A 56,567-nucleotide genomic window follows, 5' to 3' on the forward strand; every position below is an offset into this window, starting at 1 on the left:
GGCGTTGTTTCCTGCGTGGGTCAGGTTGAGTCAAGAGGCTCGAATGTATGCGCTCGAAGGCATGTTTTTAACGGGGGCACTGTGGGCGCTGATAAGCTGGCTGAAGCAGCCGGAGCGTTACCGATATTGTTTATTGTATGCCGCTTTTATGGTCGCGGCGTTGTACACGCACTACTATGCTGTGTTGGCAGCCTTGGCCCACTGGCTGTACTTGATTGTACTTCGCGTTCACCCTTGCATCAGGAAACGCTACATCACTGCAATGACCTGGTGGGTGTGTAACGTACTGATCGTGATTGCTTATGTACCCTGGCTATTCAGCTTGTTTGATTTGCTTAAAAATTACGAGAAGCTCAAAGCAGTGGGAGGCGTCTCGTGGCTCGGCAGGGGGTCGATTTATACTATTCCTGACACGTTTTGGTTGTTTTTTACTTTATATTCGCCGTTCAAGACATCGGTGGCGCTTTATGCGTTAGTGCCGCTGTTGATGCTGTTAGTTGTTGGCCGGGTTGTGGTTAAAGACAGAACACACGTCAGGGGTTGCACAGGGCTGGCGCTATACCTGTTTGTTCCGATGGTGTCGCTATTTTGCCTGTCCTTGTTTATGCCTGCTTATATTGAGCGGTACGTGGCGTTTTCGGCAATCGGCTTTCCGTTGCTGTTTGCCATAGGGGTGGCCAGTCTAAGCCGCAAGAGCATTGTAAAAGCGGCATTATTGTTGGTTGCAGTGCTGGGGATGGAGGGTGTTGGGCTGGCAATGATTTATAGCCAGCAAGGTGAGATGGGCTACGGTAAAAGCCATCAGGTTGTTCGACTGCAGGAGGCAGTTGATTATATTAATGCTCATCGTAAAGACACCGATGTGGTAGTGGTGGGGCATGATTTCTTTTATTTTAGCTCGGTTTATTATAACGGCAGCGACAAGGGCATGTATTTGTACCTGCCCTCATTAGGTTACGGCGGCTCCCATAGACCCAACGGGTATGGTCCGTCTACATTGATGTATGAAACCTGGGATGAGCACACCGTTTCCGATCCGGCTTACTTGCCGCCCGCCACGCAGCGGATCTGGTGGCTGACGGGAAGCTCAAGTGTGGCCGAATACCCTGCTTACCCAGGCGCTTGGCCAGAAGTTGACTACCTGCCGGCTGGAGAGGTTGAGGTACGTCTTTACCAACGACCCGCGCAATAATGTCGGGATTGATAAAGTGCTTCAGCACGGCAGGCGTCCTCAGGCAGCCGCGATGTCAAGCGGCTCAAAACTGTCCGCGCGTGCCATTTGCCACATGCGCGAATAGAACTCGCCGTTGACATCGCCGGTGAGCAATTCGCCAGGTTTGAGGAACACGTGCAACTGCGAAAACAGCTTGATCTCGGTTGCCGACATGCGCCGCACCAAGTGCTTGGCCGACAACTGCGACGGGTGATCCAGGCCCGCGGCGGCGAGCATCTCGGCCAGCGCCTTGAGCGTGTTGCGGTGGAAGTTGAACACGCGCTGGGCTTTGTCCGGCACTACCAGCGCGCGCTGGCGCAATGGGTCTTGTGTGGCGACGCCAGTGGGGCATTTGTTGGTGTGGCAACTCTGCGACTGGATGCAGCCAATCGCAAACATAAAGCCGCGCGCCGAGTTGGCCCAGTCGGCGCCGATGGCCAACACGCTGGCAATGTCGAACGCGCTGACAATTTTGCCGCTGGCGCCGAGCTTGATCTTGTCGCGCAGGTTCAGGCCCACCAGGGTGTTGTGCACAAACAGCAAACCTTCACGCAGCGGCACGCCCATATGGTCGGTGAACTCCACGGGCGCGGCGCCGGTGCCGCCTTCCTTGCCGTCCACCACGATAAAGTCCGGCAGGATGCCGGTTTCGAGCATGGCCTTGGCGATGCCCATAAATTCCCACGGGTGGCCCAGGCAGAACTTGAAACCTACCGGTTTGCCGCCGGACAGTTCACGCAACTGGGCGATGAACTGCATCATTTCGATGGGCGTGGAGAACGCGCTGTGGCGTGACGGCGAGATGCAGTCTTCGCCCATCAAAATGCCGCGCGTTTCAGCGATTTCCTGGGTGACTTTGTGCTTGGGCAGGATGCCGCCATGGCCAGGCTTGGCACCTTGGCTCATCTTGATTTCGATCATCCGCACTTGCGGGTCTTGCGCCTGCACGGCGAAGCGTTCCGGGTCGAATCGGCCATCGCTGGTGCGGCAGCCGAAGTAACCGCTGCCCAACTCCCACGTCAGGTCGCCGCCGTTTTCACGGTGGTACGGGCTGATGCTGCCTTCGCCGGTGTCATGCGCAAAATTGCCGAGTTTGGCGCCCTGGTTGAGCGCGCGAATCGCGTTGGCACTCAGCGAGCCGAAGCTCATCGCCGAGATGTTGAACACCGACGCCGAATACGGTTGCGTGCACTGTGGGCCGCCGACGATCACGCGAAACGCATCGGGGTCGCTGAGCGGTGCGGGGCGCATGGAGTGGCTGATAAATTCGAAACCCGATTGGTACACATCGATCAAGGTGCCGAAGGGCTTGTCGGCGGTTTCGTTTTTGGCGCGCGAGTAGACCAGCGAACGCTGCGCCCGCGAAAAGGGCAGGGCGTCGCTGTCTGACTCCAGCAAATACTGGCGGATTTCCGGGCGGATGGCCTCTACCAAGTAACGGATATTGCCCAGAATCGGGTAATTGCGGCGCACCGCATGCGGGCTTTGCAGCAGGTCGAACAGGCCAATCAGGCTGAGGACGCCGGTGACCACGGTGAAAGGCCACAGCCATTCATGCTGGATAAACGGCAGGCTGGCGAGGGTGAAAATGACGCACACGGCAAAGAAGGCGTAACGGCTTAGCAACGACAGGCTCATGCAGATTTCCTTGGTTCGGACTCATCAGGTACGCGGCTCGATCAGCGCGTGTGCGCCTGATCAGAGGTCAACAACAGCGCCGGCCGGGAGTTGATCCCTGGCGTGCTGTGCAGGTTTTTTCTTATGGGCTTCACGGTTTCAGCAGCGATTTCCAGCTTACGAGCGATGTCCTTGCCGGGGCAACCTTTGCGCATCAAGACAGTGACGGCAACCGTTTGGCTCCAGCCCGAAAAAAACCGAGGCGTGAGCGATTTATGTGTCACCTTGGAGGCCGGGCCAGAGCTTGGGGCGGCTTTTTTATGCACTGACAGTGCGGGGCATTACGTTAGGCAAAACCAACTAAACTGTTGAGTAATCGCCAGGAAGGCAAACCCACACCGTAGGGAACGCACACCGACGATGCGAGGCGCTTATGGGCGAGTCAGTCACTTTTACCGATGAGCGCGCCGTGGTGCTGTTGATCGATGCCCACCCGCAGGTGCTGCACAGCCTCACGCAACTGCTGCACCATGAGCCGTTTGAACTGCACAGCGCCACCTGCGCCGCTGATGCCCTGGCGATTCTCGCCCGGCAACCCATCGACCTGGTGATGAGTGCCGCGCGCCTGCCGGACATGGACGGCGCTTCGTTGCTGGCGCATATCCATCAACACTTCCCGCACACGGTGCGCATTCTGCTGACCGGCGAGACCGACCTGACCCTGATCGTCAAAGCCATCAATGAAGGCGAAATCTACCGCTACCTCAGCAAACCCTGGAACGACGAAGAATTGCTCCTGGCGTTGCGCCAATCCCTCGCTCATCAGCACTCCGAGCGCGAACGCAGGCGGCTGGAGCAACTGATCCAGCAGCACAACGAGGAACTCAGGCAACTCAACGCCACCCTCGAAAAACGCGTGGCGTCGCGCACCAGTGAGTTGCAGCAAACCGCCGACATGCTCGACCTGGCTTATGAAGAACTCAAACACAGTTACGCCACCGGCACCGAGGTGTTCTCGCTGTTGGCCAACCTGCGCCTGCCGCGCGCCAAGCAGACCAACCGGCAGATCATCGAACTGGTGCGTACCTGGTGCGTGGCGCATGGCGTGGATTCGGCCAGCAACCGCGACCTGACCATGGCTGCCGCGCTTTACAACATCGGCAAGCTGAGTTGGAGCGACAGCATGATGGTTTCGCCCTCGGACATGCTGCACAGCGGCGACCGTGAGCGTTATCGCGCCTATGCCACGCAAAGCGAATCGTTGTTGATGACGCTGGAGCCGATGAAAGACGCTGCGCGTTTGATCCGCCATCACCAGGAACGCTGGGACGGCAGCGGTTTTCCCGACCACCTCAAGGGCGAGGCGATCCCGGCGGGTTCGCGGCTGTTGAAACTGGCGGTGGATTTTATCGAGCTGCAAAAAGGCCTGATTCTGGAACGCCAGATGAACAGCGATGAAGCGCTGTTATACATCCGCAAATATGCCGGGCGCCTCTACGACCCACAGATGGTCGAAGACTTTGTGCAGGTCTGCGCCACCTACGTTAATGACGTGACCCTGGGCGACCCCAACGTCAAGGTCCTCGGCACCCGCGAGCTGGAGGAGGGCATGGTGCTGGCGCGCAATTTGAATGCCGACAACGGCATGTTGCTGCTCAATGCCGGCAAAGTGTTGAACCTGCCCCTGGTGGATAAATTGATTGCTTTTGAAAGCATGGAAGGCGCGCGCTACAGCGTGTTCATCAAGGACTGCTAAATCAATACACTTGGCACAACGCGCTCACTGTGGGAGCCGGGCTTGCTCGCGATGGCGGTGTGCCAGTCGATGAACATAGCGGCTGACCCACCGCTGGATTGCCGTGCGCCCATCGCCGTGTGATCCTTGCGGTTTTGAGCTTCAGGTGATCGTTTCATGACCTCTACTCTCCGCATCGCCGCCGCCCTGCTGATTGGCAGCGACGGCCAAACCCTGCTCGTGCGCAAGCGCGGTACTCAGGCGTTCATGCAACCGGGCGGCAAGATCGACGCCGGTGAACAACCCGCCGAGGCGCTGGCCCGCGAGCTGCACGAAGAGCTGAACCTGCGCATTAACCCTGATGACGCGCTGTACCTGGGCCACTTCTCGGCCCCGGCCGCCAACGAGCCGGGTTTCACCGTGCACGCCGAGCTGTTCCAGGTGCACATCGACGTGCCCGTAACCCCCGCAGCGGAAATCGAAGAAGTGCGCTGGATCGACCCGGCAGGCGATGGCGGCTTGCAATTGGCACCCTTGACACGCGACCTGATCCTGCCGTTTTATCGCGCATCGCTGACCCCCTCCGCTTGATTCGCAAGGGCTGCAACCTATGATAATCCGCGCGCTTGGCCCGCAGGATGCCGAGGCGTATCGCGCCTTGATGCTTGAGGCGTACGGCGCCTACCCGCAGGCGTTTACTTCCAGCGTGGCAGAGCGTGCGGCCATGCCGTTGAGCTGGTGGGAAAAGCGCCTGAGCAGCCCACTTGATCAGTTGCTCGGGGCCTTCGAAGGGCACGTATTGGCCGGCATTGTCGGCCTGGCCTATGAGTCGCGCGAGAAGGCGCGGCACAAGGTGACCTTGTTTGGCATGTACGTGAACGAGGCTTATCAGCAGCGCGGTTTAGGTCGACAGTTGGTCGAAGCCGCAGTCGCGCAAGCGCGCAAGCAACCGCGGCTCAAAGTGATTCAGTTGACGGTCACCGCGGGCAATGCTGCAGCTTTTGCCTTGTATCAGCGCTGCGGGTTTATCCAGTACGGCCTGGAGCCGTTGGCGGTGCGGGTGGGGGTTGAGTATTTCGACAAGGTTCATATGTGGCGCGAACTCAGAGGGTGTGACTGAGCGCTTGAGTGGCTGGATCAAGAGTGCTTTTGTGGGAGGCCCTACTGCATTTTTGATGTAGCGCTGTCGCGCATCGGGCTGGTTCGGGGGGGTTCTTCAGGTTGGGTATATATCCGGTATTTGGGTTATGGCTTGTATCGGTTTCGCTCTTACAGCGAGCCACTTTTGAAAGGACCGGAAGCCGGCCCAGCCAAAACTAACCAAAAGGTCCTCGCCCCACCACTCGGCACCTCGCTATGGCTCGGTGTGCCCGCCCGCAGGCTTGAATCCGTGGGCCGCCGCGATGGGCCATCCTTGGCCCAGCGCGGCTAACCCGGCGTCCTGCCGGGTTACCCACGGATTCAAGCCTGCGTGCGGCCATCGTGGTTTAACGGGGCGCTTCTCAGATCAAGATCACAAAGATCAAAGGCAAGAGCACGGCGGCCTGAAAGCCGACCTGAGTGGTTGAAGCAGATCAAAAGAGGGTTTTGCATCACAGCAGATCTGTTTTTTTTTGCTTTCTGTGGGAGGGGGCTTGCTCCCGATAGCGGTGTGTCAGATAAATATTTTTCAACTGACCCACCGCAATCGCGAGCAAGCCCGCTCCCACAGGTTGATCCCGTTTGGCTTGGGGTTCTTCCTCAGCGCACCGCGCTCACCCCGTCCAGTGTCGAAAATGAGGTGTCCTTCGCCGTCAGCAAAAAATCACGCATGTACGGCGCGTCCAGCATGTCGGCACGAATGCCCGCGTACAGCGTCGCAAACAAGCCCTTCTCGCCCAAACGCTTGGCCTTCACATACCCGCGCGAGCTGTATTCATGCAGCGCCCAATGCGGCATACCGCACACACCACGCCCGCTGGCCACCAGTTGCATCATCATCACCGTCAGTTCCGACGTGCGCACCTGCGCCGGTTCCACGTCGGCGGGTTCCAGAAAACGCGTGAAAATATCCAGGCGGTCGCGCTCCACCGGGTAAGTGATCAAGGTTTCGGTAAGCAAGTCTTCGGGCACGATATACGACTTGTTCGCCAACGCATGCTGGTTGGCCACCGCCAACATGGCCTCGTAGGTAAACAGCGGCACATAGGTGATACCGGGCAGTTCCTGCGGGTCGGACGTCACCACCAAGTCCAGATCGCCACGCGCCAATGCCGGCAATGGCGCAAAAGCGAAACCGGACGCCAGGTCCAGCTCGACCTCGGGCCAGGCATCGCGAAACTGGTCGATGGTCGGCATCAGCCATTGAAAGCAGCTATGGCATTCGATGGCCATGTGTAAACGCCCGGCGGTGCCGCCCGCCAAGCGCGCGATGTCACGCTCGGCGCCGCGCAGTAACGGCAACGTGGCGTCGGCCAGTTGCAGCAGGCGCAGGCCGGCGCTGGTAAAGCGTAGCGGCTTGGTTTTACGCACGAACAACTGCATGCCGAGGCGTTCTTCGAGTTCCTTGAACTGGTGGGACAGCGCCGATTGCGTCAGGTGCAGGCGTTCGGCGGCTTCCACCAGGCTGTCGGCTTCGCGCAGCGCGTGCAGGGTTTTGAGGTGGCGTATTTCGAGCACGGGCTCTCCATGAAAGCAATTTGTGACAAGTTCGGATGGCGTGAGTTTGTCTCATGTTGCCAACACTGTCGATCACGACCGCTGGGCACACTTCATCAAACTGTCACACAACTGTGGCAGCGCGCTTGAACAAACTTCATCAGACTCGCGCTCTACTGGGGTTCTGCGTTTCGGTGTTTTCCATGCGTGTGTTGCTTTTACTGGCCGCTTTATTGTTCGGCCTGCCGTCTTTTGCGGCGTCTCGATGTGATGTGAATGTCCCGACTCAAACCGTCGACCTGGATAAGGTGAGCATCGCCTACCAGAGCATCGGCCGTGCGTCCGACCCGGCCTTGCTGCTGGTAATGGGCCTGGGCGGCCAGTTGATCCACTGGCCGGATGAAGTGGTGGTTGCCCTCTGTGAACAAGGCTTTCGGGTGATCCGCTACGACAACCGTGACGTCGGCTTGTCGACCTGGCGCCAAGTGCCTGCGAACGCCAACCTGACCTTTGAAGTGCTGCGCTACAAGCTCGGCCTGCCGGTGTCGGCGCCGTACACGCTGACCGACATGGCCGACGACGCGCTGGGCTTGATGGATGCCTTGCAGGTTCGGCAATTCCACGTGTTGGGCGCGAGCATGGGCGGCATGATCGCTCAGCATATGGCGGCCATGGCGCCGCAGCGGGTCGAGAGCTTGACGCTGATCATGACCAGCTCCGGCGCCGAAGGCCTGCCGGCGCCGAAGGCTGCGCTGCTGCAACTGTTGGCGCGGCGCGGCGCGCCGAATCGTGAGGTGGCGCTGGAACAACAAGCCGACCTGCTGGCAGCCTTGGGCAGCCCGAACGTGAAAGATGATCGCCAGGCGTTGCTGCATCAGGCGGCGCTGTCCTACGACCGCGCGTTCAACCCGGAAGGGGTGAAGCGCCAGATCATGGCGATTCTTGCCGAGCCCAGCCGCGTACCGTTGCTGAACCAACTGCGCGTGCCAACCCTGGTGGTGCACGGTACCGCCGACCCGCTGTTGCCGGTGATGCACGGCGTGCACCTGGCCGCGCATATTCAGGGCAGCCAATTAAAGCTGATTCCCGGCCTGGCCCATCGTTTCCAGGAAGCGTTCAAGGCGCCGTTGCTGGCGGCCGTGTTGCCGTACCTGAAAGCCCATCGCGAAGATGCCGCGCACTGGGCGCAGATTGACTTGGGCGAGCCTTCGAACGTGCTGTGAAGTTGGTGTATGGTGCAACCTTTGTGGCGTGGCTCTGTCAGCAAGAACGCCACCAGAAATGCCAGCGAGGTTGCCCACCATGAGTACTGCCCTGAAAATCGATTTTGTCAGCGACGTGTCCTGCCCTTGGTGCATCATCGGCCTGCGTGGCCTGACCGAAGCGCTCGACCAGCTCGGCAGCGAAGTGCAGGCCGAGATTCATTTTCAACCGTTCGAACTGAACCCGAACATGCCCGCCGAAGGGCAGAATATCGTCGAGCACATCACTGAAAAATACGGCTCCAGCGCCGAAGAATCACAGGCTAACCGTGCGCGTATCCGTGACATGGGCGCCGAGCTGGGTTTTGCTTTTCGCACCGACGGCCAGAGCCGTATCTACAACACCTTCGATGCTCATCGCTTGTTGTATTGGGCCGGCCTTGAGGGCTTGCAGTACAACCTCAAGGAAGCGCTGTTCAAGGCGTATTTCAGTGATGGTCAGGACCCGTCCGACGCTGCGACGCTGGTAAGCATCGCCAAAGGCGTTGGCTTGGACGGCACGCGCGCGGCCGAGATTCTGGCGGGCGATGACTATGCAGCTCAGGTGCGCGAAGAGGAGCAACTGTGGGTCTCGCGCGGTGTGACGTCGGTGCCGACGATCGTGTTTAACGGCCAGTACGCGGTCAGTGGTGGTCAGCCGGTCGACGCGTTTGTCGGCGCGATTCGCCAGATCATCCGCGAAGCCAAGGGCTGAGCCTGCCCCGATCGTTCCTTGCAAGGTGACGCGCAGCATCCGGTCAGTCAAATTTGTAGCTGATCGCGGTCTGCACCTGGCCCTGGTTCACCTCGCCGACCTGTTTGACGATGCTGCTGTTAGCCGCCGAACCGACCAGGTGCGTCCAACTGGCGCTGGTCAACAGCGACCAGTGGCTGGCCAGCGGGAACTCGAAACTCTGCGTCAGCGTGAGGTTCTGGAACCCCGCGCTGGCGTTGTACGCGCGAATACCTGAGGCCGCAGATTCCTTGTCGTCCACCCCGAAAAAGGTCTGCGTCTGGCGGGCGTCGGCAAAGCGTGCGAGCAGGCCGGTGCTGCCGATAATGCCACCACCCAGCGGGTAGCCCAACTCGCCGCCGAGTTTACCCAGCACCCCACTTTGATCACGCCCGCCGCCCACGGCTTGGCCGACTTGCGCGTACACGCGCCAGAAGTCAGCGGGGGCGTACTGAATAAAACCGCCCATTTCGGCCATGTCCGACACGTCGCGCAAACCGCGCAGCGAGCCATTCGCCGTGCGGCCCGGCAGGTAATTGATATAGGGCCCGGCGCTGACGCCGTGGGTAGTGAGTGCGCTCCAGGTCAGGCCATCGTCAGTGCCGAGGCTGACATTGCCCCAGTCCAGATCGAAATAGGGAATCGGCCGTGTTTCGTAGCGGCTGCCGGTGGGGTCGTGCGGTTGATAAGTGAAGCCCGCGCCCACTTCACCCGTAATGCCGTCACCCGTAATGCCGTCAGCCAATACCGTGCCGGGAAAGCCCCAAACCCCCAGTAAGACGGTGAATACAGCCGAAGTGACCTTGAACATGGCGCGGTTTCCTTATCTGAACAAGCGCGCATTCACGCGCGAAGAGCGCCCCTCGCGCAAGCACTCATCTTGTTTGTAGCAGGCTACAAAAATTGTAGCTCCGCCGACACAAATCACCTCGTGAATCCGCCAAAAGCCCAGTCCCGCTGGGCTTTCGCCAGTTGGCACAATGCCTGCTATATCCCTTTTGCAAGCGCACAGAGCGCGTTTTTCTACAAGCCCTCCAACTCAAGGAAAGGCAATGATCCAGTGGCATATCGTGTGTGATTTCGACGGGACCATCACCCCCACCGATGTCATCGACAACGTCCTCCAACGCTTCGCCGGCCCCGAGTGGGAAACCATCGAACAGGAATGGCTGGACGGGCATATCGGTTCACGCGAATGCCTGAGCCGCCAACTGGCGCTGATCAAGGCCACCCCGGCTGAACTGCTGGCGTACTTTGACAGCGTCGAGATCGACCCGGACTTCCCGGATTTCGTTGATCACGTCATGGGCCTGGGCGCGACCATCGAGGTGGTCAGCGACGGCATCGAGCAAGGCATCGCGCGGATCTTGTCGCGCAACTACGTGACCTTGCTGCCGATCCTCGCCAACCGCCTGCGCCAGGTCGACCAGAACAGCTGGCGCATCGACTTCCCGTATGCCAGCGATGCCTGCCGCGCCGCTTCCGGCAACTGCAAGTGCAAATCCACGCCGCGCAACAAGCGCGTGCTGTTGATCGGCGACGGCAAGTCCGACATGTGCGTGGCCTCCACCGCCGACTTCGTCTTCGCCAAAGGCAGCCTCGCCACCTATTGCGAAGCCAACAACATTGCCCACGCGCGCTTCGACACCTTCGCCGAAGTGCCCGCGCTGTTGGCCCAACTGCCTCAGGGCATCGCCGCCAACGCAAACACCTTTACTGCTGCTGACAACCAGGAAATCTTCCACCATGTCTGATACCCGTATCGCCACCGCCGAAGACCAGATTCTTCTGGATAAAGAAGCCAAGTACTGCTCGTACGGCGACACCGTTCACTACATTGAGCCACCGCGTATTTTCAGCCGTTGTGAAGGCTCCTACGTGTGGGACACCGAAGACCAGGCTTACCTCGACCTGCAAATGTGGTACTCGGCGGTTAACTTTGGCTACGCCAACCCGCGCCTGAACAACGCACTGAAACAGCAGATCGACACGCTGCCGCAAATTGCCAGCCAGTACCTGCACAAAGGCAAGATCGAGCTGTCGGAAATGATCGCGGTCGACGCCAAGAAAAAATTCGGCCTCGACGGGCGTGTGCACTTCAACGTCGGCGGGTCGCAGTCGATCGAAGACTCGCTCAAGGTTGTGCGTAACGCCACCAACGGCAAGAGCCTGATGTTCGCCTTCGAAGGCGGCTACCACGGCCGCACGCTCGGCGCCTCGTCGATCACGTCGAGCTACCGCTACCGTCGCCGCTATGGCCACTTCGGCGAGCGCGCGCAATTCATTCCGTTCCCGTACCACTTCCGCGGCCCTAAAGGCATGACCAAAGAAGAATATGGCAGCCACTGCGTGCAGCAATTCGCGCGCCTGTTCGAGACCGAATACAACGGCGTTTGGGACCCGAAAGTCGGCACCAGCGAATACGCAGCGTTCTACGTTGAGCCGATCCAGGGCACCGGCGGCTACGTGATTCCGCCGTTGAATTTCTACCGCGAGCTCAAGCAGGTGCTCGACCAGCACGGCATCTTGATGGTCTCCGATGAAATCCAGATGGGCTTCTACCGCACCGGCAAGCTGTGGTCGATCGAGCACTTCGACGTGCAGCCGGACATCATCGTTTTCGGCAAGGCGCTGACCAACGGCCTGAACCCACTGGGCGGCATCTGGGCGCGTGAAGAGTTGATCAACCCGAAGATCTTCCCGCCTGGCTCGACGCACTCCACCTTCGCCTCCAACCCACTGGGTACGGCGGTGGGCCTGGAAATGTTCAAGATGACCAGCGAAGTCGACTACGGCGCGATGGTCATGGCCAAGGGCAAATTCTTCCTCGAAGGCCTGCAAGACCTGCAGAAGCGCTTCCCGATCATCGGCGACGTCGACGGCCTGGGCCTGGCCCTGCGCTGCGAAATCTGCGGGCCGGACGGCTTCACCCCGGACAAGGCCACCCTGGACTACATGGTCGAGGAAGGCATGAAGGGCGACATGGTAGTAGACGGGCGCAAACTCGGGCTGATCCTCGACGTGGGCGGCTACTACAAGAACGTGATCACCCTGGCGCCGTCGCTGGAAATCAGCTACCCGGAAATCGAACTGGGCCTGAAGCTGCTTGAGCAACTGCTGGTGCGAGCGACTAAACGGTGAAGGCGGCCAACGACGTCGAAATCGACCTGGGTGAAGGTGATGCCGGCTTCGTTCTCGGTGACGGTCCGGTCGGGGTCGTGTTGATTCACGGCCTCACCGGCACGCCGACGGAATTGCGGCAAGTCGCCAAGGGCTTGGCCAAGGCGGGTAACTGCACGGTGTATGTGCCGACCCTGGCCGGGCACTGCGGCGACAACAGCGACTTGCAGGCCACCGGCTGGCTGGACTGGTACGCCGGCGTGCGCAAGACCTTCGTGCAGGTCAAGCAACGCCACGCGCAAGTGTTCGTCGGTGGCTTGTCGATGGGCGCGGTGATGTCGATGTACCTGGCCTCGGAGCATCCGGGCCAGGTTGCAGGCTTGCTGATGTATTCCACCACGCTTAAGTACGACGGCTGGAGCATCAACAAAATGGCGTTCATCACGCCCTTGCTGATCCGCATTCCCTTTGGCGTAAAGCTCTTTCGTTTTACCGAGAAACCGCCCTACGGCATCAAGAACGAGCGCCTGCGCGCGATCGTCGAGCGGCAAATGAAAGAAGGCGAGAGCAGCGCAGCGGGCTTGTTGACGATGGAAGGCGTAACGGTGCGCGAGTTGCACTGGATGAACGCCGAGGTCAAGAAACGCATGCCTTCAATCAATGTGCCGGCGTTGGTGTTGCACTCCATCGAGGACGACATTACCAGCCGCTGGAACGCCGATTACGTGGAGCGCCATCTTGGCGGGCCGGTGACCAAGATCCTGTTGGACAACTGCTACCACATGATCACGGTCGACCTGCAATACCGCCGGGTCATCGAGTTGAGCGCTGAGTTTATCGAACAGCATGCCGCTGTTATCCAGGTTGCAGAAGACTATCGACAGCGGGCATTAGCCTAAGGACGCTACGTGATCACCGCCCAAGCCTTCTCGACTATCCGGGCCATCCAGCGCAGTGCCTGGAACGACTGTTTTCCCGGAGCCCTGGAGGATTGGGATTTTTACCTGGCCGTGGAAAACGCGGCCATCGATGATTTCAAATGGCGTTACCTGGCGGTTTACGAAGCCGGCACGCTGGTGGCGGTTGCGCCGGCGTTTATCACCCACTATCGCCTCGACACCACGGTGTCGGGTGTCGGCAAGCGCTTTACCGAGCGCCTGGAGCGACTGTGGCCGGGTATTTTACGCTTGCCGTTGTATGCCATCGGCTCGCCCGTCGCCGAGCGTTGCGACGCAGGCGTGGCCAGTCGCGTGCCCGCGGCGCGACGCGCGTTGATGATCAAGCGTTTGCTCAAGGCGGCGCGCCAGGACGCCAGCGAACTGGCCATCGGCCTGGTGGCGGTCAAGGACGTGCCGACGCAAGATTCGCAGTGGGCGGCCATCTGCCGCGCGGCCGGGTTTCAGCGCATGCCAAGCTTGCCCAGCGGTTCGCTCGCAGTACCCTTTGGCTCGGTCGACGCTTACCTGGGTTCGCTGTGCAAGGCGGCCCGCAAGGAACTGCGCCGCAAAATGCGTGCGCCAGGCCCGCGGGTAGAGTGGCGGCGCAACATTGATGACGTGCTGCCTGAGGTGATGCGTCTTTACGCTGACACCCTGAGCCGCTCGGACGTGCAGTTCGAACGCCTGCCGGCCGCTTACTTCACCGGCATTCTTGAGCGGCTTGAAGCGCGCGCCGTGTGTGCGCTGTATTGGGCGGACGAGCGGCTGGTGGCGTTTAACCTGATCCTGCTGGACCAGCACCGCTTGGTCGACAAGGTTTTTGCGCATGACAGTGCGTTCAGTCGCGAGTACAACCTGTACTTTCGCAGTTGGCTAACCAATGTAGGCTACTGTATTGCGCACACTATTCCCGTGTACGAGTGCGGTCAGGCCGGTTACGCCAGTAAACTGCGCCTGGGCTGCGAGTTTAGCGGCAACAGCATGTTCTTCCGCCACCGCAATTGGCTGGTCAACGGCGTGCTCAAACTGGTGAAAATGTACCTCCGACCGGATCGTTCCGACCCTGCCATGGCTGCTGCGATAAGCGAAACCTGATGATCAACAAGCCCCGTCCAAAAGCCCGCCCCTTGGCCATTTCGCGCTGGAGCGTCCAGCGCAAGCTGGTGTTGGCGTTCTGGCTGGTCAGCGTGATACCGACCATGATTGCGGCCGAGTTGGCGGCGACCACGCTGTCGCAGATTTTCGACAGCAACGTGCGTATCTGGCTGCAAGAGTCGACCAAAATCGTCAAGGACGAAATCGGCGACATCCTTCATGACAACGCGCGCATGGCCAAGCTGTTCCTGCGTTACACCAGCCCGCCCACCACCAAGCAAGCCGCCAGGCACGACCGGCTTACGGCTGACATCGCCGATGCGACCGACATTGATGTGGTCGCGCTGATTCGCGTCAGTGACCACAAGGTGGTGTTCAGCACGGCGCCCGACGATATTGTCAAACAGATCAGCGTGACCAGTAATGCGGTGTTGCAGACGGTGGAAGTGGCCGGGGTGACCACGGGCCTGGTGGTCTCGACGTTCGAAACCACCCAAGAGGGCGTGGATTACCTGCTGTTGGTCGCCACGTACCTGGACAGTAGTTTCCTCACCAGCGTGGCCGATGTGCACTCCCTCGACCTGCGCTTATACCTGGCCAACCCTGCGGGCTTTAACGAAATATTCTCGACCCAGCGCTTCGAAAACCACCCGTCGCGTATCCCCAAGGATGTTGAGACGGCCATGCGCAGCACCAAGCAGCCGAGTGAGCAGTTCACCAGCAATTACAGCGGTTTGTATTGGCCGATCTTCAATGACGCAGGCGAGCTGCAAGGGGTGATTTTCAGCGGCTTGTTGCGCCATACCAGCCTCGTGGGGCTGGTCAACCAGAGCAACCTGTTCGTGCTGATTTTTTTGCTCAGCTCGGCGTTGTCGCTGGGCGCCGGTGTGCTGGTATCACGGCGCCTGACCAAGCCGCTGCGTGACTTGTCGCAAGGCGTGGACGCGGTGATCTCGGGCAATTATGAGCACCGCGTGTTGGTCAGTGGCGGCGATGAACTGGCGCAACTGAGCAGCACGTTCAACCACATGACCGAGCGTCTGGGCGAGTTGCACCACCTCGAAGCCCAGTTGCGCCGCCGCGATCGCCTGCACGCGCTGGGCGAAGTTGCCATGGGCCTGGCCCACGAAATTCGCAACCCGCTGGGCATTATCAAAACCGCGACCCAACTGTTGCACCGTCGCGCCGACCTGGCAGAAACCGACAAGCGCCACTTGGAATATGTGATCAGCGAAGTCAGCCGCATCAACGACCTGATCACCGAGTTTCTTGACTTTGCCAAACCCAATTCGCCGCTGCGCGTGTTGCAGCCGGCGCGCCCGGTGGTAGAAGAAATTCTCGGCTTCTGCGGCCCCGAGCTGGCCACCCATAACATTGATGCGCACATCGACGACCAGGCGCCCGGTGCGACGATCTATGCGGATGCCAAGCAGTTGAAGCAAGCGTGTCTGAACCTGATTCTCAACGCCATCGATGCAATGCCCGACGGCGGGCGCCTGACCTTGGGCATTCGCAGCGTGGGCAGCAACACGCTGATCAGCATCGCCGACACCGGCCAGGGCATACCGGCGGACATGCTGGAGCGTATCTTTACACCCTTTGTCACCACCAAGGCCTTGGGCACAGGCTTGGGCCTGGCTAAAGTCTATTCGATCATGGAAAGTCACGACGGCAGCATCGAATGCGCCAGTGAGAAAGATGCCGGCGCCACCTTCAGCCTGTACATTCCGGCGCAGGGTGAAGACGACAGCGACGATGAGGAAGGTCATGACGCATAACGTATTGGTAGTCGACGACGAGCCCAAACTCTGTGACTTGCTGTCGTCAGCCCTGAGCCAGAACGGCATTCAGGTGTTTACCGCGAGCAACGGCCTGCACGCGCTCAAGGTGTTGGAGCAGGAAGACATCGACCTGGTGATCAGCGACTGGCGCATGCCCGGCATGGACGGGCCGGCGCTGTTGGCCGAGATCAAAGCGCGCTTTCCGCAGGTGCCGGTGATCGTGATGACCGCCTACAGCACGGTGAAAAACGCCGTGCAATCGATGCGCAACGGCGCCTATGACTACATCGCCAAGCCCTTCGACATCGACGAGCTGGACATCACCGTGGCCAAGGCCCTGCAATTTCGCGACATCCTGCGCGACAACGTGCGCCTGCGTGCCGAGCTTGACCAGCATGCGCAATTCGACAGCCTGGTGGGCGACAGCCCGGCGTTTCGTCGGGTGCTGCAGGCCATCGACTCGGTACGCGACAGCAACGCGACCATCTTGCTGACCGGCGAAAGCGGCACGGGCAAGGAAATGGTCGCCCGCGCTATTCACAAGCACGGTAACCGTGCCGACCAGCCGTTTGTGGCGGTCAACTGTGCGGCGATCCCGGAAGGCTTGCTGGAAAGCGAGATGTTCGGCCATCGCAAGGGCGCCTTTACCGGCGCCGTGGCAGACCGGGTAGGGCGCTTTATGCAGGCCGACAAAGGCACGTTGTTTTTGGATGAAGTGGGCGATATGCCGCTGGCGTTGCAGGCCAAAATTCTGCGCGCGTTGCAGGAGCGGGTGATTGAGCCGGTGGGCGACCCGCGCGAGCGCAAGGTAGATGTGCGGGTGATCGCGGCCACGCATAAAAATCTGCTGGACGCGGTGGCCAACAAAGAGTTTCGCGAAGATTTGTATTACCGCCTGAATGTGTTTCCGATTGAACTGCCGGCCCTGCGCGAGCGCGCGGAGGATATTGCGCCGCTGGCCCGCCACTTCGCCCAGACGCTGAGTGCCACTGCGGGTAAACGCATTACCGGGTTTAGCCCGGAGGCATTGCAGGCGATGGCGGCTTACGGCTGGCCGGGGAATATTCGCGAACTGCAAAACTGTGTGGAGCGCGCGACGATTGTGGCGGCAAAGCCGGTGATTGAAGACATCGATTTGCCGGCCTATCTGTTTGCCTCCAGGCCTGCCGAGGGTGGCGCTGCGGCGCTGTTGGGTGACAACCCGAGTGTGCCAGCGGACCTGGATGCAGCGTTGGCGGAGGTTGAGAAAACCTACATTCTGGCCGCATTGAACGAGAGCAACGGCGTGCAGGCTGCGGCGGCGTCGAAGATCGGTATTTCCGAGCGCAGTTTTTGGTATCGGTTGAAGAAGTTGGGCATTCAGGTAGAAAAAATCATCCGCTGATCGTTCCCACGCTAGTTGCCTGGCCCACTGCCATCGGGAGCAAGCCCCCTCCCACCTTTGGATTGGGGCGGGTCAGCTGTGCAGGCGCACCCACACACTCACCAGCAGCGTGGCCGCCATTAACCAGGCCACTGCTGCAACCGCCAGCGACGCTTCAAGGCGCATCCGGTCGACCATCACGTACAGCGTCGCCAGATACACAAAATACGGAATGATCGACCACATCCCGAACACGATGGTGGTCTTCAAATCCTCTATCGAGCGGCCCTTGCCGACGATGTAGTGCGCAATCAACGCAAAGGTCGGAAACAGCGGCACCAGCCCTGCGATGTAGTAGTTTTTAGTCTTGGCCAGCGCCGCCAGCACCAACACCACCGCCGCACCGATGGCGGCCTTCAAGAACAGATCCATCAGTGGCTCAACCCATATTTCTTGACCTTGTCGAACAGGGTGGTTTTGGCCATCCCCAATTCCTGGCTGGCTTGCGTCAGGTTGCCGCCGCTGCGTTGCAGGGCGTCGTTGAGCAGGTTGCGCTCGAAGGCTTCGACCGCCTCGGTAAAGGCCAGGCCATGGTTGCTGCTGCCGTTGCCGGTTTTTTTGAAGACCGGCAAGCCCAAGGCAAAACGTTCGGCGACGTTGCGCAGTTCACGCACGTTGCCGGGCCAGTCGTGGCTCATCAGCATCGACACCGTTTGGTTGTCCAACTCAGGCACGCTGCGGTCGAAACGCAAGGACGACTGCTGCAGGAAGTGTTCGAACAACTGCAGGATGTCTTCACGGCGTTCGCGCAGCGGCGGCAATTCCAGGGTCACCACGTTGAGGCGGTAATACAGGTCGCTGCGAAACTGGCTGGCGCGGCTCAGTTCATCGAGGTTGGATTTGGTGGCGGCGATCACCCGGCAATCCACCGCCACGCTCTGGTTTGAACCCAGGCGCTCAAGGGTGCGTTCCTGTAACACGCGCAGCAATTTGATCTGCAGATTGATCGGCATGCTTTCCACTTCATCGAGAAACAGCGTGCCTTGGTGGGCGTGCTCGATTTTGCCGATGCGACGTTTGCCGGCGCCGGTAAAGGCATTGGCTTCGTGGCCAAAAATCTCGCTTTCAAACAGGTTTTCCGGCAAACCGCCGCAGTTCAGGGCGACGAACTGGTGGGAATGGCGGCGGCTGAAATCATGCAGGCAGCGCGCGACCAGTTCCTTGCCAGTGCCGGTCTCGCCTTCAATCAGCACGTTGGCCGAGGTGTCGGCAACGTTGGCGATCAGTTCGCGCAGGTTTTGCATGGCCGGCGAGCGGCCGATGATGCGGCCCTCCAGAGAGTCGCGCTCGGCGAGTCGGCGACGCAGTGACCAGACTTCCCGCGCCAGCCCGCGTTGCTCCAGGGCGCGGCGAGCGACGTCGACCAGGCGCTCGGGCGAGAAGGGCTTTTCCATGAAGTCATAGGCGCCGTTGCGCATGGCGCCGACCGCCATCGAGATGTCGCCATGCCCGGTGATCAGCACCACCGGCAAGCTTTTGTCCAAGGCTTTGAGGCGCGTCAACAGCTCCAGGCCATCGATGCCTGGCAGGCGAATATCGCTGATCACGATGCCCGCAAAGTTTTCGCCGACACGCGTGAGTGCCTCTTCGGCACTGCCCACGCCCACGCTGGGAATGTCTTCCAGCGCCAGCGCTTGTTGGCAGCCGAGCAGCACATGCGGGTCGTCTTCGACGATCAGCACGGTGAGGTCGTCGGTAGAGGCTGTAGTGTCTGTATTCATGTCGACTCAGCTTTTTGAGTGCCCACCAACGGCAGGCACAAGACAAAGGCCGTACCGCCACTGGCCGGGTGTTCCACGGCGAGGTTGCCGCCGGTGGCCGCCGCGAGGCTGGCGGAAAGGGTCAGGCCCAACCCCAGGCCTTGTTCGCCGGGTTTGGTGGTGAAGAACGGTTCGAATAAGTGTTTGCGTGCCTCGGGGGCGATGCCGTGGCCGTTGTCGCGCACGTGCAGGCGGTATTTGCCCTCGGCGCTGTGGCCGTCCAGCCACAGTTGCGGCGCCGGTTGCGCCTGCATCGCGTCGAGGGCGTTGCCGATCAGGTTGACCAGAATCTGCTCCAGGCGCGTCTGGTCGATCTGCAAGTGGGCGTTGGCGAAGTTGCGATGCACGCTCAATGGCAGGCCGTCCAAACGTGGGCCAAGTACCTGGAACGCGGCCTCCACGGCTTTGCCAAGGCTGGCTTCGCCCTGGTCGTCACCGCGCCGGGCGAACGAGCGCAGGCTGGCGGTGATGCGGCCCATGCGGTCGATCAGCTCATTGATGGTTTTGAGGTTGGCGCTGGCGGTATCCAGCGCGCCGCGCTCAAGGAACCGCACGGCGTTGCCCGACAGGGTACGCAGCGCCGCCAGCGGCTGGTTCAACTCATGCGCGATGCTGGTCGACATCTGGCCGATGGCGGCGAGTTTGCCTGCCTGCACCAGCTCGTCCTGGGCGCGGCGCAGGGTTTCTTCGGCCTGCCGTCGTTCACGGATCTGGCCCTTGAGCTGTTCGTTGCTGGCGCGCAGGTCGGCGGTGCGTTCGGCAATCCGACGTTCCAACTGGCTGTTGGCTTCCTGCAAGGCTTCCCGTGCGGCGAGGCGGGTGGCGATGACCTTGCGCCGCTCGTTCCAGGCGATCAGCAAAAAGCCGACCAGGCCAAACGCGACAGCCACCAGAATGCCTTGGTTGATTGCGGCTTGGCGCAGGTCATTGAGCGGCGTCAGCAGGGTGAAGTTCCACGGTGTGTCATTCAGTGGCCGGCTCTGGGCCAAATAGCTCACGGCCTTTTCGTCTGCCACCACTTCACTGTTGGCGGGGAAGGTCAGTTTTTCGGTGCCTGCATTCAGGCGCTCGCGGGCCAGCGGCTCCAGCTCGTTAAGTGTCGCCCAATAATATTGCAGGCTGTGGGCCAGGCGTTCCTTGGTCTCGGCGCTCAACGGGTGCACAGCCTTGAGCCGACGCGCCGGGTCGCTGGAGAGGATGATGATGCCGTTCTCGTCGCTCACGAACGCTTCCAGGCGTGCGCGTTGCCAACGTTCTTCGAGGGCTTCAAGGCGCACTTTGACCACGGCGACGCCGATGATCTTGCCGTGTTCTTCCAGGCCGTGGGCCAGGTAATAGCCGGGTTCGCCGTTGGTACTGCCGATGCCGTAAAAACGCCCGGGCTGGCCGCGTACGGCTTTTTGGAAATAGGCACGAAAGGACAGGTCTTCGCCTTGATAACTGTCGGCATCGCGCCAGTTACTGGTGGCCAGCACGCGGCCGGTGGTGTCCATGACGTAGATGGCCCGACTGCGACTGCGTCGGTTCAGGCCTTCGAGGTAATCGTTAACCGTCTGCCGGGTTTCTTGATTGGGGTCGGCCAGCAGTTTGGAAACGCTGGACTCCAATTCAAGCAGGCTGGGCAAGTAGGTGTATTTGCCGAGTTCGCTTTCGACGGTGCGGGCGTGCAGTTCCAACTGGCGTTCGCCGTTGTCACTGAGGGCGCGGATGCCGTAGTAATCACTGATGCAAAAGCCGATATAACCCAGGCCGACCATCAGGGCGATGATCAGCGGCGGCAGGAACAGTTGGCGAATCAGACGAGGCTTCACGGCAAGTGATGGCGGTGCGGCGCGATAGAGGTTGGGGTCGCATTTCATCACAGATGCCTTGGGTCAACCAGCGCTGCCAGCCTGAGCGTTCCAATGGGGGCAAGCTAATTGTGGGCGCTGGCGTGTATGGCAATGGGTTTTTGTGGGAGTGGGCTTGTGTGGGAGCGGGCTTGCTCGCGATAGCGGTGTGTCAGTCAAAAGATTCATTGGCTGAACCACCGCCATCGCGAGCAAGCCCGCTCCCACACAAGCCCGCTCCCACACAGGCTTGCTACTACACAAGCCCATTCCCACACACGCTCGGTGCCACCATTAGCCCGGTTCCTGCAGCATTGGCTTAGTGCTGCAGGATTTTATCGAGAAATTGCTGCGCGCGTTCGGAGCGGGCGCTGATGTCGCCGAAGAACTCTTCTTTCGGGCAGTCTTCGATGATCTTGCCGGCGTCCATGAAAATCACGCGGTCGGCCACTTTGCGCGCGAAGCCCATTTCGTGGGTCACGCACATCATGGTCATGCCTTCGTTGGCCAGTTGCACCATCACGTCGAGCACTTCGTTGACCATTTCCGGGTCCAGCGCCGAGGTCGGTTCGTCGAACAGCATCACAATCGGGTCCATGGCCAATGCGCGGGCAATCGCTACGCGTTGTTGCTGGCCGCCAGACAACTGGCCCGGGTGCTTGTGGGCGTGTGCCGAGAGGCCGACGCGCTCAAGCAGTTGCAGGCCCTTTTTGGTGGCCTCTTCCTTGCTGCGACCCAGCACCTTGATCTGTGCGATGGTCAGGTTTTCGGTGATGGTCAGGTGCGGGAACAACTCGAAGTGCTGGAACACCATGCCCACGCGTGAGCGCAGTTTCGGCAGGTTGGTCTTCGGGTCGGCGATGGAGGTGCCATCCACCACCACGTCGCCTTTCTGGAACGGTTCCAGTGCGTTGACGCACTTGATCAAGGTGGATTTGCCCGAGCCGGACGGCCCGCACACCACGATCACTTCGCCTTTTTTAACCTCGGTGCTGCAATCGGTCAGCACCTGGAAGTCGCCATACCACTTGTTGATATTCTTGATAGAGATCATACGGCAAACCTTTTTTGCAGACGCTTGACCAGCAGCGAGGCGGAAAAGCTGATGATGAAGTAGACGACACCGGCAAAGATCAGGAACTCATTCGAGCGGCCGATGATGTCGCCGTTGGAGCGGGCGGAGTTGAGGAAGTCCACCAGGCCCACGGTGTAGACCAGCGAGGTGTCCTGAAACAGGATGATCGACTGTTGCAGCAGCAACGGGGTCATCTTGCGGAACGCCTGCGGCAGAATGATCAGGCGCATGGTCTGGCCATACGTCATGCCCATCGCTTGCGCTGCGCCCATCTGGCCCTTGGGAATCGACTGCACGCCAGCCCGCACGATTTCACAGAAGTACGCGGCTTCGAACATCATGAAGGCCACGACGCAGGACGCGAACGCACCGATCGGGGTGTCCTCGCCGGTGATCCAGCGCAACACGAACGGCACCGCCAGGTAGAACCAGGTGATCACCAGCAGCAGCGGGATCGAGCGGAAGTAGTTCACATAGGCGCCGGCCACGCGTGACAGCAGTTTGTTCGACGACAGGCGCATCAGCGCAAGGATCGTACCCAATGCGATGCCGCCGACCACGCCCATGACCATCAACTGCAAAGTCATGACCATGCCGTTCCACAGGCCCGGGATGGCGGGAATGATACCGCTGAAATCAAGTTCCATTATTTACCCCCCACAGAGATCAGGCCGGGCACGGCGACTTTTTTCTCGACCACGCGCATCAGCAACATCAGGCTCATGTTCAGGGTGAAGTAGATCAACGTGGCCAGGGTGAAGGCTTCGAACAGGTTGGCCGAGAACTCGGCGGTCTGTTTGGTTTGCGCCAGCAGTTCCATCAAGCCGATCAAGGACGCCACGGAGGAGTTCTTGAACACGTTGAGAAATTCCGAGGTAAGCGGCGGAATGATGATGCGATAGGCCTGCGGCAGCAGCACGTTCCAGTAGACCTGCGGCAGCTTGAAGCCCATGGCGCGCGCGGCGGACTCTTGACCGCGAGGCAGCGCTTGAATGCCGGTACGCACTTGCTCACAGACGCGCGCGGCGGTGAACAGGCCCAAACACACCACAACGCTCAGGTAGGCCGACGTGGTCGGGTTGAGGTCTTGTTTGTACCAGTCCTGCAGGTTTTGCGGCAGCAGGTCGGGTATCAGGAAGTACCAGATAAACAGCTGAACCAGCAGCGGCACGTTACGGAACAGCTCTACGTAGCAAGTCGCGATGCCCGCTACGAGGCGGTTTGGCACGGTGCGCATGACCCCCAGAATGGAGCCCAGCAGCAAGGCGATAATCCATGCCACCACCGCGATGGCGATGGTCCAGCCCAGGCCGGCGATGTACCAGTCGAGATAGGTCTCGCTGCCAACGCCAGTGGACTTGAAGAATACGCCCCAGTCCCAGTTGTAATTCATTAGGGTCTCCCCTCGAAATCGATCGATGTACAAGCACCCGCTTGGGGAGATCCTTTCCCGCCCGACGGTGAACGTCAGGCACACGCGATCGGCTCGAAAACCGCCAGGTCGAGTGTTCCACAATAAAGCCAGCAGGTAGTCACAAACGCCTGAGGGAACGTTGGCCCCCTCAGGCGATCAGGTTGGATCAGGTGTCAGATTTTTACGTCAGGCGCCGGCTTGTCGCTTGGGTTAGCGATCAGCTCCTTAACCTTGTCACTCATCGGGAAGTTCAGGTTCAGGCCTTTAGGTGGAATCGGGCTTTCGAACCACTTGCTGTAGATTTTGTTGATCTCGCCGGATTTGTAGAGGCCTGCGATGGCGTCATCCACGGCCTTTTTGAACGCTGGGTCGTCTTTACGAACCATGCACGCGTAGGCTTCAAAGGACTGCGGCGTACCGGTGATGACCCAGTCGTCCGGCTTCTTGGCCTTGGCTTCTTCGCCGGCCAGCAGCGCGTCATCCATCATGAAGGCAACAGCGCGGCCGCTTTCGAGCATCTGGAAGGATTCGCCGTGGTCTTTGGCGGAGATGACGTTCATGCCCATCTGCTTGTCGGCGTTCATCGCTTTGATGATGCGCTCGGACGTGGTGCCGGCGGTGGTCACCACATTTTTGCCTTTCAGGTCAGCAAAGTCGGCGTAGGACGGCTTGCCATCCTTGTCTTTCTTGACCAGCAAACGGGTGCCGATTTCGAAGATGTTGGTGGTGAAGTCGACCTGCTGGGCGCGTTCGGCGTTGTTGGTGGTGGAGCCGCACTCAAGGTCGGCGGTGCCGTTCTGGATCAGCGGAATACGCGTTTGCGAAGTGACCAGGTTGTACTTGGCTTTCAGGTCGGGCTTGTTCAGGTCTTTTTTCAGGGCTTCAACGATCGCCAACTGAATGTCGTGGGAGTAGCCCACGGGTTTGCCCGAACCATCCGCGATATACGAAAACGGAATGGAGCTGTCGCGGTGAGCGAGAGTGATGGTGCCGGAGTCGTTGATTTTCTTCAGTGTGCCGGTGAGTTCGGCGGCGAAAACTGGAGTGCTGATCAGAGCAGCAGCGATAGCTGCGCCCAAGATATGGGGAACGATGCGCATCAATACTTCCTCGACATTTATTTTTTTTATGAAGCCGGTTGGCGGCTCTCTTGTGCAACGAATGCCCTAGACGGCTCCTGAGGCGCCTTGAGCAATCGTCAGGAAGTGTAGAGCATGAGTCGTGCCAGACCCGGGCGTTAAGGTTAAGTTGTTGATTTAAATCGAGATTAAATTTTTATTGCGGGGAGTGTTTGATGGTTCGGTCCGGCAAACCGAATAGAGCGATGGGTAGTGTTCGGAAAACCGAATGGCCATGTGCCAGATGTATACACATACAAATGTAGGAGCGCCCATTGCATCTTTGATGTCGCGCTGTCGCGCAGCACTCGCTGCCTCGCAGTGGTTCGGCCATCGTGGTTTAGCGGGGCGCTTCTCAGATCAAAAGCAAAAGCACAGCGGCCTGAAAGCCGACCTGAGTGGTTGAAGCAGATCAAAGGCAGTTTTGCATACACAGCAGATCTGCTTTTGCTTTTTGTGGGAGGGGGCTTGCTCCCGATAGCAGTTTTACAGCTGATACATGAATTGACTGACCCGCCGCCATTGGGAGCAAGCCCCCTCCCACAGTTTGACCACATTCTGCCTGGGAGATTGGGTCGGCGTTCGGGCGGGCCGCTCCGTCGATAGGATGAGGCTTGCTCCCACATTTATGACCTGGTGCGGCCCGGAGTCAGGCCGCTTCGATCTTCGCGCGATTCTGCTCGACCTTGGACAGGTAACGCTCCACGTTGTCCTGCTCTTGCGGTGTGGTGAACAGACCCAGCTTGGTGCGGCGCCACAGCACATCCTGAGGTTGCGTCACCCATTCTTCCGCACACAGGTAATCGACTTCGCGGGTGTACAAACCGCCACCCAAGTGGTCGCCCAAGTCAGCCAACGATTGCACGCCTTCGAGCAAGCGCCAGGTACGGCTGCCGTACGTAGTCGACCAGCGCCGTGCGATTTCGCTCGGCACCCAGTTGAACTTGGCGCGAATCGCATCCGCCAAGGCTTCCGGCGTGGTCATGTCTTCGCCGCCCGGCAGGCTGGCGGTGGCCGTCCAGCTTGGGCGCATCTGCGTGAAGTAGGGTGCCAACTGCGCCATCGCCGACTCGGCGAGTTTGCGGTAGGTGGTCAGCTTGCCGCCGAACACCGACAGGATCGGCGCCTCGCCTGTGCCGCCAGACAGCGACAACGTGTAGTCGCGGGTGATGGCGGATGGGTTGTCCGATTCGTCGTTGCACAACGGGCGCACGCCGGAGTAGGTGTGCACGATGTCGTCACGGCTCACTTGTTTCTTGAAGTGAGCATTGACCACGTTGAGCATGTAGTCGGTTTCACCGTCGGTAATTTCCACTTTCGCCGGGTCGCCGCTGTATTCACGGTCGGTGGTGCCGATGATGGTCAGGTGGTTCAGGTACGGAATGGTGAAAACGATGCGCTGGTCTTCGTTCTGCAGAATGTGCGCGTGCGCACCTTCGTAGAGTTTTGGCACGATCAGGTGGCTGCCCTGGATCAGGCGGATGCCGTACTGCGATTCCAGCTTCAGGTCTTCCTTGATGAACTTGGCGACCCACGGGCCGGCCGCGTTCACCAGTGCCCGGGCGCGGATCGAAAACAGGCTGCCATCGGCGCGTTGCATGTTCATTTCCCACAGGCCGTTGCTGCGGTGAGCGTTGACGCAACGGGTTTGGGTGTGGATATGCGCGCCTTTTTCACGTGCGGCCATGGCGTTGAGCACCACCAGGCGGGCGTCGTCGACCCAGCAATCGGAGTATTCAAAGCCTTTGGTGATTTCGCTTTTGAGCGGGCTGTCAGGGCCGAACTTGAGGCTTTTGGAACCGGCGAGTTTTTCGCGCTTGCCCAAGTGGTCGTACAGGAACAGGCCAGCGCGGATCATCCACGCAGGGCGCAGGTGCGGGCGATGCGGCAGCACGAAGCGCATCTGCTTGACGATGTGCGGGGCCTTGGCCAGCAACACTTCGCGCTCGGCCAACGCTTCACGTACCAAGCGGAACTCGTAATGTTCAAGGTAACGCAGGCCGCCGTGGATCAATTTGCTGCTGGCGGAGGACGTATGGCTGGCCAGGTCGTCCTTTTCGCAAAGGAAAACCGACAACCCGCGACCGGCTGCGTCTGCTGCGATGCCAACGCCGTTGATGCCGCCGCCGATTACGGCAACGTCATAGACTTCGGCAAGCGGTGGGACAGGCAAGGTGGAAGGGTTCATCGGCAATCCTCGCGATCTTATCGTCTTGGAATTCGAACATTAATGTTCATTTGCGAAAATGGTAGCTGATAAATGCGCGCACAGCCACCCAACTTCGATTGAAAAAACTGATCGAAGGGCGGGAAAAGGAAGAATTGTGAACATGAGCCTGGGGGCGGCTCTATAAAGTGGGTGCTGGATAGATTGCCATCGGGAGCAAGCCCCCTCCCACAGTTGCCCCTATTCTCATGTTGGAGCCAGGCCAACTGTGGCAATGCAGGCAACTGTGGGAGGGGGCTTGCTCCCGATGGCGGCGGTGCAAACGCTAAACCACCTCCAGCCGAACCTTATGCTGATTCAACACCTGCACCAGCGCCGGCACCGGCTGTTGATCCGTCACCAAACAATCCACCAGGCTGATCGGCCCCAAGCGAATCATGGCATTGCGCCCGAATTTGCTCGAATCCGCCGCCAAAATAACTTGGCGCGCATTGGCGATGATCGCCTGGGAAACCCGCACTTCCTGATAATCGAAGTCCAGCAGGCTGCCGTCCTCGTCAATGCCGCTGATACCCACCAGCGCAAAGTCGACCTTGAACTGGTTGATAAAGTCGACGCTCGCCTGGCCCACCACACCGCCATCACGGCGCACGTTACCGCCGGTCAACAGCACATCAAAATCGTCCTTGGCACTGAGCATGGTGGCGACGTTGAGGTTGTTGGTGATGATTTTCAGGTGATTGTGATTAAGCAGCGCACGCGCGACGGATTCGGTGGTGGTGCCGATATTGATGAACAGCGAGGCGTGGTCGGGGATTTGCGCGGCGATGGCTTCGGCAATGCGTTGTTTCTCATCGCGCATCTGGTCGGCACGCATGGCGTACGCGGTGTTCTCGACGCTGGAATCATAGGCGGCGCCGCCGTGGTAGCGGCGCAGCAGATTGGCGTCCGCCAACTGGTTAATATCGCGGCGGATGGTTTGCGGGGTGACAACGAACAGCTGCGCCATTTCCTCGATACTGACGTAGCCGCGTTCGCGGACCAGTTCGAGGATTTGTTGCTGGCGGGGAGGCAGATTCATGAGACGTCCTTTGGGCTGCCATACAAAAGTGGCCCATGATGACGCAGGAATCTGCTCCCTGCCAGTTTCAACCCTCCATGGGTCCGTTGGTTGGCTTATTCAGCGCCTTCGTGCGGTTCCCAGTCGCGGGTGCGGCTGACTGCTTTTTGCCAGCCCGCGTAGAGTTTCTCTTTGGCGGCTTCATCGAGTTGAGGCTCGAATTCGCGCTCGATCACGGCCTTGCCGCGCAACTCGTCAAGGCTGCTCCAGAAACCACAGGCCAGGCCTGCCAGGTAGGCGGCGCCGAGTGCGGTGGTCTCACGCATTTGCGGGCGCTCGACGTGGGTGCCGAGGATGTCGGCCTGGAACTGCATCAGGAAGTTGTTGGCCACCGCGCCGCCGTCCACGCGCAGGGCTTTCAGGCGTTCGCCCGAGTCCTGTTGCATCGCGTCCAACACGTCACGGGTCTGGTAGGCAATCGACTCCAGCGCTGCACGAATAATGTGATCCACGCGTACGCCACGCGTCAGGCCGAACAGCGCGCCACGCGCGTACGGGTCCCAGTATGGAGCGCCCAAACCGGTGAACGCAGGCACCAGGTACACGCCATTGCTGTCCTTGACCTTGCCGGCGAAGTATTCGGTGTCGGTGGCGTCGGCGATGATTTTCAGCTCGTCACGCAGCCACTGCACGGTGGAACCACCGTTGAATACCGCGCCTTCCAGGGCGTACGCCACTTCGCCGCGCGGGCCGCAGGCGATGGTGGTGAGCATGCCGTGTTGCGATTTAACCGCTTTGTCGCCGGTGTTCATCAGCAGGAAGCAGCCGGTGCCGTAGGTGTTCTTGGCCTGGCCGGGTTCTACACACATCTGGCCGAACAGCGCGGCCTGTTGGTCGCCGGCGATACCGCCGATGGCGATGCCGCTTTTGGTGCGGCCGTAGATTTCCGACGAGGACTTCACTTCCGGCAGCATTTCGCGCGGCACGTCCAGAATCTCCAGCATCTTCGCATCCCACTCCAGCGTGTGGATGTTGAAGAGCATGGTGCGCGAGGCGTTGGTGTAGTCGGTGACGTGGGTTTTGCCGCCGGTAAATTTCCAGATCAGCCAGCTGTCGATGGTGCCGAACAGCAGCTCGCCGTTGCGCGCACGCTCGCGGCTGCCTTCAACGTTATCGAGGATCCACTTGAGCTTGGTGCCGGAGAAGTAAGGGTCGGTGACCAGGCCAGTGGTGTCGTTGATGTATTGCTCGTGGCCGTCGCGCTTGAGTTGCTGGCAGATCTCGGTGCTGCGGCGGCACTGCCAGACGATCGCGTTGTAGATCGGGCGGCCGGTGATTTTGTCCCAGACCACGGTGGTTTCACGCTGGTTGGTGATACCGATGGCGGCGACCTGGTCGTGGTGCAGGCCGGCTTGTGCCAGGGCCTCGACCATCACCGCGCTCTGGGTGGCGAAAATTTCCATCGGGTCATGTTCAACCCAGCCGGCTTGCGGGTAATGCTGGGTGAATTCGCGCTGGGCGGTGCAGACCACGTTGGCGTCACGGTCAAAAATGATCGCCCGCGAACTGGTCGTGCCCTGATCAAGCGCAATGATGTAGTTCTTATTCTGAATATCGGTCATGTCGATTGCCTTGGACTGAAATAAGGAAGTGAGTGATCAGCCTGGGCCGCGTAAGGGCAGCAAGGACCAGGCTGACGCTATCAGGAGATACGTGTTTTGCTGTTGACAGCCGTGTCAGGTGTTTCAGCTACAGCCGGTGCGGCGTTTGGCAGATGGCGGGCAATCAGCCCGCGATAGGCCGCAGCACCGAGGCAGGCGCCGACGATCGGCGCGAAAATCGGAATCAGGAAGTAAGGAATGTCGCGGCCACCGGTAAAGGCCATTTCACCCCAGCCGGCGAAAAAGGTCATCAGCTTTGGCCCGAAATCCCGCGCCGGGTTCATCGCAAAGCCGGTCAACGGGCCCATGGCGCTGCCGATGACGGCAATCAGCAGGCCGATCAGCAGCGGCGCCAACGGGCCGCGTGGCAAGCCATTGTTGTCGTCGGTAAGGGCCATGATCACGCCCATCAGAATTGCGGTGATGACCATTTCGACCAGGAAGGCCTGCGCGGTGCTCAGCAGTGCATGCGGGTAGGTGGAGAACACCGACGCCAATTCCAGGCTGGCCTGTGTGCCGCGAACCAGATGGTGAGTTTGTTCGTAATCGAAAAACAGGTTGCTGTAGAGCGTGTACACCAGGGCGGCGGAGCAGAAGGCGCCGGCGACTTGGGCGAGGATATAGAAGGGCAGTTTGCGCTTTTCGAAATCGGCAAAAATGCACAGGGCGATACTGACCGCCGGGTTGAGGTGAGCCCCGGAAATACCGGCGCTCAGGTAGATCGCCATGCTTACGCCGATCCCCCAGATGATGCTGATCTCCCACAAACCAAAGCTGGCGCCCGCGACCTTGAGCGCGGCGACACAACCGGTACCGAAGAAGATCAGAAGCGCTGTTCCCAGGAATTCGGCCATGCATTGGCTCGAAAGTGAAGGCTGTTGAAGAGCAGTTGTCATGGCAAACCTCAATTGTTGTTCTTGTTTAGCGAACCGCCTCGTTGGGCTGTTGCGCGATTTTCACCGTGGCCAGGATCCCCATCCTGACAACAGCTTACTCTTACCGCACCGAAGTATTATTCCTACAGCATTCGGAAACGAAAAAATATAGACAAGAAAGGCGGCTGTCAAAGGTCGAAAGTGAACCGTCGGTCATTTTTCACCTGTTGGTTTGGTGAATGATCACGCTTTACGTCACGCGAGTATGTTATGCAAGGGGCGCACTAGAGCGTTTTGCATGGGCTTGGCCTAGAATTGGCCGTCTGATTGCCACGCCCGGAGTAGCCATGACCCCCGCACTGGATTTGTTGAAAAAAGTTCGCGCCGAACATCACATCCACAGTTACGAACATGATCCCAAGGCGGCGTCCTATGGCCTGGAGGCCGCGGAAAAATTGGCGCTCGACCCGGCGCAAGTATTCAAGACCTTGCTGGCCAGCAGTGAAAAAGGTGAATTGTTGGTCGCGGTGGTGCCAGTCGTCGGAAGTCTGGATTTAAAAGCCCTGGCCGTTGCTGCCGGGGTAAAAAAAGTCGAAATGGCCGACCCGGCTGCGGCGCAACGCTCCACCGGTTACTTGTTGGGCGGCATCAGCCCGTTGGGGCAGAAGAAGCGTTTGCGCACGTTCATTGATGAGACGGCGCAACCGTTCGCGACGATTTTTGTGAGTGCCGGCAGAAGGGGGCTTGAAGTGGAACTCTCGGCGGCAGTGCTGGCCGAACACACCCAGGCCAAGTTCGCGCCGATCGGCCGGGCCTGAATGTTTTTGGGGGATGCGGCCTATGCGGCCCAGGGCTTGGGTGGCAGGGAGCAAGCCCCTCCCACATTCTGCCCAAGTTAGTCAGGCAGCCGTGCTGCCCGGCGCTTTGAACAACACCAAATGCTCAGCGGCAACCCGAATACCCACCTGCGCACCGACCAAATGATCCGCATGGCTGGGGAAAATCGATTCCAGTTGTGCGCCCGTCGGCAGTTGCAAACGGTACAAGGTTGACGCACCCAAAAACGTCTTGCCGACGATGCGCGCCTTCAACGCGCTGTCCGGCGCGTAGATGATGTCATCCGGGCGCAGCAACACGTCCACCGCGCCGCCCACAGGCCAGGCATACGCGCGATTGCCGCGCAGCTCACCGAGTTCGGTGCTGACCGATTCCGGCGAGCTCAACTGCCCACGGATAAAGTAGCCCTGGCCGATAAAGCTCGCCACGTAAGGCGTCTGCGGTTGGTGATAAAGGTTATAGGGCGTGTCCCATTGCTCAAGGCGGCCCTCCTTGAACACCCCGACCTGATCACTCACGGCGAACGCTTCTTCCTGATCATGCGTGACCAGAATCGCACTGGTGCCGCGTGCCTTGAGGATGTCGCGCACTTCATGGCTGAGCTTGCGGCGCAGTTCGCCGTCGAGGTTGGAGAATGGTTCATCCAGCAGCAGCAGTTGCGGCTCCGGCGCCAGCGCGCGGGCGAGGGCGACACGTTGTTGCTGGCCGCCGGAAAGCGCGTGGGGAAAGCGCGTGCCGAGGTCTTTAAGGTTCACCAGCTCCAGCAGCTCCGCTACCACGCGGTGTTTTTGCGGGTGCTTGCGAATGCCGAAGGCGATGTTGTCGGCCACGCTCAGGTGTGGAAACAGCGCGTAGTCCTGAAATACCATGCCGACCTTGCGTTTCTCCGGTGCGAGGGTAAAACCGGCACTTGAGATCACTTCGCCCGCCAGGCTGATTTCACCTGCGTGCACCGGTTCAAACCCGGCAATCGCGCGCAAGGTCGTGGTTTTGCCGCAGCCCGAAGAGCCCAGCAGGCAACCAATATCGCCAGCGTTGAGGTGCAGGTTGAGGTTCTGCACCACGCGTTGATCTTGATAGCCGCATGCCAGGTTACGCAGGTTCAGCAGTAACGGCTGGCTCATGCGTGGTGGTACGACGGCGGCACGAGGAATTCAAGCAGTGCCTTTTGCGCGTGCAGGCGGTTTTCAGCCTGGTCCCACGCCACCGAGCGCTCATCGTCGAGCAGGTCCAGGCTGATTTCTTCGCCACGGTGCGCGGGCAGGCAGTGCATAAACAGCACGTCCGGCGCGGCCAGGTCGAGCAGGGCGCGGGTTACCTGGTAAGGGGCGAACAGGGCCAGGCGCTTGGCGGTTTCTTCTTCCTGGCCCATGGAGGTCCAGACGTCGGTGCTGACCAAATGCGCGCCTACAACGGCGTCTTTCGGATCGCGCAGCAGTTGCACGCGGCCGTCGGCTTTGGCCAGGAACTCGGCGCTCGGTTCAAAGCCTTCAGGGCAGGCGATGCGCAAGTGGAAGTCGAACTGGATCGCCGCTTCTATATAGCTGTTGCACATATTGTTGCCGTCGCCGATCCAGGCCACGGTCTTGCCCTGGATCGAGCCACGGTGTTCGAGGAAGGTTTGCATGTCGGCCAGCAACTGGCACGGGTGCAGGTCATCGGACAGGCCGTTGATCACCGGTACGCGGGAGTTGGCGGAAAATTCGGTCACCGTGCTGTGCGCGAAGGTACGGATCATCACCGCATCCAGCATGCGCGACATCACCCGTGCGCTGTCGGCAATCGGCTCGCCACGGCCCAGCTGCGTGTCGCGCGACGACAGAAAGATGGCTTGGCCGCCGAGCTGGATCATGCCCGCTTCAAAAGACACGCGGGTGCGCGTCGACGACTTCTCGAAAATCATCCCGAGCACACGGTTTTTCAAAGGCTCGAAGAGTACGCCGCGGTTACGCAGGTCTTTAAGCTCAATGCCTCGACGGATCACGCTGACCAGCTCTTCGGGCGTGCAATCCATCAGGGAGAGAAAGTGCCTTGCGCTCATCATTAACTACCTTTTTGCAACAGACCGCAGATACTCAAAGCCTTGTTTATTGTGACAACGGGCGAGACCTGCGGCGAAAGCCGCACGGGGCGACGAAATAGGGGAAGGCGCGATCTTATAATTAAATGTCGCGTCTTACCAATAGGGCTACGGTTTTTAAGGGTGTTCAAGAGGGGCGCGAGAGCGCTTTTGAAGACGATTACCAGACAGCAGCGGCCCATTTGTACACTGGCGCCGAGACCTTTTGCAATCTATGCAGGCGGTTTTGGGCCAGGCTGTGCCGGTTTCAGAGGCCATTCGTGGGGTTTTTGAAACATTTGCACACGCTTGCCCATGCTTGGGCCTGATGCCCGCCGATTCACAGGGCTAACGTTGCTGGTGCACGTTGCGGTCGCGGCCCATAGTTCAGCCAAAGCCCTGATGAAGACACCGGCCATGACCAAGACTCTGCACCACCGTGCCTGCCATCTGTGTGAAGCCATCTGCGGCTTGACCCTGGAAACCACCCAAGCCGACGATGGCCACCTTGCGATCACGTCAATCAAGGGCGATGCACTCGACCCTTTCAGCCGTGGGCATATCTGCCCCAAAGCCGTGGCGCTGCAGGACATTCAGAACGACCCCGACCGCCTTCACCAGCCGATGTTGCGCGTGGGCAGCGAGTGGCAGCCGATCCCCTGGGACGAGGCTTTCGCGCGGGTGGCCGAACGGCTGGCGGGCATCCAGGCGCAGCATGGGCAGAATGCGGTGGCGGTTTATCAGGGCAACCCCAGCGTGCACAACTACGGGCTGATGACCCACAGCAATTACTTCCTGGGGCAGTTGAAGACGCGTAACCGCTTTTCGGCGACCTCGGTGGACCAATTGCCCCATCACCTCACCAGCCACTTGATGTACGGCCATGGTTTGTTGCTGCCGATACCGGACATCGATCACACCGACTTTATGCTGATACTCGGCGGTAACCCGCTGGCGTCCAACGGCAGCATCATGACCGTGCCCGATGTGGAGAAGCGTCTCAAGGCCATTCAGGCGCGAGGCGGCAAAGTGGTGGTGGTTGACCCACGGCGCAGCGAGACGGCGGCGATGGCCGATCAACACGTGTTCGTGCGCCCTGGCGGCGATGCAGCGCTGCTGTTCGGCGTGCTCAACACGCTGTTCAGCGAAAACCTGACCCGCGCCAGCCACTTGCCGGTTGACGGCCTGGACGACGTGCGCCGAGCGATTGCCGGTTTCACTGCCGAAGCCATGAGCCGCCAATGTGCGGTGCCGGCCGAGCAGATCCGCCAGCTGGCGCGCGATTTTGCGGCGGCGGATAAAGCCGTCTGCTACGGGCGCATGGGCGTGTCGACGCAGGCGTTCGGCACGCTGTGCCATTGGTTGGTGCAACTGATCAACCTGGTCAGCGGCAACCTTGATCGGGTCGGTGGCGCCCTGTGCACCACGCCCGCCGTGGACTTGGTGGCATCCACCGGCGGCGGGCATTTCAATCGCTGGCAAAGCCGTGTGTCAGCGCGCCCGGAGTACGGCGGTGAGTTGCCTGTGTCGGCGTTGGCCGAAGAAATGCTCACCGAGGGCGAAGGGCAAATCCGCGCCTTGGTCACGGTGGCCGGCAACCCGGTGCTGTCGACGCCTAACGGCCGCCAATTGGAACAGGCCCTGGAAGGCTTGGAATTCATGGTCAGCATTGACCTTTATATCAACGAGACCACGCGCTATGCCGACCTGATTTTGCCGTCGACTTCAGCGCTGGAAAACGATCACTACGACACCACATTCAATATGTTTGCAGTGCGCAACGTCACGCGTTTCAACCGTGCGATCCTGCCCAAGCCCGAGGGCGCGTTGCATGATTGGGAGATCTTCGTCGGCTTGGCCACCGCCTTTGCGGCGCAGACCGGCGTGGCGCTTAAACCCACCATGGCGCCTGCGCAGATGATCGACATCGGTTTGCGCGGCGGGGTTTACGGCGACGCCTCCAGCCATAAGTTGTCGGTGGCGATGCTGGCGGATCATCCGCATGGCGTGGATTTGGGGCCGCTCAAGCCCAACCTGGCCAACCGTCTGAAAACCCCAAACGGCCGGGTACAGGCGGCGCCCGCAGTGATTTTGGCGGACCTGACGCGCTTCGCGGCGCAGCCGCTGGCCAAGGTCGGCGAGCTGCTGTTGATCGGCCGCCGCCATGTACGCAGCAATAATTCCTGGATGCATAACTATCACCGCCTGGTGAAGGGCAAGCCTCGGCACCAGTTGCACATGCACCCGGATGACTTGGCCAGCCGTGAACTGAGCGATGGCCAGCGGGTTCGCGTCAGCTCGCGCATTGGCATGATTGAAGTGGAGGTGGTCGCCAGCCTGGACATGATGCCCGGTGTGGTCAGCCTGCCGCATGGCTGGGGCCACGGGCGCCCGGGTGTGCGCATGAGCATCGCCAGTGGGCAGCCGGGCGCGAGTGCCAATGACCTGACGGATGAGCGCCAGTTGGATGAGTTGTCGGGCAATGCGGCACTCAACGGCGTGCCGGTGCAGGTGGCGGCTGCGTAAGGCGCCCGACCACCGGGCTGGAATTTTGCGTTACAATGCGCCACCGTGCCGACCTGTGAGTCGCAAAGTTCCAGCCGAGGTGTTCCATGGATATCATCGAAACGATCAAAGAGCAGATTGCCAGCAACACTATTCTGCTTTACATGAAGGGCGCGCCAAACGCTCCTCAGTGCGGTTTCTCCGCCAAAGCGTCGCAGGCGATCATGCAGTGTGGCGAGAAATTCGCTTACGTAGACATCCTGCAAAACCCGGAAATTCGCGCCAACCTGCCGAAGTACGCCAACTGGCCTACGTTCCCACAACTGTGGGTAGCCGGTGAACTGGTCGGCGGCAGTGACATCATCACTGAAATGGCTGCAGACGGTTCGTTGCAGGCATTGGTCAAAGACGCAGCGGCCAAAGCGGCAGCCAAGACTGAAGCTTGATGCTGTTGTAAGAAGCCCTGCAATAAAAAGCCCCGCGTCTCGTCAGAGCGCGGGGCTTTTTTGTGTATTACCTGTAGCCGCGTGGGTTATTCACCCATCTGCGATTGCAGGTAGTTCTCCAGGCTGACTTTGACGATCAGGCCCAGTTGGGTTTCCAGCCAGTCGATATGCTCTTCCTGGTCTTCGAGGATCTCTTCCAGCAGCTCACGGCTGCCGAAGTCGCTGTGTGTTTCACAGTGAGCAATCGCGGCCTTGAGGTCGCTGTGGCTCTTCTGTTCGAAACGCAGGTCGCTGCTGATCATTTCCTGAGTGTGTTCGCCGATATTCAGCTTGCCCAGGTCTTGCACGTTCGGCAGGCCTTCCAGAAACAGGATGCGCTTGATCAGCGCGTCCGCGTCCTTCATCGCCTTGATGGATTCTTTGTATTCACGCTTGCCGAGCTTTTCCAGGCCCCAATCGTCGTACATGCGCGCATGCAGAAAGTACTGATTGATCGCGACCAGTTCATTGGCAAGGATTTTGTTGAGTTGCTGGATGACTGAGATGTCGCCTTTCATGACTGGGGTCCTGCCCTGTAATAACGGTGTATAAGGCGGAGTTTGAGCGGCGAAATCTCTAGTGTCAAACCTAAGTTATTGAATAATAAATGAAAATTAATCGGAATAAGAATGTTTGTGTTCCGCGTCTTGGCGCTAACTAATTGAATTTCGGGCATAAAAAAACCGGACACTCGGTCCGGTTCTTAAAAACACGCGTCATTATGCGTGTGTAAATTCTGCTGAATAGGGGATAGCGGCCTGGGCTGTTTGCAGCTGCGTCAGGGTTTCCCGTACGACTTGCTTGGCAAGGCATGCACATTTACCGCATTGGCTGGCAACGCCGGTGGTTTCACGCACTTCCTTGTAGCTGCAGCAACCTTCAAGGATTGCTTCGCGGATTTGTCCGTCGGTGACGCCAGTGCAGAGGCAGACATACATAAAGGAGAACCGTCGCGGTGTTAAGGCTTAAGTGCGATGGATCTTAATGTTAACGAGAATGATTGTCAAAATAGTTTCGCGGCTCTTTGCACCGCCACTGCCCTCGCGCTGACGAACGGTTTTTTTAAGGTATGATGCTCGGCTTTCACGAAGCGTGACTGCGTCACAGGGCTGTCGCTTAAACGCGGCAGACTCAACGCCGGTCCTTTTACTTCAATCGTCACCTTTACTATCAGGAGATACCCAATGAGCGTACTCGTCGGCAAACAAGCCCCGGATTTCGACGTACCTGCCGTGCTCGGCAATGGCGAAATCGTTGACAGCTTCAAACTGTCTGAAGCGATCAAAGGCAAATATGGCCTGGTATTCTTCTACCCGCTGGACTTCACCTTCGTCTGCCCTTCGGAGCTGATCGCTCTGGACCACCGCATGGACGATTTCAAGGCGCGCAACGTTGAAGTGGTCGCGGTTTCCATCGACTCCCATTTCACCCACAACGCCTGGCGCAACACCGCCATCAACGATGGCGGCATCGGCAAAGTCAAATACACCATGGCAGCCGACATGAAGCACGACATCGCCAAGGCCTACGACGTTGAGTCCGAAGGCGGCGTGGCGTTCCGTGGCGCGTTCCTGATCGACGACAAGGGCGTTGTGCGCTCGCAGATCATCAACGACCTGCCGCTGGGCCGTAACATGGAAGAGCTGATCCGTCTGGTCGACGCGCTGCAATTCCACGAAGAGCACGGCGAAGTGTGCCCTGCCAACTGGAAAAAAGGCGACAAGGGCATGACCGCTTCCACCGAAGGTGTGGCGGCTTACCTGACCGAGAACGCCGGCAAGCTGTAAGCCACGTTTGCGGCAAAAAAAACCGGCCTGAGAAGGCCGGTTTTTTTATGCGCGGGCTCACCTTCAGTCAGTCGCCGAAGTCTTCCCAGCCGCCCATCTGTTTCCAGCGGTTGACGATGCCGCAGAACAGATCGGCAGTCTTTTCGGTGTCATAGCGAGCCGAGTGGGCCTCGCGTCCGTCAAAGTCGATGCCGGCCGCCTGGCAGGCTTTCGCCAGCACGGTTTGGCCGTACGCCAGGCCTGCGAGGGTGGCGGTGTCGAAGCTGGAGAACGGGTGAAACGGGTTGCGCTTCATGTCCAGTCGCGTTACGGCTGCGTTCAGGAAGCCCAAGTCGAAGCTGCTGTTGTGACCGACCAGAATCGCGCGTTTGCAGCCATTGGCTTTCAACGCTTTGCGCACGCCACGGAAAATATCGGTCAGCGCCGCTTCTTCACTCACCGCCATGCGCAGTGGGTGATCAAGCTTGATGCCGGTGAACTCCAGGGCGGCGGCTTCGATATTCGCGCCTTCAAACGGTTCTACGCGGAAGAAGTGCGTGTGTTCCGGGAACACGAAGCCCTGTTCGTCCATGCCGATAGTGGTAGCGGCGATTTCCAGCAAGGCGTCGGTGGCGCAGTTGAAGCCGCCGGTTTCTACGTCGATGACAACCGGCAGATAGCCGCGAAACCGCTCGGCCATCGGGTGGCGAGAGCCGCCACCGCTGTGCTCGTGTTCGTCGTCGTAATGGTCTTCACTCACTTGCTTTCCTCCAGCAGGCGCCAGCGCAGTGTTTCACCGGCGCGCAGCGGGATAACGGTCAGCTCGCCAAACGGCAGGCTGGCAGGGGCGGTCCAGTCTTCACGGACCAGGGTAATGTGCTCGGTATTGGCTGGCAGGCCATAGAAACGCGGGCCGTTGAGGCTGGCGAAACCTTCGAGCTTGTCCAGCGCGTTGCGCGTCTCGAACGCCTCGGCGTACAGCTCGATTGCGGCGTACGCGGTGTAGCAACCGGCACAGCCACATGCGTTTTCTTTTGCGTGCTGGGCATGAGGCGCCGAGTCGGTGCCGAGGAAAAACTTCGGGTTACCGCTGGTGGCGGCATCCAGCAAGGCCACCTGGTGGGTGTTGCGCTTGAGGATCGGCAGGCAATAGAAGTGCGGCCGAATCCCGCCCACCAGCATGTGGTTGCGGTTGTAGAGCAGGTGATGCGCGGTGATGGTCGCACCGACGTTGGCCGAAGCCTCGGTGACAAACTGCACGGCATCGGCCGTGGTGATGTGCTCAAACACCACCTTGAGGGTCGGGAACAGCTCGACCACACGGCGCATGTGTTCGTCGATGAAGACCTTCTCGCGGTCAAACACGTCCACATCGCCACGCGTGACTTCACCGTGGATCAGCAGCGGCATGCCGACTTCAGCCATGGCTTCGATCGCCGGCAAAATCTTGTCGATGCTGGTAACGCCGGAGTCGGAGTTGGTGGTCGCGCCCGCCGGGTACAGCTTGGCGGCGTACACAAAACCGCTGGCCTTTGCCTCACGAATTTCTTCGGGCTGGGTGCGGTCGGTGAGGTAAAGCACCATCAACGGTTCGAAGCGGCTACCGGCCGGTCGGGCAGCGAGGATGCGCTGGCGATAGGCGTCGGCTTGCTCGGCATTACGCACCGGCGGTACCAGGTTAGGCATGATGATGGCGCGGCCAAACGTGCGCGCTACATCGGCCACGGTATGGGGTAACGCAGCACCATCGCGAAGATGAATATGCCAGTCATCGGGACGCAGCAGGGTCAGGCGGTCGGACATTGGGGATTCCAGGCGGGTCAATCTGGTGGGAATGCTACCGGAAAAGACTCTTGCAGGCACTCGCTATCAAGTTTTGCGGGAGGTGACCGATACCCCTGAGTATGCCTTAACGACGTATGACGCTTTGAAGTGTTGTAGAAACCAGTGGAGCCGCCCGTGCGCCAGCATTATCTAGCCCTGCTCAGTGTGTTCGCCAGCCTGCCTGCGATGGCCCTCACGTTCCAGACACGTCTGGAGAATATTGAGTGGAAGGTGGAGGGCGACGTGTTCGAGTGCCGTTTGACCCAGCCGATCGCTGATTTTGGTTCGGGTGAGTTTGTGCGCCGCGCTGGCGAGCAGGCCACATTCCGCCTGAAAGCTTATAACGGCGCGCTGGGCGCGGGCTCCGCCACCTTGTTGGCCGCCGCTGCACCGTGGCAGCCAGGCCGCGGTGACATCAACCTCGGCGCAGTGCGTGCGGGCAGTGGCGACGTCTTGTTCAACAGCTCCCAGGCCCAGGCGGGGCGGCTGTTTACCGGGTTGCTGGAAGGCCGTAGCCCGACCGTGCGCCACTATGGGCGTGAGGGCGGTTACTCGGAAATTCGTCTGCTGCCGGTCAAGTTCAGCAAGGCCTACAACGACTATCAAGTGTGCACCGCCAAGCTGTTGCCGATGAATTACGATCAGGTCAAACAGGCCGAGGTGGGCTTCCCTGGCGGTGGTATTGAGCTGGACGCGGCGGCCAAGAAGAAGCTCGACGTGATTGTCACCTACATGAAGGCCGACCCTACGGTTAACCATATCGAGCTCAATGGCCATTCCGACAACAGCGGCAATCGGCTGACCAACCGCGACGTCTCGCGCCGTCGTGCGCTGGCCGTGATGGACTATTTCAAGGCCAACGGCATTGCGGAATCGCAGATCACGCTGCGCTTTCATGGCGAAAGCTACCCACTGGCGCCCAACACCAATGCTGCCAACCGGGCGCGTAACCGCCGCGTGAATGTTCAGCTTGAACGTGTAGCGGCCCCCGAAAAACCGGCGCCCCAAGCCACGGCGCCGACTAACCCTGCGCATATATCCTAGGGTGCGACCTTCGGTCGCTCTCTCGACATAATCTGTCGCTTTATCTTCATTTGCTGTCGCGCCCCTGTAAATCCATGGTTTTGATCGGTAGAATCGTTGCCTTTCCGTACAACCCCGTGGAGTGATGGCATGGCCGACGTAAACAAGGTCGTTCTCGCGTATTCCGGCGGCCTGGACACTTCGGTGATCCTCAAGTGGCTGCAGGATACTTATAACTGTGAAGTGGTGACCTTCACCGCTGACCTGGGTCAGGGCGAAGAGGTCGAACCTGCACGTGCCAAGGCGCAAGCCATGGGCGTGAAAGAGATCTACATTGACGACCTGCGCGAAGAATTCGTCCGCGATTTCGTCTTCCCGATGTTTCGCGCCAACACCGTCTACGAAGGCGAGTACCTGCTGGGTACCTCCATCGCACGTCCGCTGATCGCCAAGCGCCTGATCGAAATCGCCAACGAAACCGGCGCCGACGCCATTTCCCATGGTGCTACCGGCAAGGGCAACGACCAGGTGCGTTTCGAATTGGGCGCCTACGCGCTCAAGCCCGGCGTGAAGGTGATTGCGCCTTGGCGTGAATGGGACCTGCTGTCGCGTGAAAAGCTGATGGATTACGCTGAAAAGCACGCCATCCCGATCGAGCGTCACGGCAAGAAGAAGTCCCCGTATTCGATGGACGCCAACTTGCTGCACATCTCCTATGAAGGCGGCGTGCTGGAAGACACCTGGACCGAGCACGAAGAAGACATGTGGAAATGGACCGTCTCCCCGGAGAACGCTCCAGACAAGCCTCAGTACCTGGAACTGACCTACCGCAACGGCGACATCGTCGCGCTGGACGGCGTCGAAATGACCCCGGCCACCGTGCTGGCGACCCTCAACCGTATCGGTGGCGAACACGGTATCGGCCGTCTCGACATCGTTGAGAACCGTTACGTGGGCATGAAGTCCCGTGGCTGCTACGAAACCCCGGGCGGCACCATTATGCTGCGCGCCCACCGCGCCATTGAGTCGATCACCCTGGACCGCGAAGTGGCTCACCTCAAAGACGAGTTGATGCCCAAGTACGCCAGCCTGATCTACACCGGCTACTGGTGGAGCCCTGAGCGTCTGATGCTGCAACAGATGATCGACGCTTCCCAGGCCCACGTGAACGGCGTTGTGCGCCTGAAGCTGTACAAGGGCAATGTGATCGTCACCGGTCGCAAGTCTGATGAGTCGCTGTTCGACGCCAATATCGCCACCTTTGAAGAAGATGGCGGCGCTTACAACCAGGCGGACGCAGCAGGCTTCATCAAGTTGAACGCACTGCGTATGCGCATTGCGGCCAACAAGGGTCGCAAGTTGTTCTGAGTCATACCCGCGTTGTAAACATGGCCCCTTGCCCAAGGGGCCATTTTTTTTGCCTGTTTATCAAGGCACCAGGCAGTTGAATGAACTGCAATGTTTAAAAGTGCTGAGTAAATGTTTATCGCTTGTCCGATATAAACATCGGTGGACTGATTTTTCTTGATGGCTGTTTTTTTACGTCTGAATGAATTTTTAACACCTGCCTAGGAACTATGTCTTACAGAAGATTCACTATATGAGAGCGAAACTTATGTAAGACACGGAAAATTCTGTAGGAATTAGGGAGGTCGGAAACTATGTTGAATGGAACTAATAGCAGCGGAATTTTTTCACCTCTTCATTCGCCCGGTGGTGACAAGCAATGGACATTTTCTGAAAGACAGGTGCGGCGCGTGGGCGTTACAGCGCTTAAGAGGCCTATATTTCATTCAAAATATGTATGGCTTCGGAAAGTTCTGAAAGTCCCCATAAAGCTCGATGTATCCAACTGGGTGTTTTTTTGTAGGTCAATTCCTAAAGCATTGTGGGTTGGGTCTCTGCTTGCTGTTGCTTGGGGGTGAGCACTATGCCAACTAGGAAACGACTAGGCTATTGTGCTTGCTCTAAATAATTCGAACAGCGAAATTGGACTTTCTCATGAATAAAGTGCTGATCGTGGATGATCATCCCGTCATTCGTCTTGCTGTACGCATGCTAATGGAACGTCATGGTTATGAAGTCGTTGCCGAGACTGATAACGGCGTCGATGCGTTACAACTGGCGCGCGAGCATGTGCCTGACATTGTCATACTGGATATCGGGATCCCCAAACTCGATGGGCTGGAAGTGATTTGTCGCCTGGCGTCTACCAAGCAGGCTGCGCCCTTTAAGGTGCTGGTGCTGACGTCCCAGGCGCCCGGCCATTTTTCCATGCGTTGCATGCAGGCGGGGGCGGCTGGCTACGTGTGCAAGCAGCAGGACCTGACCGAGTTGTTGAGCGCCATCAAGGCAGTACTCTCCGGCTACAGCTATTTCCCTAACCAGGCGCTTAATTCGGTGCGCTCCACCATGGGCAACGCCAGTGAAGCGGATATGGTCGAACGCCTGTCGGGTCGCGAGATGATGGTGCTGCAGCAGTTGGCGCGTGGCAGAACCAACAAGGAGATTGCCGACGGCATGTTTCTGAGCAACAAAACTGTCAGTACCTACAAGACCCGCCTGCTGCTCAAGCTGAATGCGCGCTCCCTCGTCGACCTGATCGAGCTGGCCCAACGCAACGGCCTTGTATAGCGCAGGCGGTTGCCACTGAGGGGCCAAGCGTAACCGGCAGAAAAAAGCCTCCGTCAGGGAGGCTTCCGGTCGTCAACGGGTCGATTAGAGATCGAAGTCGTAATCGGCCAATTGTTTCTGCAAGCGGCGCTCTTCCAGAAGGTTGTCGATCGTGCGACGTTTGCTCAGATTGGTCTTGGCCACCTCAGCAACAGGTGCTTCCCCATCGTCTTCCGACTCTGCAACGAGGTCGTCTTCCAGATCCAGTTGTTCTTTGCCAGTGCTCATAAGGTTAACTCCAGGCTAAGAATGCCGTTGGCGCCCCTTATAACGATATTCCATGGCGGGGTAAAAAAGATTTTTTCAATCGACTGATCGGGAAACGCAATGAAGCCTCAATCGTCTGAGGTCTTGTCCTTGTATTCGCACAGGTCTTCGATACGGCAGCTCCCACAGCGCGGTTTGCGGGCCTGGCAAACGTAGCGCCCGTGCAAGATCAGCCAATGGTGGGAATCAAGCAGATACGCCTTGGGCACGAACTTCATCAGTTGTTTTTCCACCTCAACCACGTTCTTGCCGCGCGCGATGCCGGTTCGGTTGCTGACGCGAAAAATATGCGTGTCGACCGCCATGGTCAGTTGCCGGAACGCGGTATTGAGCACCACGTTCGCGGTTTTGCGGCCCACGCCGGGGAGGGCTTCGAGGGCTTCGCGGGTGTTTGGCACTTCGCTGCCATGCAGCTCTACGAGCAGGCGGCAGGTCTCGATAACATTTTTAGCCTTGCTGTTGTACAGACCGATGGTCTTGATGTATTCGGACAACCCGTCTACGCCCAAGGCATGGATGGCCTCCGGCGTGTTGGCTACCGGGTACAGTTTTGCGGTGGCCTTGTTCACGCCAACGTCCGTGGATTGGGCCGACAGAATCACCGCAATCAGTAACTCGAACGGCGAGGAATAGGCCAGTTCGGTTTTAGGTTCCGGATTGTCTTCGTGAAGCCTGCGGAAGATTTCCAGGCGTTTTGCGGCGTTCATCGGGCAGGTAGTTCCTTGCAGGCAGTCAACGTGATTGTGAAAAGTGTGCACAGGCAGGGGAGCCTGCCAGCCATAACCCCGGCAGGATAAACCATCACCACGCTACCCGGCAGCCTGCGGTGCTTGCTGCGGCTCACGCACTGAGGTGAGCGTCCACCTGACGCTGCGCGTCTTCCAGCGTGCGTTGTGCGGCCTGCAGTTCATCCGCGCTGACGCCCGGCTGGCGTTGCAATTTGCCGACATTCGCCCGGGCATACGCCAGCTGGATTTTCGCGCGCTTGAGCTCGGGGTCTTTGCTTGTCGTCGTTGACGCAGGTGGCGGACTGTTCACTTCCAGTGCATTCAGTGCCTGCTCAGCCGCTTCGAATTGCTGCTGCAGCACAATCAATTGCGACTGTTGCTCAAAGGTCGGCGGGTGACCAAACGCCTTCAACGATTTGTGTAACTGGGCACGGCTCATCGCCACGCTGATTTTGGCTTTTTTGACCGCAGCATCCCTGGCCGCCTGCGCTGTGTTGGCCTGCACCGGCGCAACCGGCGTCGAACGCTTGGCCCGCGCGAGGCGCTCGGCGAGTTTGTGTGCTTCTTCGCGTTGCAAGCGCGCATTGCGTTGTTCGTAGCGTCGCCGCGCCCGGTCACGCTTGAGGCCACGTTCATGGCGTTCATGGTCGTTGGCCGCCATGCCGCCGACAATCGGCAGCACGTTGGCCGCCGGGCGCATCTCAATGCAATCGACAGGGCAGGGCGCAACGCACAGGTCGCAGCCGGTGCACTCATCAACGATCACGGTGTGCATCAACTTGGCGGCGCCGACGATCGCATCCACCGGGCAGGCCTGGATGCATTTGGTGCAGCCGATGCATTCGGCCTCACGTATATAGGCGACAACGGCTGGGGCTTCGCCACGGCGGGTATCGAGTTCCAACACCGGCACACGCAGCAGTTGCGCAAGGCCCGCGATGGTTTCCTGCCCACCCGGCGGGCACTTGTTGATCGCCTCACCGGCGGCGATGCCTTCGGCGTAAGGCTTGCAGCCTGGGTGCCCGCATTTGCCGCATTGGGTCTGCGGCAGCAGCGCGTCGATACGTTGAATCAGGTTCATGGGCATGCCGGTTGAATACATAACGCTTGTACAGGTGAGCCGCTCGCCATATATCACGCGCGCTTCATAAAACAGGCCCGCTTACCGCGGGCCTTGAGCCTTACTTGATACGTTGCCCTGGCTTGGCGCCGCTGTCCGGGCTCAGCAGGTAGATTTCTTCACCGCCGGGGCCGGCCGCCATCACCATGCCTTCGGAAATGCCGAACTTCATTTTCCGTGGCTTGAGGTTGGCGATCATCATGGTCAGGCGACCATCGAGCTTGGACGGGTCCGGATAAGCGCTCTTGATCCCGGAGAACACGTTGCGTTGCTCGTCACCGATGTCCAGCGTCAGGCGCAGCAGCTTGTCGGCGCCTTCCACGGCTTCGGCCTTGATGATCAGCGCAACGCGCAGGTCCACGGCAGCAAAGGCGTCGAAGTCGATCTCCGGGGACAGCGGGTCCTTGGCCAGTTCGCCGTTGCCGGCAGGCGCGGGCTCGCCGGTGTCGGTCTGGCTGGCGATCAGGTCTTCTTTCGAAGCGTCGGTCATCGCCTGCACGTTGACCGGGTCGATACGCGTCATCAGCGGCTTGAACGCGTTCAGTTGATGGTTGCCGAGCAAGCTGGTGTGGTCATTCCAGGTCAGCGGCGCGACGTTTAGGAACGCCTCGGCATCGGCGGCCAGCAACGGCAATACCGGCTTGAGGAAGATCACCAGTTGGCGGAACAGGTTGATGCCCGTGGCGCAGATCGCCTGCACTTCAGCCTGCTTGCCTTCCTGCTTGTTCAGCGACCACGGCGCTTTGTCGGCGATCCAGGCGTTGGCGCGGTCGGCCAGGCCCATGATCTCGCGCATCGCACGGGCAAAGTCGCGCGCTTCATAAGCGTCGGCAATGCTTGGCGCGGCCGCCAGGAACGCGTCGGTCAGTTCCGGCGCGGCGTTCTCGGCCACCAATACACCGGCATTGCCCTTGTGGATAAAACCGGCGCAGCGGCTGGCGATGTTGACCACTTTACCGACCAGGTCCGAGTTGACCTTCTGTACGAAGTCTTCCAGGTTCAGGTCGAGGTCATCGACGCCACGGCCCAGCTTGGAAGCGTAGTAGTAGCGCAGGTATTCCGGCGACAGGTGGTCCAGGTAGGTGCGCGCCTTGATAAAGGTGCCACGCGACTTGGACATCTTCTGGCCATTGACCGTCAGGTAGCCGTGCACGGCGATGCCGGTCGGCTTGCGGTAGCCCGAACCTTCAAGCATCGCCGGCCAGAACAGCGCGTGGAAGTTAACGATGTCTTTGCCGATGAAGTGGTACAGCTCGGCAGTCGAATCCTTGGCCCAGTACGCGTCGAAATCCAGCGACGGCGTGCGGTCACACAGGTTCTTGAAGCTGGCCATGTAGCCAATCGGCGCGTCCAGCCACACATAGAAATACTTGCCCGGCTGATCGGGGATCTCGAAACCGAAGTACGGCGCATCGCGGGAGATGTCCCACTGTTGCAGGCCGGCGTCGAGCCATTCGGCGATCTTGTTGGCCACGGCGTCCTGCAGGGTGCCGCTGCGGGTCCAGGTTTGCAGCATCTGCTGAAAATCCGGGAGCTTGAAGAAAAAGTGCTGCGAATCTTTAAGCACCGGCGTGGCGCCGGAGATGGCCGACTTCGGGTCTTTCAGGTCGGTGGGCGCGTAAGTCGCACCGCACTTCTCGCAGTTATCGCCGTACTGGTCTTCGGTGCCGCATTTTGGGCACGTGCCCTTGATGAAGCGGTCGGCCAGGAACATTTTCTTTTCCGGGTCGAAATACTGCGTAATCGAGCGCGTATCAATATGCCCGGCGTCGCGCAGGCGCTTGTAGATCTGGCTCGACAGCTCGCGGTTTTCTTCGGAATGAGTGGAGTGGAAGTTGTCGAAATCGACCAGGAACTCGGCAAAGTCGGCGCTGTGTTCAGCCTGCACATTGGCGATCAGTTGTTCCGGGGTGATGCCTTCCTTTTCGGCGCGCAACATGATGGCCGAACCGTGGGCGTCGTCCGCGCAGACATAAATGCATTGGTTGCCGCGATGCTTCTGGAAGCGCACCCACATATCTGTCTGGATGTACTCAAGCATATGGCCAAGATGGATAGAACCATTGGCATAGGGCAGGGCGCTGGTGACGAGGATCTTGCGTGGCTCGGACATGGGGCTCGGCTACTTGATGAAACGGAGGTCGGCCACTATAAAGCGCCCGCAAATATATTTCACCCCGTGGCGTTGTTTCAGCAGCGTGCGCGCCGTCGAAAGCATGCCGCTGGGCGCCTGGAACGGTTAGGATAGCCGCCTGTTTCAGTCAGTCTTTTTTCGGGAGTAGCCCATGAGCGCCGTCACTCGCGCAGCGGTGGAAGCCGTTCTTCGCCAATACACCGACCCCTATTTGAACCAGGACCCGGTCACTGCCGGTTGCGTGCGCGCCATCGAGATTCAGGGTGATCAGGTCTCGGTCCAGTTGCAACTGGGCTATGCCGCCGGCCTGTTCAAAAGCGGTTGGGCGCAGATGCTGCAAATGGCCATTGAAGGCTTGGACGGTGTGCGTTCGGCCAAGGTCGACATTCAATGCGTGATCGCCGCACACAAGGCCCAGGCGCAAATACCGGGCCTCGCCAACGTCAAGAACGTGGTCGCTGTGGCGTCCGGCAAGGGCGGCGTGGGCAAATCCACCACCGCCGCCAACCTGGCGCTGGCGCTGGCCCGTGAAGGGGCGCGCGTGGGTATTCTCGACGCCGATATTTACGGCCCCAGCCAGGGCGTGATGTTCGGCATCGCCGAAGGCACGCGGCCCAAGGTCAAGGACCAGAAGTGGTTCGTGCCGATTGAGTCGATGGGCGTGGAAGTCATGTCGATGGCTTTCCTCACCGACGACAACACACCGATGGTCTGGCGCGGGCCGATGGTCTCCGGCGCGTTGCTGCAACTGGTTACGCAGACCGCCTGGGGCGACCTCGACTACCTGGTGATCGACATGCCGCCCGGCACCGGTGACATCCAGTTGACGCTGGCGCAGAAAGTCCCGGTGGCCGGCTCCGTCATCGTCACCACGCCGCAGGACCTGGCGTTGCTTGACGCGAAAAAAGGCGTGGAGATGTTCCGCAAGGTCAACATCCCGGTGCTGGGCGTCGTGGAAAACATGGCGGTGCACATCTGCTCCAATTGCGGCCACGCCGAGCACCTGTTTGGCGAGGGCGGTGGCGAGAAGCTGGCGACCCAGTACGGCGTCGAATTGCTCGCCTCGTTGCCATTGGCGATGGAGATACGTGAGCAGGCCGATGGCGGCAAGCCCACCGTGGCGGCCGAGCCCAATGGGCCGATCGCGATGATCTACCAGGAACTGGCCCGTCATGTGGGCGCGCGAATCGTCCTGCAAGAAGCGGCTGCGCCTGCGATGCCGACGATCACAGTCAGCGACGACTGATCCCTCCCTGTGGCGAGCGGCCCTGCGGCGAGCAGCCCGCTCGCCACAGATAATATGGCCCCCTGTATGGGGGTTTTTTATTGCCTGAAAAATGCTCAACGGGGGCCGATGCTGCATTTACGCAGTTGTGCGCGTAAGCATTCACTTACTTCTGCGTAAGTGTTCGGTTTTTTTACCGGGTGTGTGCGACTCAAAACGTCGAGAGATTTTTCTATCTATTTGAAATATAACAATTATTTATGTGTCGCTCATCGGCCAAGCGTGTCAGCCAAAGGTTTGGATCCCGTTGAACTTCCTTTGGAACTCTCTAATATCAGCCCTGTGTCCACGGATTGACACGGCCATCAAGGAACGATGGTTCGACGGAACATCGCGGGATGCGATTCATCAGGATGATGAAAAGGATCAAAGGGACTATGGAGAAAATGTGGGCGGGTCATACCGCCCCTTTTTTTCGCCTGTAGAAAAGTGAAACCTGCCACGCAGAAACGCAAAAAGGCCCGCAAGGGGCCTTTTCGAGGGCGTCGACGCTGTTAGCGTATGAGGTCTTTGATCTTGCCTTTCACGCCATCAAATTCGGCCGCATCCGGCAGCGAATCTTTCTTCTCAGTGATATTCGGCCAGATTTCCGCCAACTCGACGTTCAACTGAATAAATTCCTGCATCTCTGCCGGGACTTCGTCCTCGGAGAAAATAGCGACGGCCGGGCATTCTGGCTCACACAGGGCGCAGTCGATGCACTCATCCGGGTGGATAACCAGGAAGTTCGGGCCTTCGTAGAAGCAGTCCACCGGACACACTTCTACGCAGTCGGTGTACTTGCACTTGATGCAGTTGTCGGTGACGACGAAGGTCATTTCTAATTTTCTCCTCAGGCGGCGGCAGCGAAACCCCTTATCGGCGGGGCTCGCGAGGTTTGAGAGCGATAGTCTGCGGACCAGGCTAAAAGCCCGCAGCATCCCAAACCGCGCGAGATTCTATCAGCTTGCAAGCGTCTGCGTTAGACCCGTGTCTTCAGTGCATAGAGCATTTCCAATGCTTTACGCGGGGTCATGTCGTCCAGGTCAAGTTTTGCCAACTCATCAAGCACCGGATGCGGCAAGCTGGCGAACATATCACTCTGGTGCGGCGCGCTGGGTTTGTTTTTGCCTTTGGCTGGGCTGGCGACCACGGTTTCGTGGGGCAGCGCCGTGGTTTCCAGGCGGCTCAGGTGCTCGCGGGCGCGGGTGATCACATCGTTTGGCACGCCGGCCAACTGCGCCACGGCCAGGCCATAACTCTGGCTCGCCGGCCCCGGCAGCACGTGGTGCAGGAACACGATGCGCTCGTTGTGCTCGGTGGCATTAAGATGCACGTTGGCCACCAGCGGCTCGCTTTCGGGCAATACCGTCAGTTCAAAATAGTGCGTGGCGAACAGCGTATAGGCACGCAAGTGCGCCAAGCGTTCGGCCGCCGCCCATGCCAAAGACAGGCCGTCGAAGGTGCTGGTGCCGCGACCCACTTCGTCCATCAGCACCAAACTGCGCTCGGTGGCGTTGTGCAGGATGTTGGCGGTTTCGCTCATTTCCACCATAAAGGTCGAACGGCCACCGGCCAGGTCATCGCTGGAGCCGATCCGCGTGAAAATACGGTCGACCAACGACAACTCGCAACTGGCCGCCGGCACAAAGCTGCCGATGTGCGCCAGCAACACGATCAACGCGGTCTGGCGCATGTAGGTGGATTTACCGCCCATGTTCGGACCGGTGATCACCAGCATGCGGGTGTCATCATCCAGCGACAGGTCGTTGGCGACGAACGGCGTAGTCAACACCTGCTCCACCACCGGATGGCGCCCCTGCACGATGCGCATGCACGGCTCGCTGACAAACCGCGGGCAGTTCAAGTCAAGGTTCAGCGCGCGCTCGGCGAGGTTGCTCAACACGTCCAGTTCCGCCAAGGCGGCGGCCGTGTCTTGCAGCGGCGCCAGCTTGCCGATCAGGTCTTCAAGCAAGGCTTCATAGAGCATTTTTTCGCGGGCCAGCGCGCGGCTCTTGGCCGACAGCGCCTTGTCTTCGAATTCCTTCAGCTCCGGCGTGATAAACCGCTCGGCGCCTTTGAGGGTTTGGCGCCGCTGATAGTCGATCGGCGCCTGCTCGGCCTGCTTGCTCGGCAACTCGATAAAGTAGCCGTGCACACGGTTGTAACCGACCTTCAAGTTGGCCAGGCCAGTGCGGGCTTTTTCGCGGGCTTCCAGGTCAATCAGGAACTGCCCGGCGTTTTCGCTCAGCGACTGCAACTCGTCCAGCTCAGTGTCGTAACCGGTTTTAAGCACGCCGCCGTCACGGATGATCGCCGGCGGGTTGTCGATGATGGCTTTCGCCAGCAGCGCCGCGAGGTCCGGGTAGGTGCCGGCCGTCACGGCCAACTGTTGCAGGTGCGGCGTGTCCAGCTCGGTCATCGCCACTTGCAGCTCTGGCAGGGCGCCGAGCGCATCACGCAGGCGCGCCAGGTCACGAGGGCGCGCGTTACGCAGGCCTATCCGCGCCAGGATGCGCTCAATATCGCCGATTTCCTTCAACTGCGGCTGCAGCTTTTCAAAGCGATAGCCGTCAAGCAAACAGGTAATAGACGACTGCCGCGCTTGCAGCACCGCCAAGTCACGCAGCGGACGGTTCAGCCAACGGGTCAGCAAACGGCTGCCCATCGCGGTTTGGCAACGGTCGACCACCGACTGCAAGTTGTTGTCGCGCCCGCCCGCCAGGTTGGTATCCAGTTCCAGGTTGCGCCGGCTGGCGCCATCCAGCACCACCGTGTCGTCCAGGCGGTCATGGCGCAGGCTGCGCAAATGCGGCAACGCGGTGCGCTGGGTTTCCTTGGCATAACTGAGCAAGCAACCGGCAGCGCCGATGGCCAGGGTCAGCGTCTCGCAACCGAAGCCTTTAAGGTCCTGCACCGAGAATTGCTGGCACAGGCTTTTCAGCGCCGAATCACGCTCAAAATCCCACGGCGCGCGACGCTTGGCCCCACGACGTTTTTCTGCCGGCAAATCCTTCGGCCAATCATCCGGAATCAACAACTCCACCGGGTTGATGCGCTCCAGCTCCGCCAGCAGACTCTCCCAGCCCTTGATCTCCACCACACTGAAATTGCCACTGGTGATGTCCAGCACCGAAAGGCCAAACAAACGCTCATCACCCAACACCGCGGCGATCAAGTTATCGCGGCGCTCATCCAGCAACGCCTCATCACTCACCGTGCCCGGCGTAATAATGCGCACCACCTGGCGCTCCACCGGCCCCTTGCTCGTCGCCGGGTCGCCGATCTGCTCACAAATCACCACCGACTCGCCCAGCTTCACCAGCTTGACCAAGTAGCCTTCCAACGAATGGTAAGGAATCCCACACATCGGAATCGACTGCCCCGCCGACTGCCCGCGCGCGGTCAAGGTGATGTCCAGCAACTTGGCGGCCTTCTTCGCATCTTCGTAGAAGATCTCGTAGAAATCGCCCATGCGATAGAACATCAACTGATCAGGGTGCTGGTTTTTCAGGCGCCAGTACTGCTGCATCATCGGCGTGTGGGAGGACAGATCGGAAATTTGCTTATTCATCAGTGGTTTAGCTTTAATCTTCAAAAAGTGTAGGGCAGAAATGGGGCTATTTGCCTTGGTTTTGGATGACTGCCCAGATGCGTTGCAGCTCGGTCGGTGACTCGTCATCCATCCACTTGGCGTAAACCTCAACCAACATGGGGAAGTCTTTGTGGCCCATCTGTTTTGCGATAAACACAAGGTTACCACGTGCAGTTAAGCGCCAGCAGGGGAGGTGTGGCGAGTCTGGTACGGTCGGCGCGTTCGTATGGCTGAACGCTTTATGATCGATGCCCACTTGGTATTCCAGTCGGTGGGGACATATCAGGAATTTATGACCTTCTTGCGCGCCTTGGCTGGATGGGCATACAGTTCTGGCGCGAAATGCTGAAAGGCGCAGAAACGGGATTTTGTACGTTGAGCTTTAACAAAAGCCGGAAAGCCCAAGCCCAAGCGTTTCGTCAGAGAGCAGTAAGGTGACGGAAGAATCAATCGTCCGTTTTACCGACATCTGCAGAGCTTTTATACTGGACCTAGCGAAAAGGAAATTCACTATGCCTAAAGGCGAAACACTTTATCTTCCAGAAATTGAAATCAACGTTATTAATAAATATGAACCTCAGAAATTCGGAGGTGGGGGAGGTGACAGTGATTTTTCACACAGTCACACAGGGCAGCTAATTAACGTCGCGACGCGTACTTACATACTTAATACGTACCCACCAATTATTGCCAAAAATGTTAGGGATCAAGAGGCAAATTTTTCAACTAATCTTCAGTCTATGCCAGCGTCTATTGCACGAAGCCTTTACTCAATAGAACAGAGTGAAGGAAACTCTGAGAACGAAGTCGCGCAAATTGAAAATCATATTCGTTCGATAGATACCCTTATCGCTAAAAAAACACAGGTGTACACGGCTCAGAAAGGAATTGCTGATAAATATTACTATGGGCACGATTTTTTTAGCTATCCCACCAGTCGGTTCATCACTGACGGGATCAGCGGCATTAAGACGAATTATCCTCCAGATAAGAACTATAAAGAGTGGTACGCCTCACTCGAGGCTGCGTATGCTGCAAAATATACCAGTCGCGAAATCGATTATTTAAATGCCTTAAAGCTGAAGCTTCAAGAATCAACCAGGCTTCTTGGCGAAGCTAAAGAGAAGGTTAGGCTTAACCAATATCCGATAGCTCCACCTGGAGTCTCGTTGGATGGAAATTTGCAAGAGGCAAAAGCACAAGACAGCTATTATACTAGTAGTGGTTCTGCTTTTATGTACACATGGTTCTATATGAAGGTCAGAAATAAAGGGGCGTGGGACTACAAACAACAGGGACGCCAGTATGCAGAATTCGGAAATTTTAATTATGGCGCTGCAGGGGCCGCTGCCGGGATTCCAGAGCAAGTTCTTCTTAGAGGGGCGGGCGCTGCACAGACTGTGGCTGGAACATCCTCTAAGGAATTTGGTGAGTGGTGGGCAGGAGCGCCTTATGGTGATGATCCTGTTGACCAAGTTTGGATTAAATTTGGGATAGATTATGCAAAATCAAAAGGTTATTAAATGGCTGGCCTGGGGGTTGTTACTTATTTGTCTGGTGCAGGCGCTGTATATTTTTGCGTCCTCGCCATTTAGACCCGATCCTAGTAAAGTTGTTTCGGTCACCAAAGTTGCTGAAGGTGGCGCTATTTATGAGGTTTTGTATGACTCCGGCGGGGCTACCACTGGAGATGTATATCGGTATTTTCTCATGGAGATTCAGCCGAGCAAAGAGGTGGCTCTTGAGAAGACAAAAAATAGCACTCCTTTTCTTGTTGCTAAAAGTGATAATGCAGTCAAGGAAGTAGCAGGAGATAGAGTTAAATTAAAAACCAGTGATACAGTTTATGAGTTTCATAGCATTTCACTATTCAAAATTAAAGGAGAAATCCAGACGGTAGGCTTCGATCTTGACGCTACAATTCCCTAGATACACAAAAAAACACCGGCCAATGCCGGTGTTTTTTTGCCGATTTAAAATCTTAAGCACGGCGAGCGCGTCGACAGTGTGGTTGATAAAACACTACGACCGGTCTTCACGCCTTCCGCCAGAGCTTCAATCATTCGCCCATAAGTCCCGGTAATCCCTTAGCCGCGCGCCATTCCTTCACCGTCTGGGTAATGCCCGATGCTGAATCATCGGCTCCGTCTTCCGGGTAGAAAATCAGGTCAGAACCATCGGGGTGTTCGCTCACCTGCTCAAAGAGGCACACTAATCTGTCCACTTCTGGCTCCGTGCCATCGTGACTGATGATGCGCTGTAGCAGGGCTACGAATGTGCTCTAGGTGTATTCGCTAAATGTGTTTTTCATTTTTTTGGCGGTATCTTGTGAACTTCATAAACGCGACCAACCGGCGATATTGCCGGTCACATAGTGCGAATAGCTTCGTCGTCTTTAAGCACAAACTCAAATCCAATACCCACTTCCTTCAACGTCTCTGAAACTTGGTCAATGAAGACCTCGGCTTGCTCTGGTAATTCGTACAGGCCATTAATGCGGATGATGGGCAGCTTGCCTTTGGAGGGTGGATAACTTTCCAACATCTCGCCGCTTTCGATGAAGGCAATGTAGGTATTGATTTTTTCCTGCAGCAACAGCAAGTGCTCGCCCTGTTGGGCCTTGTCGCCCCATTTTAGGTGGTCAGTAATAAGCAGAATTACGTTTTTGGGCTCCCACTCTGGCACAGCAATAATATCGACGACTGTCGTTTCTACGATGGACATGGCTGCTCCCTCAGTAGGCTGGATCAGGTCGAAGGATTTCGATTCTGGTGGGCGGTATCTTGGTGCCACCGGGGAAACCGGGTTTCCCTTTACCAACGATGGTCGCGCCGCTGTTGCTCTTGATAGCGTTGGGCCTGGCTGGCCTTGGCACATAGCCGGACATGCAACTTCCTTTTCGTCTTGGGAGAGTCGCGGATGAGGCTAGGGAAGAATGGCGTTACCGGGAATTCAAGACCGTCGACGCGAGTCGTAGGATCGTTCCGAAAAGATGAGCAGCGCTTTCAAAGCGCATCAGTAAAGGCGTAGCCACGATTGACTGCGCGGAGTGTGCCGGGCAGTCATTGCGCGACAAGCCCGCACGTACAGTGGGGGCGGCAAGCGCCCCTTTTTGCTTTTGCCCCTTACTGAGTGCCGACGGGCGAATCCAACACCTTCACCACATCATCAATCACCGCTTTGACCATCTCCTGCAAGTAATGCGACGCCCAGGCGTAACGGTCCGTCTCCTTGGTCATCGCCGCATCTTCTGAGAGCTGCTTGGCGACGTGGAGGAGGTCGGAGGCGTGTTGCAAAGCTTCGTGCAGGAAAACGCCGCTGTTGACACGAAACAGAGGCTGGTCGGAATGGAAAGAGAAGGGGGTGACGCCGAGGGTGGTTAATGCAGACGGATTTGTAGCGGTCATCGGTAAAACTCCCATATCAATTGAGAGCTACCACATTCGTTATCAGGCGAATTGGGTGGCAACTGTGCGCAGGCTGATAAACCGGAGATACAGGAACCCGGCAGACCCGAAGGTCTCCCACGCACAGCCGCCATTGCACGAAATGCTGGGCGAAAAAAAACGCCTGCAAATCGAGTTCTGAGGGCGCTTGGTGCGCCTGCATCTTGCCGGGTTATCAGGCCCGATCGCTGAATTTGCAGCGACAGAGGGGAGGGTAGCGTGACCAAGAGGTGCGCGCAACTGCGGAAAATATGAAAGCTTGGCCCTTTGCACTGCACAAGTCGGGAGGCAAACGGCCCAAAAAATGCATAATTTATGCAAATTAGCATTTGCCAACCCCAAAATCCCC

51 protein-coding genes and 1 pseudogene (1 of these 52 cut by a window edge) are annotated in these 56,567 nt (G+C 58.8%); 22 read left to right on the forward strand and 30 right to left on the reverse strand.

The annotated features are described in order from the left end of the window. On the forward strand, positions 1–1,192 hold the 3' portion of the coding sequence (locus ACOZK9_RS10920; RefSeq protein ID WP_421555832.1) for a glycosyltransferase family 39 protein. Its footprint begins 344 nt before the window's first position; 1,192 of the gene's 1,536 nt are visible here — the last part of the coding sequence; its start codon lies beyond the left edge, outside the window; the stop codon is at positions 1,190–1,192. Between the two features lie 39 nt (positions 1,193–1,231). Here the strand turns inward: ACOZK9_RS10920 and ACOZK9_RS10925 are convergent, their stop codons facing one another. Next, entirely contained in the window at positions 1,232–2,851 is a 1,620-nt protein-coding gene (locus ACOZK9_RS10925; RefSeq protein ID WP_421555833.1) for an FMN-binding glutamate synthase family protein, read from the reverse strand. A gap of 412 nt (positions 2,852–3,263) precedes the next feature. On the opposite strand from ACOZK9_RS10925, the gene nosR reads away from it, so the two are divergent. The 3 genes from nosR to ACOZK9_RS10940 all read left to right on the forward strand — a co-directional run bounded on the left by nosR (position 3,264) and on the right by ACOZK9_RS10940 (position 5,685). Next, a complete protein-coding gene (gene nosR / locus ACOZK9_RS10930) occupies positions 3,264–4,586 on the forward strand; it encodes a response regulator c-di-GMP phosphodiesterase, NosR family (protein WP_122252339.1) in 1,323 nt (440 codons plus the stop codon). 156 nt (positions 4,587–4,742) lie between these two features. Then, on the forward strand, positions 4,743–5,156 hold the full coding sequence (locus ACOZK9_RS10935; RefSeq protein WP_421555834.1) for an NUDIX hydrolase: 414 nt from the start codon (positions 4,743–4,745) through the stop codon (positions 5,154–5,156). A gap of 19 nt (positions 5,157–5,175) precedes the next feature. Next, positions 5,176–5,685, forward strand: coding sequence for a GNAT family N-acetyltransferase (locus ACOZK9_RS10940; RefSeq protein ID WP_421555835.1), 510 nt, complete (start codon positions 5,176–5,178; stop codon positions 5,683–5,685). A gap of 620 nt (positions 5,686–6,305) precedes the next feature. Here the strand turns inward: ACOZK9_RS10940 and metR are convergent. After that, positions 6,306–7,223, reverse strand: coding sequence for a transcriptional regulator MetR (gene metR / locus ACOZK9_RS10945; RefSeq protein WP_058412726.1), 918 nt, complete (start codon positions 7,221–7,223; stop codon positions 6,306–6,308). Positions 7,224–7,405: 182 nt separating this feature from the next. Between metR and ACOZK9_RS10950 the strand changes: the two genes are divergently transcribed. Together ACOZK9_RS10950 and ACOZK9_RS10955 are read left to right on the forward strand one after the other, a co-directional pair. After that, positions 7,406–8,425, forward strand: a complete 1,020-nt coding sequence (locus ACOZK9_RS10950; RefSeq protein ID WP_058412725.1) for an alpha/beta fold hydrolase — start codon at positions 7,406–7,408, stop codon at positions 8,423–8,425. A gap of 79 nt (positions 8,426–8,504) precedes the next feature. After that, the gene (locus tag ACOZK9_RS10955) at positions 8,505–9,158 is read left to right on the forward strand and encodes a DsbA family oxidoreductase (protein ID WP_421555836.1); all 654 of its coding nucleotides are present in this window, start codon (positions 8,505–8,507) and stop codon (positions 9,156–9,158) included. A 43-nt stretch (positions 9,159–9,201) separates the two neighbouring features. Here ACOZK9_RS10955 and ACOZK9_RS10960 read toward each other — a convergent pair whose 3' ends face one another. Continuing rightward, the gene (locus ACOZK9_RS10960; protein ID WP_421555837.1) at positions 9,202–9,987 is read right to left on the reverse strand and encodes a MipA/OmpV family protein; all 786 of its coding nucleotides are present in this window, start codon (positions 9,985–9,987) and stop codon (positions 9,202–9,204) included. 241 nt (positions 9,988–10,228) lie between these two features. Between ACOZK9_RS10960 and ACOZK9_RS10965 the strand changes: the two genes are divergently transcribed. The 6 genes from ACOZK9_RS10965 to ACOZK9_RS10990 are packed head-to-tail and all read left to right on the forward strand — an operon-like array spanning position 10,229 to position 17,494. Continuing rightward, positions 10,229–10,930 carry an MtnX-like HAD-IB family phosphatase gene (locus ACOZK9_RS10965; RefSeq protein ID WP_421555838.1) on the forward strand — a complete coding sequence of 234 codons (702 nt, stop codon included), beginning with the start codon at positions 10,229–10,231 and terminating at the stop codon, positions 10,928–10,930. Next, positions 10,923–12,317 (forward strand): aspartate aminotransferase family protein, encoded by a 1,395-nt coding sequence (locus ACOZK9_RS10970; protein WP_058412721.1) that lies wholly within the window; start codon positions 10,923–10,925, stop codon positions 12,315–12,317. Before ACOZK9_RS10965 ends, ACOZK9_RS10970 begins: the two co-directional genes overlap by 8 nt. After that, positions 12,314–13,195: an alpha/beta hydrolase gene (locus tag ACOZK9_RS10975; protein WP_058412720.1), complete on the forward strand. Its 882-nt coding sequence runs from the start codon at positions 12,314–12,316 to the stop codon at positions 13,193–13,195. The genes ACOZK9_RS10970 and ACOZK9_RS10975 overlap by 4 nt, the downstream gene beginning before the upstream one ends. A 9-nt stretch (positions 13,196–13,204) precedes the next feature. Continuing rightward, positions 13,205–14,329, forward strand: coding sequence for a GNAT family N-acetyltransferase (locus tag ACOZK9_RS10980; RefSeq protein WP_421555839.1), 1,125 nt, complete (start codon positions 13,205–13,207; stop codon positions 14,327–14,329). After that, positions 14,329–16,107, forward strand: coding sequence for a sensor histidine kinase (locus ACOZK9_RS10985; RefSeq protein ID WP_122249382.1), 1,779 nt, complete (start codon positions 14,329–14,331; stop codon positions 16,105–16,107). The genes ACOZK9_RS10980 and ACOZK9_RS10985 overlap by 1 nt, the downstream gene beginning before the upstream one ends. Continuing rightward, positions 16,097–17,494, forward strand: coding sequence for a sigma-54-dependent transcriptional regulator (locus ACOZK9_RS10990; protein ID WP_122249383.1), 1,398 nt, complete (start codon positions 16,097–16,099; stop codon positions 17,492–17,494). Before ACOZK9_RS10985 ends, ACOZK9_RS10990 begins: the two co-directional genes overlap by 11 nt. A 72-nt stretch (positions 17,495–17,566) precedes the next feature. Here ACOZK9_RS10990 and ACOZK9_RS10995 read toward each other — a convergent pair whose 3' ends face one another. The 11 genes from ACOZK9_RS10995 to ACOZK9_RS11045 form a co-directional block, all read right to left on the reverse strand. Next, on the reverse strand, positions 17,567–17,905 hold the full coding sequence (locus ACOZK9_RS10995; protein WP_099236772.1) for a GlpM family protein: 339 nt from the start codon (positions 17,903–17,905) through the stop codon (positions 17,567–17,569). Then, positions 17,905–19,254, reverse strand: a complete 1,350-nt coding sequence (gene aauR, locus ACOZK9_RS11000; protein WP_421555840.1) for a two-component response regulator AauR — start codon at positions 19,252–19,254, stop codon at positions 17,905–17,907. The genes ACOZK9_RS10995 and aauR overlap by 1 nt, the downstream gene beginning before the upstream one ends. Beyond that, complete coding sequence (aauS, locus tag ACOZK9_RS11005; protein ID WP_421555841.1) at positions 19,251–21,152, reverse strand: two-component sensor histidine kinase AauS; 1,902 nt, start codon at positions 21,150–21,152, stop codon at positions 19,251–19,253. Before aauS ends, aauR begins: the two co-directional genes overlap by 4 nt. Before the next feature lie 289 nt (positions 21,153–21,441). Then, complete coding sequence (locus tag ACOZK9_RS11010) at positions 21,442–22,176, reverse strand: amino acid ABC transporter ATP-binding protein (RefSeq protein ID WP_421555842.1); 735 nt, start codon at positions 22,174–22,176, stop codon at positions 21,442–21,444. Then, the gene (locus ACOZK9_RS11015) at positions 22,173–22,844 is read right to left on the reverse strand and encodes an amino acid ABC transporter permease (RefSeq protein ID WP_058412712.1); all 672 of its coding nucleotides are present in this window, start codon (positions 22,842–22,844) and stop codon (positions 22,173–22,175) included. Before ACOZK9_RS11015 ends, ACOZK9_RS11010 begins: the two co-directional genes overlap by 4 nt. After that, complete coding sequence (locus ACOZK9_RS11020) at positions 22,844–23,590, reverse strand: amino acid ABC transporter permease (protein ID WP_058412711.1); 747 nt, start codon at positions 23,588–23,590, stop codon at positions 22,844–22,846. The genes ACOZK9_RS11015 and ACOZK9_RS11020 overlap by 1 nt, the downstream gene beginning before the upstream one ends. 194 nt (positions 23,591–23,784) lie before the next feature. Then, on the reverse strand, positions 23,785–24,711 hold the full coding sequence (locus ACOZK9_RS11025; RefSeq protein WP_058412710.1) for a glutamate/aspartate ABC transporter substrate-binding protein: 927 nt from the start codon (positions 24,709–24,711) through the stop codon (positions 23,785–23,787). Between the two features lie 667 nt (positions 24,712–25,378). Next, a complete protein-coding gene (gene glpD, locus ACOZK9_RS11030) occupies positions 25,379–26,917 on the reverse strand; it encodes a glycerol-3-phosphate dehydrogenase (RefSeq protein ID WP_058412709.1) in 1,539 nt (512 codons plus the stop codon). Positions 26,918–27,221: 304 nt separating this feature from the next. Then, on the reverse strand, positions 27,222–27,977 hold the full coding sequence (locus ACOZK9_RS11035) for a DeoR/GlpR family transcriptional regulator (protein WP_058412708.1): 756 nt from the start codon (positions 27,975–27,977) through the stop codon (positions 27,222–27,224). A gap of 95 nt (positions 27,978–28,072) precedes the next feature. Then, positions 28,073–29,578 (reverse strand): glycerol kinase GlpK, encoded by a 1,506-nt coding sequence (glpK, locus tag ACOZK9_RS11040; RefSeq protein WP_058412707.1) that lies wholly within the window; start codon positions 29,576–29,578, stop codon positions 28,073–28,075. A gap of 80 nt (positions 29,579–29,658) precedes the next feature. Beyond that, positions 29,659–30,513 (reverse strand): MIP/aquaporin family protein, encoded by an 855-nt coding sequence (locus ACOZK9_RS11045; RefSeq protein ID WP_122249880.1) that lies wholly within the window; start codon positions 30,511–30,513, stop codon positions 29,659–29,661. A gap of 326 nt (positions 30,514–30,839) precedes the next feature. Here ACOZK9_RS11045 and ybaK point away from each other — a divergent pair, with 326 nt between their 5' ends. Next, positions 30,840–31,310 carry a Cys-tRNA(Pro) deacylase gene (ybaK, locus tag ACOZK9_RS11050; RefSeq protein ID WP_058412705.1) on the forward strand — a complete coding sequence of 157 codons (471 nt, stop codon included), beginning with the start codon at positions 30,840–30,842 and terminating at the stop codon, positions 31,308–31,310. Positions 31,311–31,391: 81 nt separating this feature from the next. Here the strand turns inward: ybaK and ACOZK9_RS11055 are convergent, their stop codons facing one another. Both ACOZK9_RS11055 and argF read right to left on the reverse strand, forming a co-directional pair. After that, complete coding sequence (locus ACOZK9_RS11055) at positions 31,392–32,453, reverse strand: ABC transporter ATP-binding protein (protein ID WP_058412704.1); 1,062 nt, start codon at positions 32,451–32,453, stop codon at positions 31,392–31,394. Next, the gene (argF, locus tag ACOZK9_RS11060) at positions 32,450–33,370 is read right to left on the reverse strand and encodes an ornithine carbamoyltransferase (protein ID WP_058412703.1); all 921 of its coding nucleotides are present in this window, start codon (positions 33,368–33,370) and stop codon (positions 32,450–32,452) included. Before argF ends, ACOZK9_RS11055 begins: the two co-directional genes overlap by 4 nt. A 435-nt stretch (positions 33,371–33,805) precedes the next feature. Here argF and ACOZK9_RS11065 point away from each other — a divergent pair, with 435 nt between their 5' ends. Next, the gene (locus ACOZK9_RS11065; RefSeq protein WP_421555843.1) at positions 33,806–35,914 is read left to right on the forward strand and encodes a molybdopterin oxidoreductase family protein; all 2,109 of its coding nucleotides are present in this window, start codon (positions 33,806–33,808) and stop codon (positions 35,912–35,914) included. A gap of 86 nt (positions 35,915–36,000) precedes the next feature. After that, positions 36,001–36,339, forward strand: a complete 339-nt coding sequence (gene grxD, locus ACOZK9_RS11070; protein WP_058412701.1) for a Grx4 family monothiol glutaredoxin — start codon at positions 36,001–36,003, stop codon at positions 36,337–36,339. 86 nt (positions 36,340–36,425) lie between these two features. On the opposite strand, the gene bfr is transcribed toward grxD, so the two are convergent. Both bfr and ACOZK9_RS11080 read right to left on the reverse strand, forming a co-directional pair. Beyond that, positions 36,426–36,896 carry a bacterioferritin gene (bfr, locus tag ACOZK9_RS11075; RefSeq protein ID WP_058412700.1) on the reverse strand — a complete coding sequence of 157 codons (471 nt, stop codon included), beginning with the start codon at positions 36,894–36,896 and terminating at the stop codon, positions 36,426–36,428. 201 nt (positions 36,897–37,097) lie between these two features. Next, the gene (locus ACOZK9_RS11080; protein ID WP_099235954.1) at positions 37,098–37,316 is read right to left on the reverse strand and encodes a bacterioferritin-associated ferredoxin; all 219 of its coding nucleotides are present in this window, start codon (positions 37,314–37,316) and stop codon (positions 37,098–37,100) included. Positions 37,317–37,562: 246 nt separating this feature from the next. On the opposite strand from ACOZK9_RS11080, the gene ACOZK9_RS11085 reads away from it, so the two are divergent. Further along, positions 37,563–38,165: a peroxiredoxin gene (locus ACOZK9_RS11085; RefSeq protein WP_057724790.1), complete on the forward strand. Its 603-nt coding sequence runs from the start codon at positions 37,563–37,565 to the stop codon at positions 38,163–38,165. A gap of 67 nt (positions 38,166–38,232) precedes the next feature. On the opposite strand, the gene rnt is transcribed toward ACOZK9_RS11085, so the two are convergent. Together rnt and pyrC are read right to left on the reverse strand one after the other, a co-directional pair. Next, positions 38,233–38,904 carry a ribonuclease T gene (gene rnt, locus ACOZK9_RS11090; protein WP_058412699.1) on the reverse strand — a complete coding sequence of 224 codons (672 nt, stop codon included), beginning with the start codon at positions 38,902–38,904 and terminating at the stop codon, positions 38,233–38,235. Then, positions 38,901–39,947, reverse strand: a complete 1,047-nt coding sequence (gene pyrC, locus ACOZK9_RS11095) for a dihydroorotase (protein WP_099235955.1) — start codon at positions 39,945–39,947, stop codon at positions 38,901–38,903. Before pyrC ends, rnt begins: the two co-directional genes overlap by 4 nt. Positions 39,948–40,103: 156 nt before the next feature. Here pyrC and ACOZK9_RS11100 point away from each other — a divergent pair, with 156 nt between their 5' ends. The 3 genes from ACOZK9_RS11100 to ACOZK9_RS11110 all read left to right on the forward strand — a co-directional run bounded on the left by ACOZK9_RS11100 (position 40,104) and on the right by ACOZK9_RS11110 (position 43,625). Continuing rightward, a complete protein-coding gene (locus tag ACOZK9_RS11100) occupies positions 40,104–41,012 on the forward strand; it encodes a flagellar protein MotY (protein WP_058412697.1) in 909 nt (302 codons plus the stop codon). Positions 41,013–41,141: 129 nt separating this feature from the next. Then, positions 41,142–42,359 (forward strand): argininosuccinate synthase, encoded by a 1,218-nt coding sequence (locus ACOZK9_RS11105; protein ID WP_017738284.1) that lies wholly within the window; start codon positions 41,142–41,144, stop codon positions 42,357–42,359. A gap of 633 nt (positions 42,360–42,992) precedes the next feature. Then, the gene (locus tag ACOZK9_RS11110) at positions 42,993–43,625 is read left to right on the forward strand and encodes a response regulator transcription factor (protein ID WP_058412696.1); all 633 of its coding nucleotides are present in this window, start codon (positions 42,993–42,995) and stop codon (positions 43,623–43,625) included. 84 nt (positions 43,626–43,709) lie between these two features. On the opposite strand, the gene ACOZK9_RS11115 is transcribed toward ACOZK9_RS11110, so the two are convergent. The 4 genes and pseudogenes from ACOZK9_RS11115 to metG all read right to left on the reverse strand — a co-directional run bounded on the left by ACOZK9_RS11115 (position 43,710) and on the right by metG (position 47,892). Continuing rightward, the gene (locus tag ACOZK9_RS11115; protein ID WP_058412695.1) at positions 43,710–43,892 is read right to left on the reverse strand and encodes a PA3496 family putative envelope integrity protein; all 183 of its coding nucleotides are present in this window, start codon (positions 43,890–43,892) and stop codon (positions 43,710–43,712) included. A 107-nt stretch (positions 43,893–43,999) separates the two neighbouring features. Next, positions 44,000–44,638: an endonuclease III gene (gene nth, locus ACOZK9_RS11120; protein WP_058412694.1), complete on the reverse strand. Its 639-nt coding sequence runs from the start codon at positions 44,636–44,638 to the stop codon at positions 44,000–44,002. A 715-nt stretch (positions 44,639–45,353) separates the two neighbouring features. Continuing rightward, positions 45,354–45,728 (reverse strand): annotated as a pseudogene (gene rsxB, locus ACOZK9_RS11125) (electron transport complex subunit RsxB); the annotation flags it as partial. 112 nt (positions 45,729–45,840) lie between these two features. Further along, complete coding sequence (metG, locus tag ACOZK9_RS11130) at positions 45,841–47,892, reverse strand: methionine--tRNA ligase (RefSeq protein WP_421555844.1); 2,052 nt, start codon at positions 47,890–47,892, stop codon at positions 45,841–45,843. Positions 47,893–48,064: 172 nt separating this feature from the next. Between metG and apbC the strand changes: the two genes are divergently transcribed. Further along, positions 48,065–49,159 (forward strand): iron-sulfur cluster carrier protein ApbC, encoded by a 1,095-nt coding sequence (gene apbC, locus ACOZK9_RS11135; RefSeq protein WP_058412692.1) that lies wholly within the window; start codon positions 48,065–48,067, stop codon positions 49,157–49,159. 533 nt (positions 49,160–49,692) lie between these two features. On the opposite strand, the gene fdxA is transcribed toward apbC, so the two are convergent. From fdxA to ACOZK9_RS11150, 3 genes are all read right to left on the reverse strand, one after another. Next, entirely contained in the window at positions 49,693–50,016 is a 324-nt protein-coding gene (gene fdxA / locus ACOZK9_RS11140; protein ID WP_058412691.1) for a ferredoxin FdxA, read from the reverse strand. 143 nt (positions 50,017–50,159) lie between these two features. After that, entirely contained in the window at positions 50,160–52,739 is a 2,580-nt protein-coding gene (gene mutS, locus ACOZK9_RS11145) for a DNA mismatch repair protein MutS (RefSeq protein ID WP_421555867.1), read from the reverse strand. 58 nt (positions 52,740–52,797) lie between these two features. Beyond that, positions 52,798–52,890 carry an integrase gene (locus ACOZK9_RS11150; protein WP_421555845.1) on the reverse strand — a complete coding sequence of 31 codons (93 nt, stop codon included), beginning with the start codon at positions 52,888–52,890 and terminating at the stop codon, positions 52,798–52,800. A 394-nt stretch (positions 52,891–53,284) separates the two neighbouring features. Here ACOZK9_RS11150 and ACOZK9_RS11155 point away from each other — a divergent pair, with 394 nt between their 5' ends. Together ACOZK9_RS11155 and ACOZK9_RS11160 are read left to right on the forward strand one after the other, a co-directional pair. After that, positions 53,285–54,295, forward strand: coding sequence for a polymorphic toxin type 44 domain-containing protein (locus ACOZK9_RS11155; protein ID WP_421555846.1), 1,011 nt, complete (start codon positions 53,285–53,287; stop codon positions 54,293–54,295). Then, positions 54,273–54,701 carry a hypothetical protein gene (locus ACOZK9_RS11160; protein WP_421555847.1) on the forward strand — a complete coding sequence of 143 codons (429 nt, stop codon included), beginning with the start codon at positions 54,273–54,275 and terminating at the stop codon, positions 54,699–54,701. The genes ACOZK9_RS11155 and ACOZK9_RS11160 overlap by 23 nt, the downstream gene beginning before the upstream one ends. A gap of 130 nt (positions 54,702–54,831) precedes the next feature. On the opposite strand, the gene ACOZK9_RS11165 is transcribed toward ACOZK9_RS11160, so the two are convergent. The 3 genes from ACOZK9_RS11165 to ACOZK9_RS11175 form a co-directional block, all read right to left on the reverse strand. Then, positions 54,832–55,038, reverse strand: a complete 207-nt coding sequence (locus ACOZK9_RS11165; RefSeq protein ID WP_421555868.1) for a bacteriocin immunity protein — start codon at positions 55,036–55,038, stop codon at positions 54,832–54,834. Positions 55,039–55,139: 101 nt separating this feature from the next. Then, on the reverse strand, positions 55,140–55,496 hold the full coding sequence (locus ACOZK9_RS11170; RefSeq protein ID WP_421555848.1) for a DUF6572 domain-containing protein: 357 nt from the start codon (positions 55,494–55,496) through the stop codon (positions 55,140–55,142). Positions 55,497–55,897: 401 nt separating this feature from the next. Then, a complete protein-coding gene (locus tag ACOZK9_RS11175) occupies positions 55,898–56,179 on the reverse strand; it encodes a DUF3077 domain-containing protein (protein ID WP_421555849.1) in 282 nt (93 codons plus the stop codon). Positions 56,180–56,567: the final 388 nt, after the last annotated feature.

Source organism: Pseudomonas kitaguniensis (assembly GCF_049199985.1).
GTDB lineage: Bacteria > Pseudomonadota > Gammaproteobacteria > Pseudomonadales > Pseudomonadaceae > Aquipseudomonas > Aquipseudomonas kitaguniensis.

Excerpts from the sequence above, each read along its gene's own strand:
- ACOZK9_RS11045 (WP_122249880.1), bottom strand. The coding sequence starts at position 30,513 with ATGACAACTGCTCTTCAACAGCCTTCACTTTCGAGCCAATGCATGGCC.
- ACOZK9_RS10990 (WP_122249383.1), top strand. The coding sequence starts at position 16,097 with ATGACGCATAACGTATTGGTAGTCGACGACGAGCCCAAACTCTGTGAC.
- ACOZK9_RS10950 (WP_058412725.1), top strand. The coding sequence starts at position 7,406 with ATGCGTGTGTTGCTTTTACTGGCCGCTTTATTGTTCGGCCTGCCGTCT.
- ACOZK9_RS10935 (WP_421555834.1), top strand. The coding sequence starts at position 4,743 with ATGACCTCTACTCTCCGCATCGCCGCCGCCCTGCTGATTGGCAGCGAC.
- ACOZK9_RS11170 (WP_421555848.1), bottom strand. The coding sequence starts at position 55,496 with ATGTCCATCGTAGAAACGACAGTCGTCGATATTATTGCTGTGCCAGAG.
- nosR (WP_122252339.1), top strand. The coding sequence starts at position 3,264 with ATGGGCGAGTCAGTCACTTTTACCGATGAGCGCGCCGTGGTGCTGTTG.
- ACOZK9_RS10965 (WP_421555838.1), top strand. The coding sequence starts at position 10,229 with ATGATCCAGTGGCATATCGTGTGTGATTTCGACGGGACCATCACCCCC.
- ACOZK9_RS11160 (WP_421555847.1), top strand. The coding sequence starts at position 54,273 with ATGCAAAATCAAAAGGTTATTAAATGGCTGGCCTGGGGGTTGTTACTT.
- argF (WP_058412703.1), bottom strand. The coding sequence starts at position 33,370 with ATGAGCGCAAGGCACTTTCTCTCCCTGATGGATTGCACGCCCGAAGAG.
- ACOZK9_RS10925 (WP_421555833.1), bottom strand. The coding sequence starts at position 2,851 with ATGAGCCTGTCGTTGCTAAGCCGTTACGCCTTCTTTGCCGTGTGCGTC.
- aauS (WP_421555841.1), bottom strand. The coding sequence starts at position 21,152 with ATGAAATGCGACCCCAACCTCTATCGCGCCGCACCGCCATCACTTGCC.
- ACOZK9_RS11105 (WP_017738284.1), top strand. The coding sequence starts at position 41,142 with ATGGCCGACGTAAACAAGGTCGTTCTCGCGTATTCCGGCGGCCTGGAC.
- nth (WP_058412694.1), bottom strand. The coding sequence starts at position 44,638 with ATGAACGCCGCAAAACGCCTGGAAATCTTCCGCAGGCTTCACGAAGAC.
- ACOZK9_RS10995 (WP_099236772.1), bottom strand. The coding sequence starts at position 17,905 with ATGGATCTGTTCTTGAAGGCCGCCATCGGTGCGGCGGTGGTGTTGGTG.
- glpK (WP_058412707.1), bottom strand. The coding sequence starts at position 29,578 with ATGACCGATATTCAGAATAAGAACTACATCATTGCGCTTGATCAGGGC.
- ACOZK9_RS11055 (WP_058412704.1), bottom strand. The coding sequence starts at position 32,453 with ATGAGCCAGCCGTTACTGCTGAACCTGCGTAACCTGGCATGCGGCTAT.
- ACOZK9_RS11175 (WP_421555849.1), bottom strand. The coding sequence starts at position 56,179 with ATGACCGCTACAAATCCGTCTGCATTAACCACCCTCGGCGTCACCCCC.
- ACOZK9_RS11080 (WP_099235954.1), bottom strand. The coding sequence starts at position 37,316 with ATGTATGTCTGCCTCTGCACTGGCGTCACCGACGGACAAATCCGCGAA.
- ACOZK9_RS10940 (WP_421555835.1), top strand. The coding sequence starts at position 5,176 with ATGATAATCCGCGCGCTTGGCCCGCAGGATGCCGAGGCGTATCGCGCC.
- ACOZK9_RS11150 (WP_421555845.1), bottom strand. The coding sequence starts at position 52,890 with ATGTTGGTTGAGGTTTACGCCAAGTGGATGGATGACGAGTCACCGACC.
- ACOZK9_RS10985 (WP_122249382.1), top strand. The coding sequence starts at position 14,329 with ATGATCAACAAGCCCCGTCCAAAAGCCCGCCCCTTGGCCATTTCGCGC.
- fdxA (WP_058412691.1), bottom strand. The coding sequence starts at position 50,016 with ATGACCTTCGTCGTCACCGACAACTGCATCAAGTGCAAGTACACCGAC.
- ACOZK9_RS10970 (WP_058412721.1), top strand. The coding sequence starts at position 10,923 with ATGTCTGATACCCGTATCGCCACCGCCGAAGACCAGATTCTTCTGGAT.
- ybaK (WP_058412705.1), top strand. The coding sequence starts at position 30,840 with ATGACCCCCGCACTGGATTTGTTGAAAAAAGTTCGCGCCGAACATCAC.
- ACOZK9_RS11115 (WP_058412695.1), bottom strand. The coding sequence starts at position 43,892 with ATGAGCACTGGCAAAGAACAACTGGATCTGGAAGACGACCTCGTTGCA.
- ACOZK9_RS11035 (WP_058412708.1), bottom strand. The coding sequence starts at position 27,977 with ATGAATCTGCCTCCCCGCCAGCAACAAATCCTCGAACTGGTCCGCGAA.
- aauR (WP_421555840.1), bottom strand. The coding sequence starts at position 19,254 with ATGAATACAGACACTACAGCCTCTACCGACGACCTCACCGTGCTGATC.
- metG (WP_421555844.1), bottom strand. The coding sequence starts at position 47,892 with ATGTCCGAGCCACGCAAGATCCTCGTCACCAGCGCCCTGCCCTATGCC.
- apbC (WP_058412692.1), top strand. The coding sequence starts at position 48,065 with ATGAGCGCCGTCACTCGCGCAGCGGTGGAAGCCGTTCTTCGCCAATAC.
- ACOZK9_RS11020 (WP_058412711.1), bottom strand. The coding sequence starts at position 23,590 with ATGAATTACAACTGGGACTGGGGCGTATTCTTCAAGTCCACTGGCGTT.
- grxD (WP_058412701.1), top strand. The coding sequence starts at position 36,001 with ATGGATATCATCGAAACGATCAAAGAGCAGATTGCCAGCAACACTATT.
- glpD (WP_058412709.1), bottom strand. The coding sequence starts at position 26,917 with ATGAACCCTTCCACCTTGCCTGTCCCACCGCTTGCCGAAGTCTATGAC.
- ACOZK9_RS11025 (WP_058412710.1), bottom strand. The coding sequence starts at position 24,711 with ATGCGCATCGTTCCCCATATCTTGGGCGCAGCTATCGCTGCTGCTCTG.
- ACOZK9_RS11010 (WP_421555842.1), bottom strand. The coding sequence starts at position 22,176 with ATGATCTCTATCAAGAATATCAACAAGTGGTATGGCGACTTCCAGGTG.
- ACOZK9_RS11110 (WP_058412696.1), top strand. The coding sequence starts at position 42,993 with ATGAATAAAGTGCTGATCGTGGATGATCATCCCGTCATTCGTCTTGCT.
- ACOZK9_RS10955 (WP_421555836.1), top strand. The coding sequence starts at position 8,505 with ATGAGTACTGCCCTGAAAATCGATTTTGTCAGCGACGTGTCCTGCCCT.
- ACOZK9_RS11155 (WP_421555846.1), top strand. The coding sequence starts at position 53,285 with ATGCCTAAAGGCGAAACACTTTATCTTCCAGAAATTGAAATCAACGTT.
- ACOZK9_RS11015 (WP_058412712.1), bottom strand. The coding sequence starts at position 22,844 with ATGGAACTTGATTTCAGCGGTATCATTCCCGCCATCCCGGGCCTGTGG.
- ACOZK9_RS10960 (WP_421555837.1), bottom strand. The coding sequence starts at position 9,987 with ATGTTCAAGGTCACTTCGGCTGTATTCACCGTCTTACTGGGGGTTTGG.
- ACOZK9_RS11085 (WP_057724790.1), top strand. The coding sequence starts at position 37,563 with ATGAGCGTACTCGTCGGCAAACAAGCCCCGGATTTCGACGTACCTGCC.
- bfr (WP_058412700.1), bottom strand. The coding sequence starts at position 36,896 with ATGAAAGGCGACATCTCAGTCATCCAGCAACTCAACAAAATCCTTGCC.
- pyrC (WP_099235955.1), bottom strand. The coding sequence starts at position 39,947 with ATGTCCGACCGCCTGACCCTGCTGCGTCCCGATGACTGGCATATTCAT.
- ACOZK9_RS11065 (WP_421555843.1), top strand. The coding sequence starts at position 33,806 with ATGACCAAGACTCTGCACCACCGTGCCTGCCATCTGTGTGAAGCCATC.